This is a genomic window from Arthrobacter sp. (assembly GCF_048266065.1).
Taxonomy (GTDB): Bacteria; Actinomycetota; Actinomycetes; order Actinomycetales; family Micrococcaceae; genus Arthrobacter_H.
Genome location: NZ_JBLXAH010000014.1, coordinates 1 through 56470, shown reverse-complemented (window position 1 = coordinate 56470; position 56470 = coordinate 1). Strand labels below are relative to the sequence as shown.

Below are 56470 nucleotides of genomic sequence, written 5' to 3'. Positions count from 1 at the left end.
TGAGCGCCGATGCCGGTAGGTCTTTCGTCCGGGACACTTGTCGGCGTCGAGGCACTACTGACCCACACACCTAGCAGAGTGGAGACCGTACTTATTCGGTCCATAATAACGGCCTCAACCTCTAACGGTCCCGAGCCGGGAACGAGCCAGCCCGTATTGTTCTAGACACGAGCAAGGCGCCCTGATCGACTGAACGTCGAGAAGACTCGCGCGTGCAGCAAATGGTCACCTGGAAAGGTGGAACCGGTGGGCATTTGAATCAGAGGTCCACCCGGACAGTCAGCTGGTCGGCGGGGTTGCCGGTGGCAGCTTAGGTCAGTCGGCGGCCTGGTTGACGCGCACCATGTTCCCGGACGGGTCCCGGAAGGCACAGTCCCGCGGACCCCACGGCTGGTCGATCGGTTCCTGGAGCACCTCGGCTCCGGTGGCGCGGACGCGTTCGAAGAGGGCATCGACGTCGTCAGTGGTGAAAACGGTCATGGGGAGCACGCCCTTGGCGAGAAGTTCCTGCATGGCGTTCCCGTCCTGTTCGGAGCGTCCTGCGTGCGGATCCGAGAGCACGATTTCGGCGTTGCCCGGCGAGCCGGAGCCGAGGGTGACCCACCGGTGGCCGCCGCCGGCGACATCGTTGAGCACCTCGAGGCCGAGCGCATCACGGTAGAAGGGAATGGCTTCATCCACGTCCTGGACTGTGACGTGGCAGTACTTGAGTGAAATGTTCATGTCACCAACATTAGGCACCGGGCGGCGAGGGCACTTCTCGGATCCTGCTCGGTTTGACCGACGTTGGACGGGCGTTGATCCGGGCCAGGCATCCTGGCATCGCCTCGATGGCCGCGTGGTCCCGGGCACGGTACTGCGTCGGGGTCTCGCCGGCGATCTGGGTGAAGCTCGAGCTGAAGGACCCCAGGGACGTGCACCCCACGGCCATGCAGGCATCGGTGACCCCCACGCCCCCACGTAACAGTGCCATGGCCCGTTCGATCCGGCGGGTCATCAGGTAGGCGTAGGGGGTCTCGCCGTAGGCGGCCTTGAACCGACGGGAGAAGTGGGCCGGGGACATCAAGGCCCGCGCGGCCATGGTCGGCACGTCCAGGGGGCTGGCGAAGTCGCGGTCGATCAGGTCCCGGGCGCGACGCAGGTGGGTGAATTCGGCGAGCTCGTGGGCTTCCATCGCTGCCGGCTATTCCGCCAGCAGCCCGGCGATCGGTTCCGTCAGCTCGGGTCCATCATTCCTGACGTTGCCCACGGCCGAGGCTACCTCGCGCAGGGTCCACTGTCCGGCGACGACATAGGCCTCGGCCCGGATCTGCTCGACCAACGGAGCGGCTTCCTTGTCCCCGGGATTGAGCCACTCGGCCATCGACTCCCGATCCAGTGGGATGGGCAGCCGGTCATGCAGGCCGTGCAGGTCGTCGAGGACGTCCGATTCCCCCGTGGCCTCGGGTGAGGCCATGGTGAGGATGCTGCAGCTGAGCAGCCATCGTTCGTCGTCGTCCTCCGGCTTGGAAGCGTCCTTCCACCAGTCGTAGATGCCGGCGAAGTAGATCAGCGAGTCGTCCTCCGGGTGGACGAAGAAGGGCCGCTTGGTCGCGGCTTTGCCGGTGCCCGACTTCTTCCACTCGTAGTAGCCCTCGGCGGGGATGGCGCAGCGTCGGGACTTGATGGCCGAGCGGAAGGTGGGCTTTTCCAGAACCGTCTCGCTCCGGGCGTTGAAGGCACGCACGCCGACGGAGGGGTCCTTGGCCCAGATCGGCACCAGGCCCCACTTGGCCACATGGACCTGCCGGGCGACCTCGTCATCGACCAGGCGCTCCAACACGATGGGCACATCAGTGGTCGGGGCGATGTTCCAGGATCGGCGCAGCTGAAGGGCGTCATCGGCCTCGGCTTCCGCGTCCGCCACCAGATCCCCGATGGCCCGAGCCATGACGTATCGTCCACACATGGAATAAGGGTCTCACAGCACTGGTTGTGCTGGATATGACTGATCTGAAGACCGCTGAATACGTCCCCGAAGCCGGTGCCGTCACCATGTTCACGACCTCCTGGTGCGGCTATTGCCGGAACCTGAAGAAGGCCATGGATGCCGATGGCATCACCTACCGCGAGGTCAACATCGAGGAGGTGGAGGGAACCGCCGAGATCGTCGAATCGGTCAACGGCGGCAACCAGACGGTGCCGACCTTGCTCTTCGCCGATGGTTCGGCCGTAACGAATCCCCGCATTGAGCAGGTCCGTGAGCGTCTCTGACGGCTCTATGACAGGATGAAAGGTGCCCGCGGCCGTGCCGCACGGGCACCTTTTTCTTTACCGAAATGGGCCGTGATCCACGGCCGAGAGGATGGAAACCACATGCCACAGAAGGTCAAGGCCGTCGTCGTGAAGGCCAAGGACGCGCCGGTCGAAATCGAAACCATCGTCATCCCCGATGCCGGGCCCGGTGAGGCCGTCGTGGACATCCTCACCTGCGGGGTCTGCCACACCGACCTGCACTACAAGCTCGGCGGCATTGGCGACGAATACCCCTACCTGCTCGGCCACGAGGCCACCGGGGTCGTCAGCCAGGTCGGCGAGGGCGTCTCCAACGTGGCCGTCGGGGACCGCGTGGTGCTGAACTGGCGGGCCGTTTGCGGCGAATGCCGCGCCTGTGCCAAGGGCCAGCCCCAGTACTGCTTCGACACCGCGAACGCCACCCAGAAGATGACGCTCGAGGACGGCACCGAGCTCTCCCCGGCCCTGGGCATCGGGGCCTTCGCGGAAAAGACGCTCGTCGCCGCCGGACAGTGCACCAAGGTCGACGAGGATGTCGACGCCGCTGCCGTGGGCCTGCTGGGCTGCGGCATCATGGCAGGCATCGGCGCCGCCATCAACACCGGAGAGGTCAAGCGCGGGGAATCCGTGGCAGTCATCGGCTGTGGCGGCGTGGGCATCGCGGCCATCGCCGGTGCCCAGCTGGCCGGGGCCACGACCATCATCGCCGTGGACATCGACCCGGCCAAGGTCGAACTGGCCCGGAAGATGGGTGCCACGCACGGGGTGAACTCCAAGGAGCAGGATCCGGTGGAGGCCATCCAGGAACTGACCGGGGGCTTCGGTGCCGACGTGGTCATCGAGGCAGTGGGCCGCCCGGAAACCTACAAGCAGGCGTTCTACGCCCGCGACCTCGCCGGCCGCGTTGTGCTGGTCGGCGTTCCGACCCCGGAGATGCAGCTGGAATTGCCACTGTTGGACGTTTTCGGCCGCGGCGGATCGCTGAAGTCCTCCTGGTATGGCGACTGCCTGCCCTCACGCGATTTCCCGATGCTGGTCGAGCAGTACAAGCTCGGCCGGCTGGACCTGGATGCCTTCGTCACCGAACGCATCGGCCTGGGGGACATCGAATCCGCTTTCAACAAGATGCATGACGGGACAGTGCTGCGTTCGGTGGTGGAACTCTGATGCCCGCACAGATCCAGAACCTGGTCACCTCCGGCACCTTCAGCCTCGACGGCGGAACCTGGGACGTCGACAACAACGTGTGGATCATCGGCGATGAGTCCGAGGTCATCGTCATCGACCCTGCCCACAAGCCGGCCGCCATCGTGGAGGCCGTGGGCGGCCGCTCCGTCAAGGCCATCCTGCTCACCCATGGCCACGACGACCACATCCGGTACGCCCGCGAATTCGCCGATGCCGTGCGGGCCCCGATCCATCTGAACCCGGAGGACCAGATGCTCTGGGAGGACGTCTTCCCGGGGACGACACCCGACGGGCAGATCCACGACGGTGACACCTTCGAGATCGCCGGGACCACGCTCCGGGCGATCCACACCCCGGGCCACTCCCCCGGTTCGACGTGCTTCCACGCACAAAAGCACGGGACGCTGTTCTCCGGTGACACGTTGTTCAAGGGCGGCCCCGGGGCCACGGGCCGCAGCTACTCGAGCTTCGAGACGATCATCGATTCGATCCGCGACCGGTTGCTGGTGCTGCCTCCCGACACGGTGGTGAACACCGGCCATGGCGAGTCCACGAGCATCGGTGCCGAAGCGCCGCACCTGCAGGAATGGATCGACCGCGGCGAATAGGCGGCATCCGCCGGGCGCCGGCGTGAGGAAACGGTGATGGCGGGTCCTGCGAGGCCCGCCATCACCGTTTTCATCAGCCGCCGGCCTCACGGCCCCACCACGGTGTATCCGCGATGAACTCCACAGCGGTGATGCCCTTCCCATAGCGTCTTCGGGCGCCGAGGAGCAGCCGGGTGCGGTGGCGTCCGTTCGCCACCCGGTAGCGTCGTCCCGCCCAGGACCAGCGTCCACCCACCTCGAACCGGTGCGCCTTTCCGCGGACCTGTGCGGCGGCGTCCATCAGCACGGCCTGGGCCAGCTGCGGTGGGCTTCCCAGCATGACCAGCTCCGGGTGCCGTAGCTTCGACAGCCCGATCGTGTAGGACAAGCGGCCGGACGGGTCCTCCGACTCCACATGCTGGATGGTCCAGCCGACCCGCGCGATCTGCCGGTCCTCCCGCCGCTGGGCCTCCTCCACCGACATCCCGTCACAGATCTGGCACATCAGGCACCCGCCTTGCCGCGGACCAGGTCCACGACGGCCGCCGGCCTCAGCGCCGAGGCCGGGGCCGCCGGCGCCGGGACGACCTGCAGCACCCCGATGATCCCCTCGTAGCGGATGATCGCCTGCGTGAGCTCGATGGTGTGCGCGTAGCGGCGCAGTAGCAGTTCTTGTCCGTTGGGTCCGGTGGCCGCCCCGGGTTGCAGCCGGGCGGGCCACGCCCGGAGCCGGTCGACCAGGGCATGGAGGATCCCGTGCGCCGTGCCGTAGGCCATGTCGCGGATGATCAGCTCGGGTTGGTCCATCCCCGTCAATCCGACCGTATAGGCGACGGGAACACCGCGCCGTCCGATCGCGTGCTCGATGAACCAGTCCCCCGGGGCCGGTGCCGCCCCCGGCTCCAGCTCCCGGGCCATCGTGCTGCAGTTGGTACACATGATGCCTCCTCGGTGGCATCGGCCACCCCGTCGGGGCCGTTGCCATGCACACCAGCATCTGCAGCGAAGCCGTCCCCCGGCCTCGGTGGACGCACACCTGTGCACAACGCCGGTCCCAGGGAGCCTGTGGCGGTGCAGTCGGGACGCCGGGTTAACGGCGCTGCACTGCTCCGGGGTCAAGCAGCTGCGTGTGTTGCGCGTAGGCGGCCAGCAGCGCCCGCTCGACATCGTCCACCGTGGTGCCCGGCACCAGATCCTCTGCGGACCCTGCAGTGGCCGGATCGAACGGCAGTTCCATGTCCCGGTAGACGGCCTCGAGCACGCGGCGCAAGGGGGCGGAGTCCTCCACGACGAACACGCTGGCGAACAGCCAGGCACCGGCGACCACGCGTTGTGCTGTCCCGACGAGTTTGACCGGTGCCCGCACCACCGACGAGGGGCCCGGCACACCGTGGACGCTGAACTCCCCCGGGCAGTATTCGCCGGGGATCTCCCCGACCCCGGCGTCGATGCCCAACGATCCCAGCGCATCGGCATACAACTGCCCCAGGACCCTGAAGCGTTCCTGGTGTCCCGTCATCGCCTGGCCGGCCGGCTCGACGTGGTCCACGACCAGCGTCCCGCGGTGGTAGGCGGCGGCCCGCCCGCCGGCCTTGCGCACCACCGGCGCAAAGCCGAGCCCGCGTGCGGAGGAGGCTGCGTCGTCGTACCCGGGCAGCCGGACGTCACGCTGCCCGAACGCCAGCGTGGGTTCCGGCCGGTACAACCGCAGCGTGGCCGGTGCCCCGCCGTCGCGGACGCGTTCGAGCAGCCGGATGCCCTCGAGCAGATCGTCGCCGGGATCCCCGGTGGGCTCGGAGCGCCAGACGGTCAACGGCTGGTTTGCTGCGGGATTCCAGGCACTCATGTCCTCGATTCTAGATGTGGGCGTGCCGCACTGGATAATGGTGGCCGTGCCCGAACGAACCATGACCCTCATCCTCCTCGGCGGCTCCTCCGGTTCCGGAAAGTCCTACCTGGCCGAGCGCTACGGCCGGCCCCACATCGAACTGGACAACTTCTACCGCGAACTCGCCGAGGACTCCCCCGCCACGCCGTTGCCGCGCACCAGCTATGGGGAAGTCGACTGGGACCACCCGGGCACCTGGAACTGCGACGCCGCCGCCGACGCCGTGCTGTCCCTGCTGCGCACCGGGACCATGCGGGTCCCCGACTACTCGCTGTCCACCTCCAGCTACCACGGCCACCAGGAAGTGGTCCTGGCCGGCGGCCCGGCGGTGGCCGAGGGGATCTTCGTGGACGAGATCCGCGCCCCGTTGCTGGCGGCCGGAGTGGACGTGCGCGCCTACTACATCGACGTGTCCCCGATGACGACGGCGGTGCGCCGGTTCGTGCGCGATGTCACCGAGCGCCGCAAGCCGGTCCCGTTCCTGCTGCGCCGCGGCTGGGCCCTCTACCGGGCCGAGGGGCAGCTGCGCCGCCGGTACGTGGACGCCGGTTTCATCCCCACGCCCAAGGCCAAGATCCGCGAACTGCTCGCCGCCGCCCGGCCCGCGGTGTGACCTCGCGTTGGCCGGCCGGTACCTACCTGACCGGCATGGGCCGGACGGTGAGGATCTGTTCGCTGCGTCCGAAGGGTCCCTCGACGTCGTGCAGCACGGCCGAGGTCAGCCCGATGCCGTCGGTACCGTAGGTCTGCTGCGAGGAGATCCCCAGCCATTCCCCGGTGGGGCGGCGGTGCATGTGGATCTGCAGGTCCACGTTCGGGAACATCCAGGACTCGGGGCCCGGGGCGACGCGGGGTGCCACGCCGTTGGCGGTGTCCACCATGCCCAGCAGGCGGACCATGTCATCTGAGGGTTCGCCGTCGACCATGGCGTTGGGGTTGCGCATCCACACGACGCCGCGCCCCAGACGCAGGCCCGGCTCGACCCGGAATTCGAGTTGCTCGATGTAGCCGCCGGGCCACATGTCCATGCCCTTCCAGGCGGGCAGTTCCTCGGGGTGCGTCACCGCGGGGTCCTCGATCCCGGCAACTGCCGTGGAATCGTCGGTCTTCAAACGCCAGGCGCGGGCCACGATGGCCGTGCGGCCCTGGCACACCATCTCGGCCTCGATCAGCTCGATCGTCCTGCCGGGCCGGACCATGCGCGTGGTGATCTCGATGTCGCCGCCGTGGATGATGCCCAGGATGTCCAGGCTGACGCGGGCCATGCGCATGTCATCGCGCGGCTGGAACTTCTCCAGCTCGTGGGCCAGCAGGCCGGTGGCCGGTGCCATGTGCTGCTCGTGGGCATTCCACGCACCCTGGGTGTGGATGGTGGAGCGGTACCTTCCGCCACCCAGCGGGAGGTAGAACGACGTGGGCGCCGTGCCATCCGCCAACTGCGTCAGGTGGTCGGCGGATGCTTCGGGAACCGTGCCGGGCCCGGTCGAGGTATCGGTCATGGATCCGTCCTTTCACTGCGGCGTGGGTCGCCGAAAATTCCACAGTAGCCCGGATGAGTGCTCAGGTGCCGCAATAGGTCCGGTATGGTCCGAAGTCCTCCGGCGCCCCGGCCGCATGGCGTTCCAGCCCCGGCCGTTCCCGGTACGGGTCGGTGACCGCGTCCAGCAGTTCCCCGAAAGGTTCCATGTCGCCGGCCGTCGCGGCGGCCAGGGCCTCTTCCACCAGGTGGTTGCGCGGGATATAAGCGGGGTTGGTGCGGTCCATCAGGTCGGCGTCGGGTCCCAGCGCAGTCCACCCGGCAGCCCAGGCGTCGTAGGCAGCGGTGTCGGCGAACAGGCTCCTCACCGGGCTGTTGTTGCCGCGGGCCGCGGCCCCCAGGCGGCGGAAGAACGATGTGTAGTCGACGCCGTGTTGTTGCAGCAAGGCGATGACGTCGTCGACGACGGTATTGGCCTCTGGGGCCCCTACGTCAGCAGCGACAAGCCCCAGTTTGCCGCGCATCCCCGCTGACCACGCGGAGCTGTACTGGTCGCGGAAGCTCCCCAGGGAGGACATGGCCACCTCGACCGCCTGGTCCTCGTCGTCGTCCAGGAGCGGCAGCAGCGCCTCGGCGAAGCGCGCCAGGTTCCATTCGGCGATGACGGGCTGGTTGCGGTAGGCGTAGCGGCCTTCGGCGTCGATGGAACTATAGAGCGCTGCGGGATCGAAGCCGTCCATGAACGCGCAGGGCCCGTAGTCGATGGTCTCGCCGGAGATGGTCATGTTGTCGGTGTTCATGACCCCGTGGACGAAGCCAACGAGCATCCACTGCGCCACCAACTGGGCTTGCGCGGCGACGACGGCATCGAACAGCGCCCGGTAGGGGTGTTCGGCAGTCGCCGCCCCTGGGTGAAGCCTTGCGATGGCGTGGTCGGCCAGCCGACGCAGCAGGTCCACATCCCCGTGGGCCCGGGCATATTGGAACGATCCCACGCGCAGGTGGCTGGAGGCCACGCGGGCCAGGACGGCTCCGGGCAGCGGGGTGTCCCGCCGAATGGTGGTGCCGGTGGCGACGACGGCCAGCGCACGGGTGGTGGGGATGCCCAGGGCATTCATGGCCTCGCTGACCAGGTACTCGCGCAGCATCGGCCCCATGGCTGCCCGGCCGTCGCCGCCGCGCGAAAAGGGGGTGCGGCCCGAGCCCTTCAGGTGCAGGTCGTGCAGGGTGCCGTCGGGGCCACGGAGCTCACCCATCAGCAACGCCCGGCCGTCACCCAGACGTGGCGAATAGGAGCCGAACTGGTGCCCGGCGTATCCCTGCGCCACGGGGGTTGCCCCCTCGGGAACGGTGGTTCCGGTCAGCAGCCCGAGTCCCTCGGCACTTCGCAGGAAGTCAACGTCCAGACCCAGCTCGGAGGCAAGGCGGGTGTTCAACACCAGCAGAGTCGGTTCCGGGGTCGGCTCCCCTGTCCACGCGATGGAGAGTTCGGGGAATTCGTGGGCGAAGTGGCCGTTCAGGACAACGGTTCCCTGGAGTGCAGCGCTCATCCTCCGACCATACGCCGAGCCCGCCCGGGTGTCGTGCCGGGCGGCGGTAGACTGCCGGAATGCATCGCTCCGGCACGTCCTCCCCCACCCGGCGGCGCCGACTGATGCTCGTGGCCGCCGTGGTCTGCATCGTCCCGGTGGGATTGGCCGCCAGGTTCCTGCTCGGCGGCTGGGTGGCAGACATCTCCGGTGGGGTGCTGTACGCCGTACTGGTCTATCTCCTCGTCGCGTTCTGCCTCGCCCAACGCCGCCCCCTGATCATCGCCGTCATGTCACTGGGCATCTGCTGGGCCGTGGAACTGCTGCAGCTGACGCCGCTTCCCCGGGATCTGGGCGCTGTCTTCCCGCCGATCCGGCTGGTCTTGGGCACGACGTTCGTTGCCTGGGATCTGTTGGGATACGCGGCGGGAGCGGCCGCCGCGTGGCTCGCCGAGTGCTGCCTGCGCGTGTGGGGACGAACGGCATCTGCGCCGGAGCCGGCAGCAGAAGCCCATTAGGGGCTCTGCACGTTCCCGACGTCGTCGCACTCCTCCCCGGGCAGCATCTGCTCGGCAGCGCACTGCGCTTCGCCGCCGGTCCCCCAGCAACTGGTGGTGCCCAGCACCAACACAAGGCCAATGAGGGGACGGAGCAGTCTCACTTCGGTCCCACCTCCCGGCTCCTGCGACGTGCGGAAGTACATCGCAGCATGAAAGGTTGGTTCCCGCAATGCTGGTTACCTGCCGCGTGGTGCGTAGCCATCAAGGGACGCCACCGATTCAGTGGCCGAGGCCCGGTCCGTCCGCGATGCAATTGTCCCCGGCCGCGTTTCCACCCTCGACTTTTCGAGGCGGCACAAAAAAGGGACCCGGATCCGCAAAACTCAGCGGATCCGGGTCCTCCATTCGGCGTTTCAGCCGGGAATTCGGCGGGAAGCTCCTAGAACTCCCAGTCCTCGTCCTCGGTGTTCACTGCCTTGCCGATGACGTACGACGAACCCGATCCGGAGAAGAAGTCGTGGTTCTCGTCGGCGTTCGGGCTCAGTGCCGAGAGGATCGCCGGGTTCACGTCGGTGACGGAAGACGGGAACATCGCCTCGTAGCCGAGGTTCATCAGCGCCTTGTTGGCGTTGTAGTGCAGGAACTTCTTGACGTCCTCGCTCAGCCCCACGCCGTCGTACAGGTCGTGGGTGTACTGGACCTCGTTCTCGTACAGCTCGAAGAGCAGCTCGAACGTGTAGTCCTTCAGCTCGTTCTTCCGCTCCTCGGACAGGCCTTCGAGGCCCTTCTGGTACTTGTAGCCAATGTAGTAGCCGTGCACTGCCTCGTCGCGGATGATCAGGCGGATCAGGTCGGCGGTGTTGGTCAGCTTGGCCCGTGAGGACCAGTACATCGGCAGGTAGAAGCCCGAGTAGAAGAGGAAGGACTCCAGCAGCGTCGAGGCGATCTTGCGCTTGAGCGGATCCTCACCGTGGTAGTAGGACTCGATGATCGAGGCCTTCTTCTGCAGGTTCACGTTCTCGGTGGACCAGCGGAACGCCTCGTCGATGTCCTTGGTGGAAGCCAGCGTGGAGAAGATCGACGAGTAGCTCTTGGCGTGCACCGACTCCATGAACGCGATGTTCGTGTAGACGGCCTCTTCGTGCGGGGTGATCGCGTCCGGGATCAGCGACACGGCGCCGACGGTGCCCTGCAGGGTGTCGAGCAGCGTCAGGCCGGTGAAGACGCGCATGGTCAGCAGCTGCTCGTCGGCGGTCAGCGTGTTCCAGGACTGGACGTCGTTGGACAGCGGGATCTTCTCCGGCAGCCAGAAGTTGTTCACGAGGCGGTTCCACACCTCAACGTCCTTGTCGTCCTGGATGCGGTTCCAGTTGATGGCCTCGACGTGGCCCTGCAGCTTGACCTGGTCGGTCATTTCAACCCCTGACTTTCTGGTGGGCGGTGCCCGTAGGTACGTGGTGCTGGAGCACGACGGCGGGAGGTCCCCCGCCGTCGTGCTCCCCGGTTGCCTGCCTGATGGGAGCAGACTAAGTTAATACAATGCCTGCTACTAAAGCATGCATGAAACGCAACCCTCCACCTCAGTTCCCTCCAGCGCGAGCTGGCGGAGCCGGATGTAGTAGAGCGTCTTGATGCCCTTGCGCCACGCGTAGATCTGCGCCTTGTTGATGTCGCGCGTCGTTGCGGTGTCCTTGAAGAACAGCGTCAGCGACAGGCCCTGGTCCACGTGCTGGGTGGCGACCGCGTAGGTGTCGATGATCTTCTCGTAGCCGATCTCGTACGCGTCCTGGTAGTAGTCCAGGTTGTCGTTGGTCAGGTACGGAGCCGGGTAGTAGACGCGACCCAGCTTTCCTTCCTTGCGGATCTCGACCTTCGAGGCGACCGGGTGGATCGAGGACGTCGAGTTGTTGATGTAGGAAATCGAGCCGGTCGGTGGAACCGCCTGCAGGTTCTGGTTGTAGATGCCGTGCTCCATGACAGAGGCCTTGAGCTCCAACCAGTCCTGCTGGGTCGGGATCTGAACACCGGCGAACAGTTCGCGGACCTTCTCGGTCTGCGGGACCCACTCGGCCTCGGTGTACTTGTCGAAGAACTCGCCGGAGGCGTACTTCGAGTCCTCGAAGCCGCCAAACGTCTTGCCGGTTTCCATCGCCAGGCGGTTGGAGGAGCGCAGGGCGTGGAACAGCACGGTGTAGAAGTAGATGTTCGTGAAGTCCAGACCCTCCTCGGAGCCGTAGTGGACCCGCTCACGGGCCAGGTAGCCATGGAGGTTCATTTGCCCCAGGCCAATGGCGTGCGACTGCTCATTGCCCTCGGCAATCGAGGGAACCGAGCTGATGTAGGACATGTCCGAGACGGCGGAGAGCGCACGGATGGCGGTCTCGACCGAGGCTCCGAAGTCCGGTGAATCCATCGTCTTAGCGATGTTCATCGAGCCCAGGTTGCAGGAGATGTCCTTGCCGACCTCCTGGTAGCCCAGGTCATCGGTGTAGGTCGACGGGGAGGACACCTGCAGGATCTCCGAGCAGAGGTTGCTCATGATGACCTTGCCCTTGATCGGGTTGGCCCGGTTCACGGTGTCCTCGAACATCACGTACGGGTAGCCGGACTCGAACTGGATCTCGGCGAGGGTCTGGAAGAACTCGCGGGCGTTGATCTTGGTCTTCTTGATCCGCGAATCATCGACCATCTCGTAGTACTTCTCGGAAACCGAGACGTCGGAGAAGGGCATGCCATAGACGCGCTCGACGTCGTAGGGCGAGAAGAGGTACATGTCCTCGTTCTTGCGGGCCAGCTCGAACGTGATGTCCGGGACCACTACGCCCAGCGAGAGCGTCTTGATGCGGATCTTCTCGTCCGCGTTCTCGCGCTTGGTGTCCAGGAACCGGTAGATGTCCGGGTGGTGGGCGTGCAGGTAGACAGCGCCGGCACCCTGGCGGGCCCCGAGCTGGTTGGCGTAGGAGAAGCTGTCTTCGAGAAGCTTCATCACGGGGATGACACCGGAGGACTGGTTCTCGATCTGCTTGATCGGTGCCCCGTGCTCACGGATGTTCGTCAGTGACAGGGCGACACCGCCGCCACGCTTGGAGAGCTGCAGCGAGGAGTTGATGCCGCGGGCAATCGACTCCATGTTGTCCTCGACACGCAGCAGGAAGCAGGAGACGAGTTCTCCGCGCTGGGCCTTGCCGGCGTTGAGGAAGGTCGGGGTGGCCGGCTGGAAGCGGCCGTCGATGATCTCGTCGACGAGCTGGGTCGCGAGCTTGTGGTCGCCACGGGCCAGGTGCAGGGCAACCATGCACACGCGGTCCTCGTAGCGCTCGAGGTAGCGCTTTCCGTCAAAGGTCTTCAGCGTGTACGAGGTGTAGAACTTGAAGGCGCCCAGGAACGTCTCGAAACGGAACTTCTTCTTGTAGGCGTGCGAGTAGAGGTCGCGCACGAAGTTCATCGGGTACTGGTCAAGGGTTTCACGCTCGTAGTACTCATGCTTGATGAGGTATTCGAGCTTCTCGTCCAGATCATGGAAGAAGACGGTGTTGGTGTTCACGTGCTGCAGGAAGTACTGCCGTGCCGCAGCCCGGTCCGCCTCGAACTGGATGTTGCCATCCTGGTCATAGAGGTTGAGCATGGCATTCAGCTCGTGGTACCCCAGTCCCTTGAAGGCCTCGGGGACTTCCTTGTTCTCGGTCTTCACGGTCGACTCGGCGACTGTTGTTTCCAAAACTCTTCCAATCCTTGGCGTACGTGGGTTACGTCCTCGGACGTACCCATGAGTTCGAAGCGGTATAGCACTGGGACCGAGCACTTGGCGGAGATCTTGTCGGCCGCCAAACAGTAGGTGGTCCCAAAATTCGTGTTTCCGGCGCCGATGACGCCGCGCAGCAGGTTCCGGTTGCCTTCGTTGTTCAGGAAGCGGATGACCTGCGGGAGTATCGACCGTTCGCCTCGTTCCCCGCCATAGGTCGGCAGGACGAGGACGTACGGTGCGGTGGCCAGCAATTCGGGGTCCCGGGCGTGGAGGGGAATGCGCGCCGCGTCAAGTCCCAGCTTCTCCACGAACCTCTTCGTGTATCCCGAAGCGGAGGAGAAGTAGATCAGGGAAGTGTTCGTACTGCGCGAGGTGGCGGCCGGAGACCCGTTGGTCGCCACCATCGTGTCGGCGGACGTCATGCCGACCTCCAAGCTGGTGGTGATGGGTGGTGCCTTAGGCGACGTTCGAGGCGAGCTCGGACAGTTCCTGGATCTTGTCGGGACGGAAGCCCGACCAGTGATCGGCCTCGGTGATGACCACAGGGGCCTGCATGTACCCGAGGGCACGAACGCGCTCGAGTGCTTCGGGATCCTGCGAGATGTCGACCTTCTCGTAGGCAATGCCCTTCTTGTCCAGAGCGCGGTAGGTGGCGTTGCACTGCACGCATGCTGGCTTGGTGTAAACCGTGACGGTCATGGCGTTGGTCCCCTCGTACGAGATCTTGGTGTTTCTTCGATATGTGCCCCGGCTGGCCGGGGGTCCAAAAGTGGGCCGGATAGGACGAAAACCGCGGTAAAACCGGTCTCGGCCCGTGGGGCGCCTTCGGAGATTTCAATACTACATGTAGTGCAAGCCGCGGCAAGCGACCCCTATATGTTGTCTTACAAGTATGTCATTCCCTCGGGATTTCGTCCACAGGCACTGTGGAGAAAAGGCCCCCCGATTCCCGCGCGATTCCGCGCTTCGGCACGTCCCATCCACAGGCTGTGCATTCGTCGTGCACAGACACGATCCAAGGGCGTGTCGCCTCGCCACGGCGTGTCGTGTCCCTCCTCCGTGTCGTCGTCCGTTGGGCTCGGCGTAGGGTGGCCCTAACCGCAGCGGAAGGAACGGAAACCGACATGAGCACTGTCGCAGAGAACATTATCGCCACGCTTCGAGCCAACGGCGTCCAGCGGATATACGGGGTTCCCGGCGATTCCCTGAACGGGATCACCGATGCCCTCCGGAAGGACGGAACCATCACGTGGGCCCACGTCCGCCACGAGGAGGCGGCAGCATTTGCTGCCGGCGCGGAAGCCACCCTCACCGGCGAACTGGCCGTCTGCGCCGGAAGCTGCGGCCCCGGCAACCTGCACCTGATCAATGGCCTCTACGACGCCAACCGGACGCGGGTCCCCGTTCTCGCGATCGCCGCCCATATCCCCAGCGGTGAAATCGGAAGCAACTACTTCCAGGAAACCCATCCACAGGATCTCTTCCGCGAGTGCTCCGTCTACACCGAAATGGTCTCCTCCCCCGAACAGATGCCCCGCCTCCTGGAGATCGCGATGCGGAACGCCGTGGAGAAGCGTGGCGTCGCCGTCCTGGTGATCCCCGGCGACGTGGCGTTGGCCCCGGCCGTCAACGACCGCATCGCCCACATACGCCAGACCCATCCCGTCGTTGTGCCTGGCCGCGAGGAGCTGGAGGAGGCCGCCGGCTTGCTGAATGCCGGTTCCAAGGTCACCATCCTGGCTGGCGCCGGCGTCGCCGGGGCACACGACGCCGTCGTCGGCTTGGCCGACACGCTGGCGGCGCCGATAGTGCATGCCCTCGGCGGCAAGGAACACCTGGAATACGACAATGAGTTCGACGTCGGGATGACCGGGCTGCTGGGCTTCGCATCCGGTTACCGTGCCATGGAGGACGCGGACACGCTGCTGATGCTGGGCACCGATTTCCCCTACCAGCAGTTCTTCCCCTCCAAGGCGCGCATCATCCAGGTGGATATCCGCGGTCAGCAGCTGGGCCTGCGGGCCCCGGTCGATGTCGGCCTCGTCGGTGACATCGGTGATACCGCGCAGGCCCTGCAGCCGTTGCTCAAGCGCAAGACCAAACGGGCCCACCTCAAGGACGCCCAGAAGCACTACCGCAAGACGCGGGAAAAGCTGGATGACCTGGCTTCCAAGACCCGCAAGGGAACTCCCCTGCATCCGCAATTCGTGGCGCGCCGGCTCGATGAGCTCGCCGCGGACGATGCGGTCTTCCTTCCGGACGTCGGATCCCCCGTCATGTGGGCCTCGCGCTACGTGAGGATGAACGGGCGGCGACGGCTGATCGGTTCGTTCGCCCATGGCAGCATGGCCAACGCCCTGCCCCAGGCCATCGGCGTCCAGTCGGCGGCTCCCGGTCGCCAAGTCGTCGCCATGTGTGGCGACGGTGGTCTGGCGATGCTCATGGGTGAGCTGCTCACCGTGGTGCAATCACAGCTCCCGGTGAAGATGGTGGTCTTCAACAATTCCTCCCTCAACTTTGTCGAGCTGGAGATGAAGGCGGCCGGATTCGTGAACTACGCGACGGGCCTGGACAACCCGAATTTTGCCGACGTGGCCAATTCCCTCGGCGTCCTGGGAATCAGGGTGGAGAGTTCCGCGGATCTCGATGCGGCCTTGAAGAAGGCCTTTGCCCACAACGGTCCGGCGCTGATCGATGTCGTCACGGCCCGCCAGGAGCTGTCCATGCCGCCTGCGGTGACCGCCGAACAAGCCAAGGGGTTCGCCCTGTACGCGGTCCGCACGGTTCTTTCGGGTCGTGGCGACGAATTGCTGGACCTGGCGGCAACCAACTGGCGTCAACTCTTCTAGGAGGACACGGGGGCAACGGCCCGAACCACGCCCTCGCGGCAGGAATCGGAACGGCCCGCTTGCAGGGCCGGGTTCCATCAGGGTTCGGGTCGGCCTCCGGACGGTGCTGTCCTGGTTGCCTCGACCGGACCACCGGGCGCCAAAACTTCCGGTTCCCGGGGAACGCGGCCTACCATGAGGGTGCCAATCATCGGCGAGGCCTGCCGCCCGTTCACCTGCGCCCGGTCCCCCGGGCACTCATGGAACGGTGCGCGGCCTACGTTGCGATGTCCCGAGAGCAAAGGAGAATGGATGCCGGACGCGGAGGACTCCCAGCCCGCTTCCACCGGTGGCCCGCAGCCTGCACCGATCGAACGCAGCCGGTTCGGCGCCACGGAGCGTCGCAGGGATCCTGTGGCGGAAGAACGCCGCCCACCGATTTCCAGTACCGAGCTGAGCAAGGGGCCCGCGGAACTGGCGGAGCACCGCGAGCCCCGGGTCAATTGGCGTGTATTCATCATCTCGGCTGCCATTGTCTTGGCCTTTTCCGTCTGGGCCATGGTGCTGCCGGATCAGGCCGCTGCGGTCATGCAAAACGCGGTGACGTGGATTTCCACGAACCTGGGGTGGTTCTACGTCCTGACAATCACCTTGGTCATCATCTTCGTGCTCTGGGTTGCGCTGTCCAAGGAGGGCAGCGTACGTCTCGGACCGGATCATTCCCGGCCGCAATACAATCTGTTCACCTGGGTCGCCATGCTCTTTGCCGCGGGCGTGGGCATCGACATGCTGTTCTATTCGGTGACCGGACCGATCACCCAGTACATGAGTCCGCCGGCAGCCAGCCCGGAGTCCGCCGAAGCGGCACAGGACGCGGTGGTTTGGACGATGTTCCACTATGGGATCGCCGGTTGGTCCATGTATGCATTGCTGGGCATGGCCATGGGCTACTTTGCCTATCGCTGGGGCATGCCCCTGTCCATCCGTGCGGCGTTGTACCCCCTGTTGGGCAAACGGGTCCGCGGTGCCACCGGCGACGTGATCGACGTTTTCGCCCTCGTGGGAACCGTTTTCGGTGTGGCCACGTCGATGGGCATCGGCGTCGTTCTCCTCAATGTCGGCATAGCCTGGCTCTTTGGCCTGCCCGAGGGGTTGGCACTGCAGATCGCGTTGGTGCTGGTTGCCGTCATCATGACCGTGGCGGCCTGTACATCGGGTGTCGACAAGGGCATCCGGCTGATATCCGAGCTGAACCTGTGGGCCGCCGGGGCGATGATGCTCTACATCCTGGTCACGGGCCAGACCTCCTTCCTGCTCAATGCCATGGTCGAGAACATCGGCCGATTCGTCTTCTCCCTGCCAGAGCGGACTCTGCAGACGTTCGCCTATACGGACGGCGGATCGGATTGGATGGCCGGATGGACGTTGTTCTTCTGGGCCTTCTGGCTGGCTTGGGGACCCTTTGTCGGGTTGTTCCTGGCGCGCATTTCGCGCGGCCGCACCCTGCGTGAGTTCGTCATCGCGGCCATCACGGCCCCCGTTCTCTGCGACTTCTTCATCGTCTCGATCTTCGGAAACAGCGCGATGCACGAAGTACTGAACGGCAACAAGGCATTCGCCGACCTGGCCATCACCAACCCGGAGCACGGGTGGTACGCCTTGTTGGAAATGTTCCCGGGCGCCCCGTTCCTCATCGGCCTGGCCACACTGTCGGGGCTGCTCTTCTACCTGACCAGCGCCAACTCGGGGGCCATGGTCATGTCCAACTTCTCCTCCTCCATCCCCGACCCATCGGTGGACGGAGCGAAGTGGCTGCGCATCTTCTGGGCGGTCCTGACGGCCGTGCTCACAGTTGCCATGTTGGTGGCCGGTGGCGTGACCACCATGGAACACGCCACACTGATTTTTGCGTTGCCCGTCACGATCATCGCGTACCTGGTCATGGCCTCCTTCTCCAAGGTCCTGCGCATGGAGCGGGCCGAACGTGAGGGTCAGGTGCTGCGCCGACGCAGTGCGGCGGTGCATGGCGGCCAGACGCCGGAGAAGACGTGGCGACAGCGCTTGGCCCAGCTCCGCTCCTATCCGTCGAAGAAGCAGGTGGCCCAGTTCGCCGAGCGGGTCATCCGTCCCGCGTTGGAGGATATCGTCAAGGAATTCACCGACCTCGGATATCGGGCGGAACTCACGACGACGCCGAATGAGGACACGGGCATCGAATCGAACACCTTGGTGGTGAACATGGACCACCACAGGAATTTCCACTACGAGGTTGCTGCGGTTGAAGCCCCCGTTCCCATGTTCGGTGGACGCAGCATGTCACGGCAGATCGACATCTACTACCGGTTGGAGGTGTTCACTCAAACCGGAACGGAAGGGTATGACCTCATGGGTCTCACCCAGCAACAGGTCATCAACGACGTCCTCGACCGATACGAGGCCCACCTGGGATTCCTGCACTATTCCAACGAACACGATTATGCCTCGGTCCTGACGCCTCCCGTTCCCCCGGCGACCGGAACCACGCCGACGATCCCCGCCGATGCCGATGATGTAGAGCCCATCGAAACGGGCGAAGACGAAAAGTAGCGGTTTTCCTGGAGGTGGGGACGCGTCCCCGCCTCCAGGCGACGCCGGGCACTGAGGCCGCGAGTGGTGCGGAACCGTCCAGGCGTTCGGAGCCTTAACGACACATGTCTCGGGACATCGTTCCAACGATGTCCCGAGACATTACATTCGTGGAGGTAAGGGGATTCGAACCCCTGACCTTCTGCATGCCATGCAGACGCGCTACCAACTGCGCCATACCCCCAAATGCAGCCGTCCTACAGGTTTCCCTGCGGACAACTCAACCATCATAGGGCACCTAAATTACCTCGTGCAAATCGAGGTCTCCCCCCTTATTCCGGGACGACGGTCTCATCGGCGCTGGTTGCCGCGGTAGCGGTCCCAACCGGCAGGTCAATGGCGGGGCAATCACTCCACAAGCGGTCGAGCGCGTAGAAGACGCGGTCTTCCTGGTGCTGGACATGAATAACGACGTCGACATAGTCCAACAGGACCCATCGCCCGAGACCACGCCCTTCCCGGCGCACGGGACGGACGTCATGCTGTTCGATGAGCGCCTCTTCAATCCCGTCGACAATGGCGTTGACCTGTCGCTCGCTTTCCGCCGAGGCAATCAGGAATGCATCGGTGATGCCCATGCGCTCGCTGACGTCCAGGGCGACGAGGTTGTCCGCGAGTTTGTCCGCGGCAGCGAGGGCAGCCGTGCGGATGATGTTGAGGGAATGTTCTGCTGCAGCCATGAGGCTCCTTGGTTGGTGGTCTGGAAAGGTGGCTATTTGGTGCTGATCAGGATGATGCCGGTGACGAGGGCTCCGGCGCCGACCACCAGCGCGGCGACCACCGCCAGCGTCCACGTATTGACTCGACGGACGCCCGCCGTCAGGTAGTCCAGCGGGTCCAGCCCGAGTGCGGAGCGGGCGCTGACCGGTTCACCGCCCTCGGCCTCGGGATCTCGGGAGGAAGTCCAGCCGGTGGTGCCGGCGGGCGAGCCAATGGCCGGGGTGGGGGAATCCGCTTCCGGGGAGACGGGCCGGGACGCAACACGGGGTCGTTCCACCGTGGCTGGCATTTCGAGCTGGAATCCACTCGTTTGGGGCGCATTGATGCCGGTATTGGCCAGGTCACGTTCGGCCTGCTCGTGCCGGAGCCTGTTCATGGCACCGGTAAAGGGGTCCGCAGTCTGCTGCTTGCGCTCCGTGGTGGACTGCCTGATGCGTTCGCGTTCGGCCACGCGGCGGCTGATGACTGCTGCACGCGCCGCGAGCTCACGCTGGCGGGCAACGACCTCCAAGTCGTCGCCATCGTCGATGGTGGGTTGGCGCTCCGGTTGCGCGGCCACGCCTTGACGCCGGGCCTCCAGGGCCTCCTCGACGCTCAATTGCGAGCCGGAGGCCTCCTGACCGGCGGCTTCATCGCGCCCGGTGCCGGCCGTCTCGTCCTGGTCTTCGGTGGCAGGCGCCGTTTGGGCGGCTCGTGCTGCGGCCAAGGCCTGGAGTCGGAGCTGGCGCCGGGTGAGCGGGGCCGGGTCCTCCCCCGCGGGGCGTTCGACGGGGGCGACTGGTGCGGCACTGGCACGCTGTGCTTCGGCCGCGCGTTGGGCGCGCAGGGCCTCTCGATCACGGGCACGCTGCAATGAACCACGCTCCGCCCGTTCGGGCACCATGTCAAAGGGCACGTCGGCGGCTCTGCGGCTCCGGTTCGCCTTGGACACACGATCGAGCTGATTCGTATCATCCGAGGCGTTGGATTCTGCAGCCGGGGCGGACTGTTCATGCGCCGAGGGATCCAGATCGCGGGCCTTGTCGGCAGCCTCGCCAGCTCGTCGTTGCTCACGGAGGGAGCGCCGTGTCGGTCCGCGCCCCAGGTCGTCGCTCATGTAGTCCGTTCCCGGCCTTGCCCCTCAGGCAACGCCGTCGTAGTGATACAACTCGTACTTCGCAATGTACTGAACCACCCCGTCGGGTACCAAGTACCAGACGGGCTTGCTGTCCCGGATCCGGTCCCGGCATGCAGTCGACGATATCGCCATGGCCGGAACCTCCAGGAGGCTGACGTCCTGTCGTCCCAGGTCGGAGAGCTCATGCCCCGGGCGGGTGACCCCGACGAAATGCGCCAGGCTCCACAGTTCGTCGATGTCCTTCCACGACAGGATCTGCTCCATTGCGTCGGCACCGGTGATGAAGAACAGTTCCGCGTTGGGCCGCTGCAGGCGCAGATCCCGCAACGTGTCGATCGTGTAGGTGGGGCCGGGACGGTCTATGTCGACGCGGCTGACCGTGAATCGGGGATTCGATGCCGTGGCAACCACTGTCATGAGGTACCTGTGTTCGGAATCCGAAACCTCGCGGTCCGCCTTCTGCCACGGCCGGCCGGTGGGTACGAAAACGACTTCGTCCAGGTCGAACTCGGCGGCTACCTCGCTGGCTGCCACCAGGTGCCCGTGGTGGATGGGATCGAACGTCCCACCCATCACGCCAAGGCGGACCGGCCGTTCAGACCCGTCCGCCTCTGCCTTGCTAGTGATTGTCGTGGCCGTGCTTGTTGGAGAACTGCTTGTGGCTGTCTTCGACCTCGGCATGTGCTTCATGGCGGTTCCCGACATTGGTGAACGACACGCACACGAAGAGCAGCAACAAGAAGAAGGCAAAGATTCCGCCGCCAATGATGTACGGCATGTTGCTGGCCCCCTCGGCCTCAGCACCACTCGCCAGTACCGTCCCCAAGACCTGCGTGAGCATGATTCTCCTTTGTGCCCGTCATCGACCGGATCCTCCCCCATGGGGTGGGCCGGTGAACGTCTAATGTCTGCCTACCATCCTACCCACCCGCGGCGGACTCTACGAACGAATATGGCCGTCACCTTGGACAATCCACTTCGTGGTCGTCAATTCGCGCAACCCCATGGGCCCGCGGGCGTGCATCTTCTGCGTGGAGATCCCCACCTCGGCCCCCAGGCCCAGTTCGCCGCCGTCGGTGAAGCGCGTGGACGCGTTGACGATGACCGCCGCCGAGTCAATCTCGGCGATGAAGCGTTCGGCATGCCCCAGGTCGTTGGTGAGGATGGCCTCGGTATGGCCGGTGGTCCACCGCCGGATGTGGGAAATGGCCTCGTCCAAGTCATCGACGACTGCCACCGCCAGGTCCAGGGACATGTACTCACGGGCCCAATCTTCATCGGTTGCCGGCACCACGTTCAACCCCTCTGCCAGTGCCAGGGCGCGCTGGTCAGCATGCAGCGTCACACCGGCCTTCGACAGTTCCGCGAGGATATGCCGGGAGGCCGCGGCACCGGAATGAAGCAGCAGCGTCTCCACGGTGTTGCAGACCGAGGGGCGCTGCGTCTTGGCGTTGAGGAGGATGTCCGCGGCGGATTCCGCGGTTGCGGACTCGTCCACGTAGATGTGGACGTTTCCCTCGCCGGTCTCGATGACCGGTACCTTGGCGTTTTCCAGGACGGATTGGATGAGCGCGTGTCCGCCGCGGGGAATCAGCACGTCGACCTTGCCGCGTGCCCCCATCAGTGCATTGGCCCCGGCCCGGCCGAAATCGTCGACGCTCTGCACTGCGTCGGCCGGCAGGCCCACTGATTCCAAGGCGTCACGGATCAGGTACAGCAGTGCACGGTTGGTTTCGGCAGCAGCAGAACCGCCACGCATCAGCACGGCGTTTCCGCTTTTCAGGGCCAGCCCGGCCAGGTCGACCGTGACATTGGGCCGCGCCTCATAGATGACGCCCAGGACTCCCATGGGCACGTGCACCTGACGCAGCCGCAAGCCATTGGGCAAGGTCTGGCCCCGTTCCACGGCCCCCACGGGGTCGGGGAGCCCTGCGAGTTCCCGGAGGGCCGAGATCAGCCCATCCACGCGTGTGTCGTCGAGCTTCAAACGATCCAGCAGGCCCTGGCTGGTCCCTGCCGCCCGTTCACGGTCCACGTCCTGGGCGTTCGCGGCGATGACAGCGGCCCGCTCGGTGTCCAACGATGCGGCAATGGCCAGCAGGCCACGGTCCTTCCAATCGCGGTTCGCGCGTGCCAGTTTCCGGGCGGCGGTACGGGACCGGTCCGCCCGCAGGGCAACATCGCGGGCGACGTTATCGTCTGTGAGGGGTGAATCTGCGACGCTCTGGCTCATTCAACCAGCTTAGCCGGGGCGATCAGCGGCGGCCCGATTGTTGAGCAATCGTGTTAACGCGGGTTTCCCCGACGGCGTGCCTACCGGCCGGCGGACCCCACGCGCGGTCCCACCAGGACGAGGTCGTCGACGTGGACCACTTCACGTTCGTAGTGGGTTCCGAGCGAAGCCGACAGCTCACGGGTGCTGCGCCCCAACATTTCCGGCAGCTCCACGGAGGCGTAGTTGACCAGCCCACGGGCGATGACCCGGCCGGCCGCGTCGGAGATCTCCACCGGGTCCCCGGCCTCGAACTCGCCCCGTACCTCGGTGATTCCGGCGGGCAGCAGGGAACGTGACCCGGAGGCCACGGCGGTCACTGCCCCGGCGTCGAGGACCAGGGTTCCGCGGGTGGAGGCAAGATGGGCCAGCCAGAGCATGCGCAGCGGACGGCGCCCACCCCGTGCAGAGAACCAGGTGCCGACGTCCTCGCCGGACAAGGCACGGCCCGCCTGTGCGGTGGAGGTGACGAGGGTGGGGATTCCCGACTCCGCTGCCATGGTGGCCGCCTCGACCTTGGTCACCATGCCACCGGTTCCGACGCCCGAGGCGCCGACGGAGCCAATGACGACCTCCGCGAGGTCCTCGGCACGTTCAACGGTGGCAATGCGCCGGGCCCCGGCCGCCGGCGGTCCGTCGTAGACCGCATCGACGTCGGAGAGCAGGACCAACGCGTCGGCCTTCACCAGGTGGGCGACCAGCGCCGCCAGCCGGTCGTTGTCGCCGAAACGGATCTCGTGGGTGGCCACCGTGTCGTTTTCGTTGACCACGGGCACCACGCCCAGGGTCAACAGCCGACCCAATGCCCGGAAGGCGTTGGCGTACTGCTGGCGCCGGATCAGATCGTCGGCGGTCAGCAGGACCTGGGACACGGTGATGCCGTGGGAACCGAACGCCTGCGTGTACTTGGCCATCAGGAGTCCCTGGCCCACACTGGCGGCGGCCTGCTGGGTCGCCAGGTCACGGGGACGGCGTGTGAGCCCCAGCGGTGCGATGCCAGCGGCGATGGCGCCCGAGGAGACGAGGATGAGTTCAATCCCCCCGTTGCGCACGGCCGAGAGCTCGCCGACCAACGCGTTCAGTGCATCCTCGGAGATCCCACCGTTGACGGTGGTCAGCGACGAGGACCCGACCTTGACCACCAGACGCGTGGCCTCGGTGAGCTGGAAGCGATGCCGGATCGATGAGGGGATGCGGTTTTGCCGCGTCACTTCCCGCTGTCCTTGGAGGAGCGCTCGTTCTTGTAGTTGACGGACTCCGTCCAGATGCCGGCCTTGCGTTCGGCCTCGAGTTCGGCGCGGGCCGCCGCCCGGGCGTCCTTGCGGTCCTGGTGCTCTTGGCGTTTCTGTTCGCGGGTCGGCCGGCTCATGTCATCGAGGCGGACGTCTTCACCGCGACGCGATCCCAGCAGTTCGGCGCCGGCGGCCATTGTCGGCTCCCAGTCGAAGACCACGCCGTTGTCGTCGTCACCGATGACCACTGCGTCGCCGGGCTTGGCACCTGCCTTGAAGAGCTTGTCCTCGACGCCGAGCTTGGCCAGCCGATCGGCCAGGTAGCCGACGGCCTCGTCGTTGCTGAAGTCGGTCTGCTTGACCCAGCGGATTGGCTTCTCGCCCTCGACGCGGAAGAGCGGTTCGAGGTTGCGTTCCTCCCGGTGGATGGTGAATTCCGTCCGGTTCACTGCACGCGGGCGCAGCACCGGAACCTCGACCTTCGTGCTCGACGATGCCGAGGCCTGGCGTGCGGCCGTGACGAGCTCGCCCATCGCGTAGCCCAGTTCCTTCAGCCCGGTGCGTGCGAGGGCGGAGACCTCGAACACCTGGTAGCCGCGCCCTTCCAGGTCGGCCCGGACGAATTCCGCCATTTCGGCGCCGTCGGGCATGTCGGTCTTGTTCAACGCGATGAGGCGGGGGCGCTCGTTCAGGGGCACCACCGTTCCGTCGGCCCCGGCGAAGCTGGCGTCGGTGGCGTAGGCGGCCAGTTCGGCCTCGATGGTTTCCAGGTCGCTGATGGGGTCGCGATCCGATTCCAGCGATGCGCAGTCGAGCACGTGCACCAGTGCGGCGCAGCGTTCGACGTGCCGCAGGAACTCGTGTCCCAGGCCCTTGCCCTCGCTGGCCCCGGGAATGAGGCCCGGGACGTCGGCGACGGTGAACCTGACGTCCCCGCTTTCCACGACGCCCAGGTTGGGGATCAGGGTGGTGAAGGGGTAGTCGGCGATCTTGGGCCGGGCAGCGGACATGGCCGCAATGAGGCTGGACTTGCCGGCGGAGGGGTATCCGACCAGGGCGATGTCGGCCACGGACTTCAGTTCCAGGACGATGTCCTGCTCGTCCCCGGGGATGCCCAGCAGGGCGAAGCCCGGTGCCTTGCGCTTTTGCGAGGCGATCGCCGCGTTGCCGAGCCCGCCCATGCCCCCGGCGGCGGCAATGTACTCGTTGCCCTCCCCCACCAGGTCGGCCAGGATGTTCCCGGCCCGGTCCTTGATGACGGTGCCGTCCGGGACGGGAAGGACCAGGTCCTCGCCGTTCTTTCCCGGGTGCATGTCGCCCTTGCCGGGTTCCCCGTTGCCCGCCTGGCGGTGGGGCGAGTGGTGGTAGGAGAGCAGGGTGGTGGTCTGGGAGTCGACGCGGATGATCACGTCTCCCCCATTGCCTCCGTTGGCTCCGTCGGGGCCACCCAGGGGTTTGAACTTCTCCCGGCGGATCGACACGCAACCGTGCCCGCCGTTTCCGCCGGAAACGTTAAGGACGACGCGGTCTACGAACGCTGCCACTGAAGGAACTCCTCTATCGGGTGGCCGCCACGGTGCTGGATGCCCATGGTGCGGCCGGGGGTAAAACAGAACTGGAGGGCGGGCCGTGCGGCCCACCCTCCAGTCTATCGAAATGCGGTAACGCCCTGCTTAGCCGGCGTTGACGATGTTCACGACACGACGGCCGCGACGGGTGCCGAACTCGACCGAGCCGGCTGCCAGTGCGAACAGGGTGTCGTCGCCACCGCGGCCGACGTTGGCGCCGGGGTGGAAGTGCGTGCCACGCTGGCGAACGATGATCTCGCCGGCGGAAACGACCTGGCCGCCGAAGCGCTTCACGCCCAGGAACTGAGCGTTGGAATCGCGGCCGTTGCGAGTGGAGCTCGCGCCCTTCTTATGTGCCATTGAATGTGCCTACCTTTGAATCGTGGGTTATCTGGTCTCCGGCGCCTTAGGCGATGGAGGTGACCTTGACCTTGGTCAGCGCAGCACGGAAACCCTGGCGCTTCTTGTAGCCGGTCTTGTTCTTGTACTTCTGGATGACGATCTTCGGGCCGCGGAGGTTTTCGACGACCTCGGCGGTCACGGTGACCTTCGCCAGATCGGCGGCAGCGGACGTGACCTTGTCGCCGTCAACCAGAAGCAACGCGGGGAGCTCAATGGTTCCACCGGCTGCCTCGGGGACGCGGTCAAGGGTGACCCAATCTCCTACGGAAACCTTTTCCTGCCGGCCGCCTGCGCGGACAATTGCGTACACTTGGGAACTCACTTCTCTCGACGTCTAGTACTCTTACCGCGCACGTTCCACCGTTTCAAGTGAACGGGGATAAGCGCTGTGCTGTCACGCCGAGCGGAAAAATCCGATGAGCGGCGCATGCACCGAGGATCTAGATTACGCTATTTCGTCCCGCCGGGGCAAATACACCCCTCCACGGCGGGTCGTCAAGACCTCGATGCCGACCGGACCGCTCCCGGAGGACCGACAGTGCGCTGCGGGAGCGGGCCCGGAGTCTCCGGAACCCGCTCCCGCATGATCCATCCGACGGGGTGTCCCCCGCCACCGTGGCCTACAACTGGTCGGCCGGCACGCCCACGCCCAGCATGACCGGCGCCTCGGCCGGGGTGCCCTTCTTCGCTCCCGCGGCCGGGGCATCCAGCTTGGCGACATGGCTGGATCCTGCAGCAGCGGACGACGCCGGTGCCTCCTGGCGCTGGATCGGCATGTTCGCACCACCCTGGGCGCTGGAAGCCGAGCGGCTGCGACGCACCCGACGGGCCGGAGCAGCAGCCGGGGCCACTGGGGCCTCCGGAGCCACTGGGGCCGCAGCTTCCGCGGCCACCGGTGCCTGCGCTGGCGTCGCCTCGGGTGCCGGCGCGCCCTGCGGTGCCATCTGGGCCGGTGCCGGAGCGGACTTCTCGGCCGCCGGTGCCACACCGAAGGCGGAGTTCAGCGATTCGAGCGTCAAATCGGGCGCCTGGGTCGGAGCGGTGGCACGGCGGCTGCGCCGCGCACGCGGCAACCTGACGGCCTCACCGGCCAGGTTCACCAGCGGGCCCTCTTCCTCCACGCTGTCCGGTGCGGGCTGCGCCACGGCTGGCGAGGCAGCGGCCGGCGCATCCGCCGGCGCCGGGGCCTGCCGCGTGTCCTCGGCGACGCCCTGGGCGGGGGTCTCCTCGGAACCGGAGCGTCCGCGGCCGCGGGCCCGGCCCCGACCGCGACGGCGTGATCCGCCCTCGCGCTGGTGCTCGGGGGATTCCTCCGAGGCGGCGGGGGAACCGCCGTCGTTGTCGGCCTGCTGGTCCGTGGCCCCCTCCTGATCGTGGGCGGCGTGGGCCGCTGCGGCGATCGACGCGAAAGCGGCCCGGGCTGCCTCGGCCTTTGCCTCGGCCTCGGGGTCCTGTGCCTTGGGCTCCGGTGCCGTGAACTCCGTGGTGTGGTCGGCTTCGCCGCTCTTGCCGTGACGGCGGTCGTTGCGCGGTTTGCGGTCGTTGCGCTTCTGCTGGCCCCCATCACCTGGGGTGTTCGAGGCGCGGCGATGTTCGACCGGCTCATCGTGGGTGACGACTCCGCGGCCGTTGCAGGCCTCGCAGTTCTCGCTGAAGACCTCCAGCAGTCCGGTGCCCATGCGCTTGCGCGTCATCTGCACCAGGCCCAGCGAGGTGACCTCGGCGACCTGGTGCTTGGTCCGGTCGCGGCCCAGGCATTCGACGAGGCGACGCAGCACCAGGTCCCGGTTGGCCTCGAGGACCATGTCGATGAAGTCGATGACGATGATGCCGCCGATGTCGCGCAGGCGCAGCTGCCGCACGATCTCCTCGGCCGCCTCGAGGTTGTTCTTGGTGACGGTTTCCTCGAGGTTGCCGCCACTGCCGGTGAACTTCCCCGTGTTCACGTCCACCACGGTCATGGCCTCGGTGCGGTCGATCACCAGGGAGCCGCCGGAGGGCAGGAAGACCTTGCGGTCCAGCGCCTTGTGGATCTGCTCCTCGATGCGATGGGACGCGAAGATGTCCGTCTCCGACGTCCACTTCTCCAACCGGCCGATCAGGTCGGGGGCCACATACATGACGTAGGCCTCGATGGTGTCCCAGGCTTCCTCGCCGGAGACGATGAGCTTGGTGAAGTCCTCGTTGAAGACGTCGCGGACGACCTTGATCGTCAGGTCCGGCTCCGCGTAGAGCAGTTCCGGCGGGGTGGTCTTGTTCGACGTCGAGGCGGCCTCGATGCCCTCCCACTGGGCGCGCAGGCGGTTGATGTCGTTCATCAGCTCCTGTTCGCTGGCACCCTCGGCTGCGGTGCGCACGATGACCCCGGCGTTCTGCGGCAGGTGGTCCTTGAGGATCTTCTTCAGGCGGTTGCGCTCGACGTCGGGCAGCTTGCGTGAAATGCCGGTCATGGAGCCGCCCGGCACGTAGACCAGGTAGCGGCCGGGCAGGGAGATCTGGCTGGTCAGCCGGGCGCCCTTGTGTCCGACGGGATCCTTGGTGACCTGCACCAGCACCGAGTCGCCGGATTTCAGGGCGTGCTCGATGCGCCGCGGCTGGCCTTCCAACCCGGCGACGTCCCAGTTGACCTCACCGGCGTAGAGGACGGCGTTGCGGCCGCGACCGATGTCGATGAAGGCGGCCTCCATGGACGGCAGCACGTTCTGCACCTTGCCGACGTAGACGTTGCCGATCAGCGAGTCCTGCTGGGTCTTGGACACGAAGTGCTCGGCCAGGACGCCGTCCTCCAGGACGCCGATCTGGATGCGGTCCTCGCGCTGGCGGACCACCATCTGCCGGTCCACTGATTCGCGGCGCGCCAGGAACTCGGCCTCGGTGATCACGTGGCGGCGGCGTCCTGCATCGCGGGAGTCACGGCGGCGCTGGCGTTTGGCCTCCAGCCGGGTGGAACCCTTCACGGAGGTGACCTTGTTCGACGGCGCCGGCTCGGCGGCGGCGCGGGGGCCGCGGACCCGGGTGACCGTGTTGGGCGGATCGTCGTCGTGGCCGCCGGTCAGTTCCAGGTCGGCATCCCCGCGACGGCGGCGCCGACGACGGCGGGAGACCGACCCGTTGCCCTCTTCTGCGTCGCCTTCCTGGGTATCGGCGGCGTTCTCGCCGGAGCCGTTCGACTCCTCACGCGAGCGCGAACGATTGCGACGCCCCTGCCGGTTCCGGTTGCCCGGGCCATCACCGTCCTGGTCCGTTTCGGAGGATTCGACCGGGCGTGTCGCCGGGATGACGGTGGACAGGTCGGGGGCCTGGAACAGCACCGAGACCGGGGAGCCGGTGACCGCGAACGGATCGGCGACCGGTGATGCCCCGGCAGCGCCGTCGGCGGCCTCGGGTTCCGCGGGCTCTTCGGCAGCGGTGGTGGCCGGGGCGGGTTCTGCCGGCGTCTGCTCCGGGGCGGGCTCGGCGGCGGCGCGGGCGGGGGCCTTGCGGGTGCGGCGGGCCTTCGGCGGTGCCGCCGTCGCTGCTGTGTCGGGGGTGTCTTCGGTGGCCGGCGCTTGGGCTGCCGGCGCATCATCCACTGCCGGTTCAGCTGCCGCGGGAGCCGACGTCCCGGTGGTCTTCGCTGCGCTCTTGCGCGTTCGCGGGGCCCGTGTGGGCTTCTGCGGCACTTCCACCGCGGCTTCGGCCGGGGCTTGGTCTTCGACGGCGTCGGCGGCGGGGGCTGCCTCGGCGGCCGTCTTCTTCGCCGCTGGCTTGCGGGTGCGCGGCGCCCGCTTGGCGGGGGCCTTGGCCTTCTCCACCGGTGCCTGCTCGTCGGCGGCAACGGTATCTGCGGCGGCGGTGTCGTCGGCAGCCTCGGCGGCTTCCGTGGCCGTCTTCTTCGCCGCTGGCTTGCGGGTGCGCGGCGCCCGCTTGGCGGGGGCCTTGGCCTCCGGTGCGGTTGCCTCGGCAGCCGGGGTTGCTGCAGCCGGATCCAGCGGAAGGGACGACGGGGCCGACTCGTTCAGTTCTTCGTTCGATGCTTCCATGTCAGGCCATACTCCTAGCCGGAGTACCCTTCCACAGCCGGGACGCCGGCGATCGGTTCGGGAACCGTGGCCTCGGTGGCCGCCCGGTTCCCGGAAGTCAATGTTGCTGTTTCCCGGGGTGCACCAACGTGGGCGGGTGCGGCGTGCTCGGAAAACCAACGCGTTCCTCCGGGCGAGCCGCTTTCTGTTGCGGCGGCCGCCAGCGGTATTCATCCGTGGGCATCGTCTCCGATGCCAGCGGTGATCCATCGCTGCGGGTCCGGATTCCTGCAGTTGGGTTGCAGGCAAACTGTGGATTCGCCGACAACCACGGCCATTGTCTCATATGGTGCATGCCCAGCGCCGGAGACCACCCTAGACTCGTAGGGAACGAGCCACCAGCCGGTGTGCTGCCATCAGGAACCGAGGAGTGCCCCACGTGGTCCACGAAGCCCACAGCCCTGCCGAGAAGCGCGCCGACGCCGTCCGGACCACCGAGGCCCCGGTGCCCGCTTTCGCCCGGGACCGCGTCTTCGGGTGGATCCTCGCCATCGCCGGGTTCGTCAGCTGGATCGCCGCCTGCACGTTGACGCTGGAGCGGTTGGAGATCTACAAGGACCCCAACTATGTCACCTCCTGTGACATCAGCCCCTGGGTGTCCTGCGGCACCGTCATGCAGACGCACCAGGCAGAACTCTTCGGGTTCCCGAACCCGCTGATCGGCGTGGCGGGCTTCGCCGTCGTCGCGGCCATCGGCGTCACCCTGATCTCCGGGGCCAGGATGCCGCGCTGGTATTTTGCGGGCCTGCAGACGGGCATCACGCTGGCGATGGTGATGATCTGCTGGCTGTGGTTCCAGGCCCTGTACGTGATCCACGTGCTGTGCCCGTACTGCATGGTGGTCTGGGCGATGATGATCGTGCTCTTCGTCTATACGACGGCCCGGAACATCATCCACGGGGTCATTCCGGCGCCCACGGGCCTGCAGCGGTTCCTGGCCGAGTGGCACTGGGTCGTCGCCGCGGTGCTGGCGGTGCTGTGCGCCGGATCGATCCTCTTCGCGTTCGCCGACGCGTTCTTCGGCTAGCGGGCCCCCGCCACAGTACGACGCGGGGCAGGCACCGCGAAGGTGCCTGGCCGGCGTCGTACCTTGTGGTTCCGGCGGGTCAGGAGAACCAGATGCTGATCTCGCGCTCGGCGGACTCCACGGAGTCGGAGCCGTGCACCAGATTCTGCTGGACCTTTTCGCCCCAGTCCCGGCCGAAGTCTCCACGGATGGTGCCCGGGGCGGCCGTGGTGGGATCGGTGGTCCCGGCCAGTGAGCGGAAGCCCTCGATGACGCGCTCGCCCTCGAAGATGGCGGCGACGACGGGGCCGGAGAGCATGAACTCGACGAGCGGCTCGTAGAACGGCTTGCCCGCGTGCTCCGCGTAGTGGGCCTCGAGGATCCCGCGAGTGGCAGTGACCTGCTTGAGCTCGGCCAGGCGGTAGCCCTTGGCCTCGACACGGGCCAGGATCGAACCGGTCAGCTGGCGCTTGACGCCGTCGGGCTTGACCAGTACCAGGGTGCGTTCTGTGGACACGCGGTTGCTCCTTCGTTGGGGTGTTCGGTTCGGTATCGAGTCTAGTGCTCGGCGTCCGGCTCCGGGTGCTCGGCTTCCCACCGGGCCTGCGCCGCATCGCGGAGGGCGTTGTCGCGGTCCATCGAGGCCCCCTTGGTGACGGCATACCACCAGCAGGCGGCAAACAGGATGCCGACGACGAACATGGAGGCATCCACGAAACCGAGCAGGATCAGCAGGATCTGTACCGCCCAGCCGATCCAGTAGCCCAGCGGCTTGGACAGGAACGCGCAGGCCAGGATGCACACCGCCATGATCCAGCCCCCGACCAGGAAGATCAGCGCCGGGCTGATGCTCTCGCGGTACAACCCGAAGACCGCCAGGGTGGCGAACAAGGCGACGCCGGCTTCCAGGGTCAGGACGGTGGAGGCGAAGAGCACCCGGGTGGAGCGCCGCTTCTTCTTCATCCCGGGACGCCATTCGCGTTGGGCTTTGGTCATGCGTGCCATGTTGCCTATTTTCCTAACAGGGTGCGTGCTTCGCCGACGAGCGTGATCGACCCGGTGACCAGCACACCGCCGGCCAGGTCCCCGGTTGCCTCGGCGCGTCCGACGGCCCATTCCAGGGCGTCGTCCAGGCGTTCGGTGATGTACAGGTCCTGCTCCTTGAACCCGGCCCGTAGTGCCATTTCGCCCAGTTCGCCGGCGGGGATGGCCCGCGGGGAGGTGGATTGGGTCAGGCAGAGGTCCTGGACCAGGTCGCCGTATTCGGTGTAGAGCGTCTCGAGCATGGCCGGGGCGTCCTTCTCGGCCAGGATGCCGACCACCAGCACCAGCGCACTGAACCCGAAGGCCTCCTTGACGGCATCGGCGGAGACCTTCAGGCCCGCGGGGTTGTGGCCCGCGTCGACCAGGAGGGTCGGGGCCGAGCGGATCAGCTCCAACCGGCCGGGGCTGGCGACGTTCTCCAGGCCCTGGCGGACCAGGTCCTCGTTCAACGCCGTCTGGCCGCCACCGAGGAAGGCCTCCATGGCGGCGATGGCCACTGCGGCGTTCTGCGCCTGGTGCGCGCCGTGCAGCGGCAGGGCCAGGTCCTCGTAGCGTCCGGCCAGGCCCTGGATGACCAGGCTCTGCCCGCCCACGGCCAGGGTGCGGGACTCGACGCCGAATTCGACCCCCTGGAACCTGAAGGGGACCTCGAGTTCGCGGGCGGCCTCCAGCAGCACCTGGGCGGCCTCGGGCTCCTGGGCGGAGGAGACCAGGAAGCCACCTGGCTTGATGATGCCCGACTTCTCCAGGGCGATGTCCCGCACGGTGTCGCCGAGCAGCTCGGTGTGGTCCAGCGAGATCGGGGTGACGACGGAGACCTGGCCGTCCCCGACGTTGGTCGCGTCGGTGATCCCGCCCAGGCCCACCTCGATGACCGCCACGTCGACCGGGGCGTCGGCGAAGATGGCGTAGCCCAGGATGGTCAGCGCCTCGAAGTAGGTCAGCGGGACCAGCCCCTGCTCGTCCAGTTCGGCGTCGACGATCGCCAGGTAGGGGCGGATCTCGTCCCAGATCCGCACGAACACCTCGTCCGGCACGGGTTCGCCGTCCAGGCAGATGCGTTCGGTGACGCTGGACAGGTGCGGGCTGGTGTATCGGCCCACCCGCAGGTCGTGGGCCAGCAGCAGGGCCTCGATGATGCGCGCGGTGGAGGTCTTGCCGTTGGTGCCGGTCACGTGGATGATCGGCATGGCCTTGTTCGGCTCGCCGAGGATCTCCATGGCCCGGAACATCGGCTCCATGCGCGGTTCCATCTTGTTCTCCGGTGCACGGCCGAGCAGTTCGGCGTACACGCTCTCGACGGAGAAGGCGTCGTGTTCTTGGCTCATTCAGGCAACCGTCCGTTCCACGGAGATGGTGGTGTCGACGTCGCCCGGGACCAGGTCCAGTTCGACGCTCAGGGTTTCGCGGCGCACCAGTTCGGCGTTGGCGTGCAGGGCGTCGATGACGTCCTGCGGGGCGCTGATGGTGGTGAGGATGCGGTCGCTGACGTGCAGTTCGGCGTCCTTGCGGGCCTGCTGGATGGCCCGGACCAGGTCGCGGGCGGTGCCCTCGGCCTCCAGTTCGGCGGTGACCTCGGTGTCCAGGACGACGAATCCGCCGCCGGGGAGCATCGAGACAGCCGTGGAGCCGCCGTCGTGCGCGTCGGAGACCACGGTCTCCAGCGTGTATTCGGACGGTTCCAGGGCAAGCCCGCCGGAGGTGACGACGCCGTCGGCGACCGACCAGTCCCCCGACTTGGAGCCCTTGATGGCCACCTGGACGTTCTTGCCCAGCCGCGGCCCGGCGGCGCGGGCGTTGACGACGAGCTTCTGCTCGATGCCGAACTCCTCCGGTGAGGCGTCGGCGGCGTCGACCAGGCGCACCTGGCGCAGGTTCAGCTCCTCGGCGATCGTGTCGGCACCGGATTGAAGGTCGGCGGCACCGGGCACGACGACGGTGAGCTGTTGCAGGGGCAGGCGCACCCGCAGCTTCGCCGCCTTGCGCAGGCTGGACCCGGTGGAGCAGATCTGCCGGATGAGGTCCATGCGCTCCACCAGCGCCGCGTCCTCGCCGAAGACGGCGGCGTCGGGCCAGTCGGTCAGGTGGACCGAACGACCGCCGGTGAGGCCACGCCAGATCTCCTCGGTGACCAGTGGCAGCAGCGGGGCCGCGACCCGGCACAGGGCCTCCAGGGCGGTGTGCAGGGCGTCGAACGCGTCGGTGTCCTCGGCGAAGAAGCGGTCGCGGCTGCGCCTGACGTACCAGTTGGTGAGCATGTCCAGGTAGGAGCGCAGCGCGTCGCAGGCCCCGGAGACGTCGTAGTCGTCCAGCCGGGCCCCGACCTCGGAGACCAGGGCGCCGGTGTTGGCCAGCAGGTAGGTGTCCAGCGGGTCGGTGTAGCCGTCGTGGCGCAACTTCGCCTCGTACCCGGCGCCGCCGTTGGCGGAGTTCGTGTAGAGGGTGAAGAAGCTGTAGACGTTCCACAGCGGCAGGATGACCTGGCGGACCCCATCGCGGATGCCCTGTTCGGTGACGACCAGGTTGCCGCCGCGCAGGATGGGGCTGGACATCAGGAACCAGCGCATGGCGTCGGAGCCGTCGCGGTCCAGCACCTCGGTGACATCCGGGTAGTTGCGCAGCGACTTGGACATCTTCTGCCCGTCCGAGCCCAGCACGATCCCGTGGCTGATGACGTTGCGGAAGGCAGGGCGGTCGAACAGGGCGGTGGAGAGGATGTGCAGCATGTAGAACCAGCCGCGGGTCTGCCCGATGTACTCGACGATGAAGTCCGCCGGGTTGTGGGTGTCGAACCATTCGCCGTTCTCGAACGGGTAGTGCACCTGGCCATACGGCATGGAGCCCGAATCGAACCAGACGTCCAGCACGTCCTCGACCCGGCGCATGGTGGAGGCCCCTGTGGGGTCATCCGGGTTGGGGCGGGTCAGTTCGTCGATGAACGGGCGGTGCAGGTCAACGTTGCCGTTGTTGTTCACCGGCAACCGGCCGAAGTCGGCCTCCATCTCCGCGAGCGATCCGTACACGTCGGTGCGCGGGAAATCGGGGTTGTCCGAGACCCACACCGGGATGGGGCTGCCCCAGTACCGGTTGCGGCTGATCGACCAGTCGCGGGCGTTGGCCAACCACTTGCCGAACTGGCCGTCCTTGACGTTGGACGGGATCCAGTTGATCTCCTGGTTCAGCTCGGACATCCGGTCCTTGAACGCGGTGACCTCGACGTACCAGGAGGAGATGGCGCGGTAGATCAGCGGGGTGCGGCAACGCCAGCAGTGCGGGTAGGAGTGCACGTAGCTGGCCTGGCGCAGCAGCCGGCCGGAGTCGCGCAGCACCCGGGTGATGGCCTTGTTCGCGTCGAACACCTGCACGCCGGCGATCTCGGCCAGCGGTCCGTGGGCGAACAGCGGCAGGAACCTGGCGCCCTCGTCCACCGAGAGGACCACGGGGATGCCGTTGGCCTCGCAGATGTTCTGGTCCTCCTCGCCGTAGGCGGGGGCCTGGTGGACGATCCCGGTGCCGTCTGTGGTGGTGACATAGTCGGCAACGAGGATCTTCCAGGCGTTGGCCGTCCCGTAGGTTTCGGCGTCGGCGAAGTAGTCCCAGAGGCGCCGGTAGGCGATGCCGGCCAGTTCGGTGCCCGCGTAGGTGGTGGTGACCGCGGCGGCCGCGGCAGCACCGTCGTCGTACCCGAGGTCCTTGGCGTGGGCGCCGACGAGGTCCTCGGCGAGCAGGAACCGCTCCCCCGCCGCCGGTGAGCCGTTCGGGCCCACGGGCACGACGGCGTAGCGCACCTGCGGTCCGACGGCGAGGGCCTGGTTGGTGGGCAGGGTCCACGGGGTGGTGGTCCAGGCGATGGCCTGGGTGCCGGCCAGCTCACGCGAGATCGCGGAGTCGCCGGGCAGCAGTTCGAAGGTGACGGTGACTGTCTGGTCCTGGCGGTCCTTGTAGACGTCGTCGTCCATGCGCAGCTCGTGGTTGGAGAGCGGGGTCTCGTCCTTCCAGCAGTAGGGCAGCACGCGGTAGCCGTTGTAGGTCAGGCCCTGGGTGTGCAGCTGCTTGAACGCCCAGAGCACCGATTCCATGTACTCGACGTTCAGGGTCTTGTAGTCGTTGTCGAAGTCGACCCAGCGGGCCTGGCGGGTGACGTATTCCTGCCATTCGCCGGCGTACTTCATGACGGAGGAGCGGCAGGCATCGTTGAACTTGTCGATGCCCATGGCCTCGATCTGCTTCTTGTCGGTCATGCCCAGCTGCTTCATCGCCTCCAGTTCGGCGGGCAGCCCGTGGGTGTCCCAGCCGAACCGGCGTTCCACGCGCTTGCCGCGCTGGGTCTGGTAGCGGGCGACGAGGTCCTTGACGTAGCCGGTGAGCAGGTGCCCGTAGTGGGGCAGGCCGTTGGCGAAGGGCGGGCCGTCGTAGAAGACGAACTCGTTGGAGCCGTCGGTGCCGGCCGGGCGCGCGTCGATGGAGGCCTGGAAGGTCTGGTCGGCGTCCCAGTACTCCAGCACGCGTTCCTCGATCTCGGGGAAACGCGGCGACGTGGGCGTCACGCCCTGGGGATCTGTGGAGGCCTTGGGATACATGCTCATCAGCGGCTGTCCTCGCATCGGTGGGGCGTGGGTTGTCCGCGCCTGCTCGTCTCGATGCGGGGACGATTCCCGGCGCTCTGTCGCCGGTGCTCGCGGTACCACCCCGCTTGTCCGTGTCCGACCCCGTGGGGCGCGGCGCACGAACCGCTCCATGTGGGCTCTGACGCGCCCATCCGCCCGGTTCTACTGGGCCCGCAGGGGCTGGCCGTTCTTCCGGAAGCTCGCCGGTGATGGCCGGGTCATAGCTGGTCCCTCCAGTCTAACCGATCCCCCGGGCCCTGCAGGGCACGACGGCGCCTCAGCTGGAACGGATGATCTTGTGGTTCGCCGCCTGGGCGACCGGGCGGATGACGATCTCGTCCAGGTTCACGTGGTGCGGAAGCGCCACGGAGTGGACGACGACTTCGGCCACATCGTCGGCGGTCAGCGGTTTCTCCACCCCCGCGTAGACCTTCTCAGCTGCGGAGCGGTCCCCGAGGCGGTTCAGCGAGAACTCCTCGGTGTGGACCAGGCCGGGCAGGACCTCGATGACGCGGATGTTGTTCCCGACCTCTTCCAAACGCAGGGCCTGCGTCATGCCACGCTCGGCGAACTTGGCGGCGTTGTAACCGGCACCGCCCTCGTAGCCGGCCAACCCGGCGGTCGAGGTCAGGTTCAGGATGGTCCCCTCACCGTGGGCGCGGAGCATCGGCAGGAAGGCCCGGGTGACCTTCATGGTGCCCAGGACGTTGACCCGGTACATCCACTCCCAGTCCGCGGTCTTCGCGTCGGCGATGTGGTCCACCCCGCGGGCACCGCCTGCGATGTTGACCAGCGTGTCGATGCCGCCTCCCTGGGTGGCCGTGGCCAGCAGCCGGGCCACGTCGTCGTCCTCGGTGATGTCGGCGGGCACTGCGACGATGTTGCCGGTGCCCTCGGCCAGGGCCTCGAGACGGTCGGCGCGACGGGCGACCGCATACACGGTCCAGCCCCGGTGGGCGAGCATGCGGGCCGTTGCCTCGCCGATGCCGGTGCTGGCACCGGTGACGACTGCGGTTTTCGGGCTCTGTTCGTGGGTGGAAGTCATGAATCCAGCTTAATCATGGACGGAGCGGGACGGCACACACATGACTCCAGGCGCTGCCGGGGAACGGGGGCCTTCCATCCGCGGCCCCTCGGGGTGTCAACTGGAGGTGCCGGGCCACGGAAGGGCACCGGCGTCCGTTTCGTCGGAGGGTAGCCACACGCCATGCCAGACCAGGAGCACCACCACCGACGCACCCCCGGCCGGGACGCGGGGATTCAGGCAGCGGGCAAACCGGTGGAGCGGGCCGAGCCGGGCCTTGACGTGATGGTCACCGGCGGGACGGTCCGCGGTGTCCGGGAGGGCGGTCTGCTCGCCTGGCGCGGCATGCCCTACGCCGCCCCACCCATCGGGCGGTTGCGCCTGAGGGCACCGGAGGCGGTGAAGCCGTGGCAGGGCGTGCGCGATGCCTCCGGATTCGGTCCCATGGCACCGCAGCCCTCCAGGGCACGGATCGGCCGGGCCACGGCCCCACCGCCCGGGGACGAGGATTGCCTGTCCATCAACGTCCATGCCCCGGCCGTGCGCCATGACGAGCGTCTTCCGGTGATGGTCTACATCCACGGAGGTGGCTACTACAGGGGTTCCTCGCAGGATTTCTCCGGTGAGGGCGAGGGCTTCGTGCGCACCGGCCGGGTCGTGTTCGTGAGCTTCAACTACCGGCTGGGGCCGTTGGGCTATCTCGACTTCACCCGGTACTCCTCGGCCCTGCGGCCGATCGAGGGCAACCTCGGACTGCGCGACCAGGTGGCGGCGCTGATGTGGGTCAGGGACAACATCGCCGCCTTCGGTGGGGATCCGGACCGGGTGACGGTCTTCGGCGAGTCGGCCGGTGCCAACGCGGTGACCACGTTGCTTGCCGTGCCCGCGGCGCGTGGGCTCTTCCACCGGGCCATCGCCCAGAGCGCCCCCGCCAATGCCGTGTACCCGGCGGACCTGGCGGCACGGTGGGCCCGGGAGTTCATGGATCTGCTGGGCGGGGCACCGGGGCCGGACCGGTTGTTCGAGGCGACCGTGGCCGAGCTGCTCACCGCGGCGAACGAACTGCAGGAACGGACCCCCGAGGCCTACCCCGGGGCGTTCTGCTTCGCGCCCGTCGTGGACGGCGGACTCGTCCCGGAGGCACCCATCAGGGCCATCCGGGCGGGATGGGCCGCACGCGTCCCGTTGATCATCGGCACCAATGAGCGCGAGGGGACGATCTTCCGCGGCAGGATGGACATCCTGCCGGAATCCTCGACACGCATCCGGGCCATCTTCGAACGGGCGCCGGCCGATACCCGGCGCATCATGCGCGACGCCTACCCGGGGCTGCCGCGCTGGCGGTCTGCTGCGGACTTCGGCGGGGATTATGGGTTCTGGTATCCGACCACCCGGGTGGCGGACTTCCATTCGGCCTTCGCGCCGGTATATGCCTACCGCTTTGACCTGGCGCCGCGCCTGCTGCGGATGGTGGGTCTGGACGCCACCCATGGAGTCGAGATGTTCACCCTCTTCGACAGCGTGGACGAGCCCTTGGCCCGCACCTTCACCTCGCTCGGCGGTCGCGCCTCCTACATCCAGGCGGGTGTGCGCATGCGCCGAAGGTGGCTGCGGTTCGCCGAAACCGGTGGCACGCATGCCTCCTGGCCGGCCTACACCCAAAAAACCAGGGCCACGTTGATCATCGACGACCACGACAGGGTCCAAGCCGATCCGCACCACGACCGCCGTCGCGCCTGGGACGGGTTCCTCCCCGAGCTCGGAGGACGGCCGGGTCCGCCATCACGCCCGGAGTCCCCTGCCTAGAGGTTATCGTCGAGGAAATCCAACAAGACCACTGCGTTGTTGTGTTCCTCGTCCTTCGTCGAATACACGAGCACCACGTCGTCGTGCTCCGCGGCCACCGCCATCAGGCGTTCGACGGCCTCGCTGGCCGGGCCGTCCTCCAGTTCCGCGATGTAGCGTTCCCTGAATTCCTCGAACCGGTGGTCCCGGTGGTTGAACCAGGTGCGCAGTTCCTGGGAGGGGGCCACGTCCTTGGCCCATTCGTCCAGTTCAGCGTCCTCCTTCGCGACGCCACGCGGCCACAGCCGGTCGACCAGGATGCGATATCCACCATTGGGTGCCTCGTAGGCCCGCTGCAATCTGATCTTGCCCATGTTCCGATGGTAGGCCGAAATGCCATCGCGTGGGCCGGTGCACGTCCGGATGTGGAGAAGTGCACCGTCCCGCGGCCCGGGTCGAGTCCGGCCCGCCGACATGGGAGAATGGCGGACATGGCTGAACAGAACTTGGGCACAGACACGCCCGCAACCGTTTCCGTCCCCGACAAGCCCGCACTGGAGGGCCTCGAAGAGAGGCTCTCACTGCAATGGCGCCAGGACGGGACCTACGCATTCAACCCCGAGACCGACCGCGAGGCCGTCTACTCGATCGACACTCCCCCACCGACGGCATCGGGTTCCCTGCACGTGGGACACATGTTCTCCTATACGCAGACCGACGTGTTGGCGCGCTACCAGCGCATGAACGGCAAGAACGTCTTCTACCCGATGGGCTGGGACGACAACGGCCTGCCCACCGAGCGCCGCGTGCAGAACTACTACGGCGTGCGCTGCGACCCGAAGATCGCCTACGACGCCGGTTACCGTCCCCCGGCCACCCCGGCGAAGAACCAGCGCGACTGGGACCAGGTCTCCCGCCGCAACTTCATCGAACTCTGCGAGGAGCTCGCCGTCGAGGACGAAAAGGTCTTCGAGCACCTGTTCAGCACGCTCGGGCTCTCCGTCGACTGGAACCTGACCTACCGCACCATCGATGACACCTCACGCGCGGTGTCCCAGCGGGCCTTCCTGAAGAACCTCACCGACGGGGACGCCTACATGGCCGAAGCCCCCACCCTGTGGGATGTCACGTTCCGCACAGCTGTGGCCCAGGCCGAGCTGGAAGACCGTGAGGTCGCCGGCGCCTACTACCGCTACCCGTTCTTCGCCGAGGACGGAACGAAGATCTACATCGAGACCACCCGCCCCGAACTGCTGGCGGCCTGTGCCGGCCTGGTGGCGAACCCGGATGACGAGCGCTACCAGCCGTTGTTCGGAAAGAAGGTCACCTCCCCGCTGTTCGGTGTGGAGGTCGAGGTCCACCCGCACCCGTTGGCGAAGGCCGACAAGGGCTCGGGCATCGCCATGGTCTGCACCTTCGGCGATCTGACCGACGTCACCTGGTGGCGTGAGCTGCAGCTGCCGACCCGCGCGATCATCGGCCGCGACGGCCGAGTCATCGGCGACACCCCGGAGTGGATCACCACCGAGGCCGGCCGCGAGGCCTACGCGGCCATCGCCGGCAAGACGGTGTTCTCCGCCAAGGAGGCCGTCGCCGGCATGCTCACCGAGGCCGGGTTGCTCGACGGCGAACCGCGCAAGATCACGCACCCGGTGAACTTCTTCGAGAAGGGCGACAAGCCCCTGGAGGTGGTCAGTTCCCGCCAGTGGTACATCCGCAACGGCGGACGTGATGCCGAACGCCGTGACCGGTTGGTCGGCCGGGGCCAGGAAATCGAGTTCCACCCCGAATTCATGCGCTCGCGCTACACGAACTGGGTCAACGGCCTCAACGGCGACTGGCTGGTCTCCCGCCAGCGTTTCTTCGGGGTCCCGATCCCCGTCTGGTACCCGCTCGATGCCGACGGCAACCCCGAGTACGACAAGCCGATCCTGCCGGCCGACGACCAGCTGCCCGTGGACCCGGTGGCGGAGGCGGCCCCGGGCTACTCAGCGGAACAGCGCGATGTCCCCGGTGGGTTCACCGGCGACGCCGACGTCCTGGATACCTGGGCCACCTCGTCATTGACCCCGCAGATCGTGGGCCGCTGGAGCCGTGACGACGAGTTCTTCGCCAAGGTCTTCCCCTTCGACCTGCGCCCGCAGGGCCACGACATCATCCGCACCTGGCTGTTCTCCAGCGCGGTGCGCGCGGACGCCCTGCACGGCTGTGTCCCGTGGAAGCACGCGGCCATCTCGGGCTGGATCCTGGACCCGGACCGCAAGAAGATGTCCAAGTCCAAGGGCAACGTCGTCGTCCCCACCGATGTCCTGAACGACTTTGGTGCCGACGCGGTGCGCTACTGGGCGGCCTCGGCCAAGCTGGGTGCCGACACCGCCTACGAGGTCGCGCAGATGAAGATCGGGCGCCGGTTGGCGATCAAGATCCTCAACGCCTCCAAGTTCGTCCTGAACCTGGGAGCCACGCAGGCCAATGTGCTCGACGGCGATGCGCACCTGGTCACCAACGGCCTGGACCGCTCGTTGCTGGCCCGGTTGTCGGAGGTCATCGAGGAGGCCGATCGGGCGTTCGGGACGTATGACTACGCCCGGGCACTGGACATCGTCGAGTCCTTCTTCTGGTCGTTCACCGACGACTACGTCGAGCTCGTCAAGGATCGTGCCTATGGTGCCCGCGGCGACGAGGAGCAGGCTTCGGTGCTGGCCGCCCTGGCGACCACCCTGGATGCCGTGCTGCGACTCTTCGCACCGTTCCTGCCGTTTGCGACCGAGGAGGTCTGGGGCTGGTGGCGTTCCGGTTCGGTGCACCGTGCCAGCTGGCCGACCAACGCGCACCTGGCCGGCGCCGTGGAAGGTGCCGACACCGCGGTCCTGCCGACAGTCGGCGTTGCCCTGGGCGGCATCCGCAAGTCGAAGTCCGAGGCGAAGGTCAAGCAGCGCACCCAGGTGCTCTCCGGCGTCGTCAGCGGCCCCGAAGGGGTCATCGCGCAGGTTCGCGCGGGCCTGGGTGACCTGCTGGCCGCGGGCAATGCGCTGGATCTTCAACTCCGCGTCGAGGGCACCGAGCTCCTGGTCTCCGACGTGGTGTTGGCCCCCGCCGAGGAACCGGCACAGGGCTAGTTCCACTGCCTCCGGACGTGGAGCGGGCCCCGACGGTATCCGTCGGGGCCCGCTCCATATCCGTCACCCGGCACCCCCACGAGGGGGGTGCGGCGCGGTGGCTAGGAGGCGTTCGCCTGCTCGAACTGCTTGGCCTGCTCGAACTGGGGGTTCTCGGTGCGGCTGCGCTTTATCTCGAAGAAGTACGGGAACGAGGCCAGGGTCACGGAGGCGTCGAACAGGCGTCCTGCTTCCTCGCCCTCGGGAACCCGGGTGATCACGGGGCCGAAGAACGCGGTGCCGTTCAGGGCGACCACGGGGGTGCCCACGTCTTGGCCGACCTTGGAGATGCCTTCGTCGTGGCTGGCACGCAGGGCGGTGTCGTGGGCGTCGGTTTCGGCGGCCTGGGCCAGCTCGGCGGGCAGGCCGACACGCTCAAGGGCACGCTCGACCACCTGGGCGCGGTCCTTGACGCCCTCATAGTGGATGAGTTCGCCCATCGCGGTGTAGAGGTCACCGATGACCGCTTCGCCATGGGCTTCGGCTGCTGCGATGATCACGCGGACCGGAGCCCAGGCACTTTCAAGACCCTTGCGGTATTCCGGGTCGACGTCCTTGTCCTCATTCAGCACCGCGAGGCTCATGACGTGCCAGTTCACGGTGATGTCGCGGACCTTCTCGACCTCGAGGATCCACCGCGATGTCGCCCAGGCAAAGGGGCAGATCGGGTCAAACCAGAAGTCAACTGACGTTTTCTCGGACATGTGGATCCTCCTGCTGTGGGCGTGTCTCTGATGGGTCCAGACGCGGCCTGGCCCATTCAGTACAACGATCCGGTCAGGCTGACTTATTCCGCCGCTTCGTCACGACCTCGGCGGAGATCAGTGTCGGCTCACCGACCTTGTGCACCACGTCGGCGGTGATGACGACCTCGGCCACGTCGTCCCGGCTGGGCAGGTCGAACATGATCGAGGCGAGGGTCTCCTCCAGGATGGCCCGCAGGCCACGGGCACCGGTGCCCCGTTCCAGGGCCATGTCGGCGATCGCCTCGAGCGCGTCGGTTTCGAAGGTCAGCTCGACGCCGTCGATGCGGAACATCTTCTGGTACTGCTTGACCAGCGCGTTCTTGGGTTCGGTGAGGATCTTGATCAGCGAATCGCGGTCCAGGTTCTCCACCGTGGTGATGACAGGAAGCCGTCCGATGAATTCGGGGATCAGGCCGAACTTCAGCAGGTCCTCGGGCCGCACGTCGGCGTACGCGGCGGCCTCGGACTTCAACGCCGTCAACGGGGCACCGAAGCCAATGCCCTTCTGGCCGGCGCGGGAGCCGATGATTTCCTCGAGCCCAGCGAACGCCCCGGCGACGATGAAGAGGACGTTGGAGGTGTCGATCTGGATGAATTCCTGGTGCGGGTGCTTGCGTCCGCCCTGCGGCGGCACCGAGGCCACCGTCCCCTCGAGGATCTTCAGCAGGGCCTGCTGCACGCCCTCGCCCGAGACGTCGCGGGTGATGGAGGGGTTCTCGGATTTACGGGAGATCTTGTCGATCTCGTCGATGTAGATGATGCCCTGTTCGGCCTTCTTGACGTCGTAGTCGGCGGCCTGGATGAGCTTGAGCAGGATGTTCTCGACGTCCTCGCCCACATAACCGGCCTCCGTCAGGGCGGTGGCGTCGGCGACGGCGAAGGGAACATTGAGCCGGCGGGCCAGCGTCTGGGCCAGATAGGTCTTGCCGCAGCCGGTCGGTCCGATGAGCAGGATGTTCGACTTGGAGACCTCCACGTCGTCCAAGGCGTCGACCTCGCTGAGCTGGGCTGCAGCGGAGGAACCGGTGCCGGCCTGGATGCGCTTGTAGTGGTTGTACACGGCCACGGCGAGGGAACGCTTGGCGCCCTCCTGGCCGATCACGTACTCCTGCAGGGAGTCGAAGATCTCGCGGGGGCGCGGCAACTCGAAGTCGGGTCCGGCCTCGATCTCGGCCAGTTCCTCTTCCATCAGCTCATTGCACAACTCGATGCACTCGGTGCAGATGTAGACGCCGGGACCGGCGATGAGCTTGCGTACCTGCTTTTGGCTTTTGCCGCAGAAGGAACACTTGAGCAGGTCGGAGCTTTCACCCATACGAGCCATGGTGTTCTTCCCCTAACGTGGTGCTGAAACCCGCGCGACGATTGCCACACGGAAAGGTCTACCCATCACTCTAGGTGAGGTGGCCGACGGAATAGGTGACCGGACGTCCCGTGGTGCGAAAAACCTCGGGACGTCCGGCCGGTTCCGCTAGCTGCTGATGGCCTGCGGCTTGATCTTGCGGGGGCTGAGGACCTCGTCGATCAGGCCGTAGTCCTTGGCGCCGGCCGCGGTCATGAACAGGTCGCGCTCGATGTCCTCGCCGACCTGGGCCGCGTCCTTGTTGCTGTGCTCGGCCAGTGTGGTTTCGAGCCAGGTGCGCATGCGCATGACCTCTTCGGCCTGGATCTGCAGGTCGGTGGCCGTACCGCGTTCCCCGCCGCCCATGGCGGGCTGGTGGATCAGCACGCGGGCGTTGGGCAGCGCCAGCCGCTTGCCGGGGGCACCGGCGGCGAGCAGCACGGCGGCGGCGCTGGCCGCCTGGCCGAGGCAGACGGTCTGGATCTCCGGACGGATGAACATCATCGTGTCGTAGATCGCCGTCATGGCGGTGAAGGAGCCGCCGGGCGAGTTGATGTACAAGGTGATGTCGCGCTCCGGGTCCATCGACTCCAGGACCAGCAGCTGGGCCATCACGTCATCGGCGGACGCGTCATCGACCTGGGCGCCGAGGAAGACGATGCGGTCCTCGAACAGCTTTGCGTAGGGATCCTGGCGTTTGAAGCCGTACGGGGTGCGCTCTTCGAACTGGGGCAGGATGTAGCGGGCGGACGGCATCTCGCCTGCGGTGCCTTCGTAGCCGTTGAAATTCATGTTCTTCTCCTGGGGATCTGTGGGGGGTGCTCGTCGGCTGGATGGCTAGTTCTTGACCCCGCCGCCACCGGACACCGAGACGGAGTTCTGGGCGATGTGGTCGAAGAAGCCGTATTCGAGGGCGTCGGTGGCGGTGAACCACTTGTCGCGGTCGTTGTCCTTCAGGATCGTCTCCAGCGACTGGCCGGTCTGTTCGGCGGTGAGCTCGGACATGACCTTCTTCATGTGGAGGATCAGTTCGGCCTGGATGCGGATGTCCGATGCCGTGCCGCCGATGCCGCCGGAGGGCTGGTGCATCAGGATGCGGGCGTTCGGGGTGGCGTAGCGCTTGCCCTTGGTGCCGGAGGAGAGCAGGAACTGCCCCATCGAGGCGGCCAGGCCCGTCGCGACGGTGACCACGTCGTTGGGGATGTAGTTCATGGTGTCGTAGATCGCCATGCCCGCGGTGATCGAGCCACCGGGTGAGTTGATGTACAGGTAGATGTCCTTGTCGGGATCCTCGGCGGAGAGCAGGAGCAGCTGGGAGGAGATCGCGTTGGCCGATTCGTCGCTCACTTCCGAGCCGAGCCAGATGATGCGCTCCTTGAGGAGCCGGTTGTAGATGTAGTCCTCGCGACTGGCCGGATCGACCGAGGCCATCTTCGGGGTGTGGGATTCCGTCGTCATTTTCGAATACCTCTCCATGGGTGCCATGCGACGTGGCTCATCGGGCCACGTACGGTAGCGCTTGCTTTCCTTGACACTACTGCAGTGCCAACGCCTGCAGCGCGTGGGATCATCTGCTGTTCGCTGACGGCGCATACCCCGCGCTGGAGGCATCGCCGACGGCTTAAAAGGCAGGTGCCCACGGCTTAAATACGACGGCGGGACCACCCCTGAGGGCAATCCCGCCGGGGCAGCCGAAGGGCTGCCGCAGGGTCGTTCTGCTACTCGGCCGAGTCCGCGGAAGCGGAGGACGCCGACGAGGACGATGAAGCCGATTCGTCGGCTTCGCCGGCCGGGCGGACGAAGTCGGTGAGGTCGACGTCCTTGCCGTTGGAATCGGTGACCTTCGCCAGCTCGAGGACCTTGGCCAGGGCCTTGCGGCGACGGACCTCGCCGATCATCATCGGGACCTGTCCGGCACCGTCGAGCATCTGGGCGAACTGGTTCGGGTCCATGCCGTACTGGCTGGAGGACTGCACGATGTAGTCGATGAGCTCGGACTGCTCGACGCCGATCTCTTCCTTTTCGGCGATCTCATCAAGGATGATCTCGTTCTGGAAGGCACGCTCGGTGTTGGTCTTGACCTCGGCGCGGTGCTCTTCGGTGTCGTGCTCCTCGCCGTCGTTTCCACCACCCTGTTCGAAGTGCTGCTCGACCTGCTCGGTGATCACGGACTCGGGCACCGGAACGGCGATGAGTTCGGTGAGCTTGTCCATGACCTTGTCGCGGGCCTGGACGCCCTGCTCGACGACCTTGGAGTCGGCGGCCTGCTTGGTGAGGTCCTCGCGCAGCTCGGCGATGGTGTCGAACTCGGAGGCCAACTGGGCGAACTCGTCATCGGCCACGGGAAGCTCGCGCTCCTTGACGGCCTTCACGACGACCTTGACCTGCGCGGTCTCGCCGGCGTGCTCGCCACCGGCCAGCTTGGTCTCGAAGGTGGCGTCCTCGTCGGCGGAGAGGCCGGTGACTGCCTCGTCCAGGCCCTCGAGCATGGTGCCGGATCCGACCTGGTAGGACAGATCGGTGGCGGCGTCGACCTCGGTGCCATCGACGGATGCCGTGAGGTCAAGGGTGATGAAGTCGTTGTCGGCGACGGGGCGCTCGACGACCTTCAGGGTGCCGAAGCGCCCACGCAGCTCGTCCAGTGCGGTCTCGACGTCCGCGTCGGTGGCCTCCACGGCGTCGACCTGGACCTCGAGGCCCGAGTATTCGGGGAGCTCGATCTTCGGGCGGATGTCCACCTCGACGTTGAACACGAGGTTGCCCTCGGTGGCCGTCGGCTCGGGAACCTCGGTGATGTCCACCTCGGGGCGGGAGAGCGGGACGATCTCGGATTCTCGGACGGCTTCCTGGTAGAAGCCGTTCATGCCCTCGTTGATCGCGGTCTCCAGGACGTAGCCACGGCCGACGCGCTGGTCGATCAGGCGGTTCGGGACCTTGCCCTTGCGGAAGCCCGGAACGTTGATCTGTTCCGCGATGGACTTGTAGGCCGCGTCGATGTTCGGCTTCAATTCGGCGAGGGGAACCTCGACATTGAGCTTGACCCGGGTGGGCGTGAGGTTTTCGACGGCGCTCTTCACTACGTAGCTCTCCTGAATGATCTGGGCTGATACGAAACTGCACACTTGCCCCCGCGGATGAAGCTCACGGGACTGAAGGTTCAGAGTCGGGGTGACAGGATTTGAACCTGCGACCTCACGCTCCCAAAGCGCGCGCTCTAGCCAAGCTGAGCTACACCCCGATTGGTGCAGTGGCTAGTTTACGCAGAATCCGCGCCGAACAACTAATTGTTGGAGGCCCACCCAGCGGGCCCGAAGTGGTGGACGCGCAGCTAGTTCCCGCCCGGGTTGTTGGGGACCGGTTGGCGGATGATCCATTCATCGTCTGCGGTGCGGTCCATGTAGTAGAAGCCACCGGTCCGCGACGCGGGGTTCCGCGGGGCCTCGGGGTGGTAGTTCAGCACCAGCCGGTTTTCATGGAGCCAGTCCAGCCAGGTGTGCAAGGCCAACAGGTCCGGTTCGGGGACGGAAAGCCCGGAGCGCTGGCGGGCGATCACACGGATGTGGCCCATGATGGCCGTGGACCGGTGCGCCGGATCGATGGCCCAGGGCAGGACGTCGCGGTAGGTACTCCGTCCTGCATTCGCGTCCGCCCGCATCAGCGCCCTGTGGACCCCGCTTTCGGTCGCCCCATACAGCTCGGCGATGCCGGCCAGGGTCATGCCGCGCTCACGCAGTTCCCGCAAGGTCCGCCCGTCCGGCAACTTCCGCCATCCCGCCATTCCCACTCCCACCCTTCGACCACAGCCCCATGGTCAAGTTGTATATATACGACTTGAGTATGGTGGACCAGCGCGGGCGCGTCAATTTGGCGGTGATCAGAAAGCACTGCTAATGTTGTGCGAGCAACGGGCCGAAAAGCCCGGAATCGCGGGGATGTAGCTTAATGGTAAAGCCTCAGTCTTCCAAACTGATTACGCGGGTTCGATTCCCGTCATCCCCTCCAGCATGAAGGGCCGCCCCAGGGCGGCCCTTTTGTCGTCGGGCCCTCGGCCACTGGCGTTCCGGGAGACCGCGACGGTGGCTATTCGTTGCGGCTGGGGTAGTGGTGGACGGTCCGGTGGTAGGCCGTCCGGTGCAGGTGGTGGTGGCGGTACCAGGTTCCGACCAGCATCAGCACAATCGCGAACAGCACCGCCAATGCGGGACCGTACGTCACCGTCGTCATCTCCGAACAAAGCGCATCCGGCGAACATGCGCCCAGGAGCTGGGTTGCGTTCATGTCCCCATGCAAGCACTCCGGCCCCGCGAACACCAGAGGCGGGGCGGAAACGTTATGCGGCGCCCGGCGTTGCCTGGCAGGCGGGGCACCAATACAGCTTGCGTGCCGCGAGATCGGCCAGCCGGATCGGCGTCGTGCAGACCAGGCAGGCCAGGCCCTGCCGCTGGTAGGTGTAATAGGCGTGCTCGGGCCAGACGGGCGCCTGCCGGTCGCTGCGGTGTGCGGGCCGGGTGGTGATGATGTGTCCATCCCGGACGCCGTCCGCCATCAGGGAACAGAGGTCTTCCCATAACGCCGACAATTGCGCCGCCGGGACGTCACGGCCCCGGGTCCAGGGGTCCAGCCCGGCACGGAAGAGCGATTCGGCACGATAGATGTTGCCCACGCCGGCGATCAGCGACTGGCTCATCAGGGCCACGGCGATGGTCGTCGACGTGGAGCCGATACGACGAATGAAGTCATCGCGCCCCGCCGCGGGGGCCCCGGGGGCCAACGGATCGGGGCCCAGGCGGGCACGGACGGCATCGGCTTCGGCTTCGGTGAGCACCTCGCAGGCGGACGGACCGCGCAGATCGGCCCAGCCGTGGACCGAGACCAGGCGGGCCCTGACCTGGCCCACCGGCGCAGGTGGGCCGTCGTACCCGGCCGAAGCACCGTCGTCGTACGCCTCCCTCTCCCCGATCCGGCGAGGCGCACCGATGCTCGAGGCCCCGCGGAAGGTCTCATCGCCTCCGAAGCTGAAGGCCCCATAAAGTCCCAAATGGATGCGCAGCACGTTCCCGCCGTCGAAGCGGGCGAAGAGCTGCTTGCCGTGCGCCCGGGCGGAGAGCAGTTCGCGCCCGTCCAACAGGGCGGCACCGGCGGCGAAGCGTCCCTGCGGGCTGGACACGCGCAGCGGCTGGCCGGCGAAGACGTCCTCGAGCTGGCGGGCCAGCCGGTGGACCGAATGACCTTCGGGCATGGGTGCTACAGGGCGCCGGTGGTTTCGTAGGCGGCGATCTGCCCGATGCGGCGGACATGGCGTTCGGCACCGCTGAAGGGTTCGGCCAGGAACGCGTCGATCAGGTCGGTGGCCTCGGCCAGGCTGTGCTGGCGTCCCCCGACGGCGACGACGTTGGCGTCGTTGTGCTGGCGGGCCAGGCGGGCGGTGTCGAGGTTCCAGGCCAGGGCGGCGCGGATGCCCTTGACCTTGTTGGCCGCGATCTGTTCGCCGTTGCCCGATCCGCCGAGCACGATGCCCAACGAGTCCAGGCCCTGCTCGCGCTCGGTCGCAACCGCGTGGGCCGCATTGATGCAGAACGCCGGGTAGTCGTCCTCGGCGTCGTAGGAGGACGGGCCATGGTCCACCACGTCGTACCCGGCATCGGTCAGGTGCGCGACCAGGTGGGCGCTGAGTTCGAGTCCTGCGTGGTCGGTGGCGATGTGAACGCGCATGGTGTCCTTCGTGTCTGGCGTGTGAGGGGAACGGGATCCAGCCTACTCGTGCGCCACGACCTCGATCCACAGGGGGCCGGCACCGGTGGCGGCACGGTCCGTGATGCCCAGGGAGCCATCGGTGGGGTCGATGCGGTAGGCGCTGATGTGGCCCGACTTCTCACCGCAGACCAACAGGTGGGAGCCCGTGGCGTCCACCGCGGCACCGCGCGGCTGGTGCTCGGTGGCGGCGGTGCGCAGGAACGTCAGCAGTCCGGTGTCCGGATCGACGGCGAAGGTGCTCACGGTGGAGGTCGAGCGTTCGGTGGTGAACAGGTACCTGCCCTGTGCCCCCAACCGGATATCGGCGCACCAGATGGCGTCGGGGCCGGGCACGGGTCCCCCGGAACTACGCGCGAAGCCGGGCTTCAGGCCCAGCGACGCGGGCACCGAGTCGATCCGCTGGAGCTCTTCCAGGGCGCCGGTCGCGCCGTCGCGCCGGTAGACGGCCACCTCTCCGGACATCTCGTGGATGACGTAGAGCAGGCTGCCATCGGCATTGAAGATCAGGTGGCGGGGGCCGGAGCCGGCGGCGGCATCGACCGACCCGGCCAAGGCCAGGGAACCGGCGCGGTCATCCTCGGCCACGGAGTACCAGACGATGCGGTCACTGCCCAGGGAGGTGGCGTAGACGAAGCGGCCATCGGGTGAGGACCTGACGCTGTGCGCCTTGGCGCCGGGGCTGGGCGCCCGCACGGCGGGGTCGACCGGCAGGCCGTCCGCGTCCAGGGCCACGCTGTTGATGACATCCTGGTGGTAGGAGGCGCTGCGGATCGCCGCGGCGTCGGCATCGAGGCTGATGTAGGCGGTGCTGTCGGCCAATTCCACGGCACCGGCCTCCGAAAGGGCGCCGCTGGCCCGATCGAAGCGCAGCGCCGTCAGCCGTGGGGGCGTCCCGGATGAACCGGCGTAGAGCAGGCCGCGTTCCGCGTCCGCTGCCAGCGAGCGGACCGCATCCACCTCCGCGGAAGGCGCGGCGGGCGTAAAGGTGCCAGCCTGGGGATCGAACGCGAAGACGTCGACGGTTCCTGCGCTGGCGCAACCGACGTAGACGTGGGTCTGGGACACGGTGCTTCTCCTGTACTTGACGATGGGCGGCGACGGGGACCGCCCCTCAGTCGATCCTATAGCCGTCGCCAGGGGTCGTGTGGTGGAGAATGGCCTGACGGGCCGGTGCGGCCACCGCCGCTCCTTTCGCCGGATCCACCCCCTTCCGCGCAGCGGTCGCGGCGCCGATGCCGCGGCCCCATTCTGGATGGCATTCGGCCGGCGTGGGTCTTTTTACCGTTAAAAGTGAGACAATCGACGTAATGTTCAGGAACCGCTTCACATGTTGGGGTTGCCGGGACGCCACCATCAACTTGAGAAGAACAGGGAGCCGCTGCCGTGCCAGGATTGAACCTCACCCGCGACGAGGCGCGTGAACGCGCCGCATTGATCCACGTCGAGTCCTATGACATCGACCTCGATCTCACCCGGGGCGACCGGGTCTTCGGATCAACCACGACCGTGCGTTTCGACGCGACCGATGGTGCCTCCACCTTCATCGACGCCGTCACCGACACCGTGCATTCGGTGACCCTGAACGGCAGCGCATTGGACGTGGCCGACGTCAACGACGGCGTGCGCATCCAGTTGCCGCGGCTGGCCGAGCACAACGAGCTGGTCATCGTCGCCGACGCCCTCTACATGAACACCGGCGAGGGACTGCACCGATTCGTGGACCCCGTGGACGGCGAGGTGTACCTCTACTCGCAGTTCGAGGTCCCCGACTCGCGGCGCATGTTCGCGGTCTTCGAGCAGCCTGACCTGAAGGCGGCCTTCTCCTTCACCGTCACCGCCCCGGACCACTGGGACGTGGTCTCCAACTCCCCCACCCCGACCCCGGGACCCGCCGGCCAGGGCAAGGCCACCTGGGCCTTCTCCCCCACCGCCCGCATCTCCTCCTACATCACCGCGCTGATCGCCGGCCCCTACCAGGCCGTCCGCAGCGAGCTGACCAGCTCCGACGGGCGCACCATCCCGCTGGGCGTATTCGCCCGCAAGTCGATCATGGAGCACCTGGACGCCGAGAACATCTTCACCCTCACCCGGCAGGGCTTCGAGTTCTACGAGGCGCAGTTCGGCACCCCGTACCCGTTCGAGAAGTACGACCAGCTCTTCGTCCCCGAATTCAACGCCGGGGCGATGGAGAATGCCGGTGCCGTGACGTTCCTGGAGTCCTACGTCTTCCGCTCCCGCCCCACCGACGCCATGGTCGAACGCCGGGCCATCACCGTCCTGCACGAGCTGGCCCACATGTGGTTCGGCGACCTGGTGACCATGCGCTGGTGGAACGACCTGTGGCTGAACGAGTCGTTCGCCGAATTCATGTCCGCCCTGGCCGCGGCGGAGAACACCGAATTCACGCAGGCGTGGACGACCTTCTCCTCGATGGAGAAGTCCTGGGCCTACCGCCAGGACCAGCTTCCCTCGACCCACCCGATAAAGGCCGAGATCAACGACCTCGAAGACGTCCAGGTCAACTTCGACGGCATCACCTACGCCAAGGGCGCCTCGGTACTGCGCCAGCTGGTGGCCTGGGTCGGCCAGGAGGAATTCATGGCCGGGGTGCGCGAATACTTCGCCAAGCACGCCTTCTCCAATACCGAGCTGCCGGATCTCATGCGCGAGCTCGAGGCCTCCAGTGGCCGCGACCTGTCCGAGTGGACCCGGCAATGGCTGGAAACCGCAGGTGTCAACAAGCTCGAGGCTGAGCTGTCCACGGCCGAGGACGGCACCATCACCAGCTTTGCCGTCGTGCAGGCGGCCCCCGCCGACTACCCGACGATCCGCCCGCACCGCGCGGCCATCGGCTTCTACTCCATGAACGACGCCGGGAAGCTGGTGCGCACGCACCGCGAGGAACTCGACGTGGCCGGGCCCCGAACCGAGGTCCCAGCCCTGGTCGGGATGAAGCGCCCGGACCTGGTCCTGGTCAACGACGACGACCTCGCCTACGCCAAGATCCGCCTCGACGAGGCGTCCCTGAAGGTGGCCAAGGCACACCTGAAGGACATCGACGAATCCCTGCCCCGGACCCTGGTGTGGGGCGCCGCCTGGGACGCTGCACGCGATGGCGAGACCGCGGCCCGCGACTTCGTGGAACTGGTCCTGCGCAACATCGGCCACGAGTCCGACTCCTCGGTGGTCCTGGTCATCCTGCGCCAACTGGGCACCGTCCTGGACTACTACGTCAACGCCGCAGACCGTGCGCAGATCGCCGCCGTCGCAGCCGATGACCTGTGGCAGTTGGCCCAGGACGCCGTGGCAGGTTCCGACAAGCAGTTGCAGTTCGTGAAGACCTTTGCCCTGCGCTCCCGCACTCCGGAGCAGCTGGATGCCGTCGCGGCGCTGTACTCGGGCGAGACCACGCTCAGCGGCCTCGAGGTGGATGCCGACCTGCGGTGGGAACTGTTGACGGCCCTGGTCGCCGGCGGCCGGGCCGGACAAGCGGAGATCGACAGCGAGCTCGCTGCGGATGACACGGCCAATGGCCGCCTGGCCGCCGAGCTGGCAAAGGCCGCACTGCCGACCCGTGAGGCGAAGGAGGCCGCCTGGTCGGCGATCGTCCACGATGGCGAGCTGTCCAACACCCACCAGCGCAGTGCCATCGCGGGCTTCAACCGGGCCCACGACCCGGCGCTCCTGGAGCCGTTCGCCGCCCAGTACTTCGAGAGCGTCACCGGCATCTGGGATTCCAAGAGCTGGGAGATCGCCCAACAGATCATCGTCGGGCTCTACCCGCTGGCACAGACCTCCGAGTCCACCCTGAAGGCCACCGACGCCTTCCTGGAGCGCCTCGGCAGCGACAGCCCGGCCCTGCGCCGCATGATGGTCGAAAGCCGGGACGGCATCGTCCGTGCCCTGGCCGCCCAGGCAGCCGACCACTAGGACACACCGGCTCCTCCCAACCGCGCACCACCTTGGGGGTGGCCGGGAAGGACCGCCCAGGCGCTGGCCCCGGATCCGCACGGACCGGGGCCAGTCCCTTGCCCGGCACCCCGACGCCTAGAGTTGGGGCATGGACCTCAGCTTGCACCAGTACAGCGTCGACGTGGAGTGGACCGGAAACCGCGGAACGGGGACTTCCGGATACCGCGACTATGGCCGTGACCACGTGGTGCGTGCCTCCGGGCTGCCCGATCTTCCGGGGACAGCGGACCCGACCTTCCACGGGGAGCGGGACCGATGGAATCCCGAGCAACTGCTGTTGGCCGCCCTGGCACAGTGCCACATGCTCTCCTATTTCCACCTGGCTGTGAAGAACGGTGTCGACGTCGTCGGATACTCCGATGCAGCCACGGCAACCATGCAGTTGAACCGGGATGGAAGCGGTGAGTTCACGGAGGCAGTTCTCCACCCGCGGGTGATCCTCGCCGACGAGTCCCAGCGCGCACTGGCGGATTCCCTCCACGACCAGGCCCACCGGGTCTGCTTCATCGCGCGATCGGTCAACTTCCCCGTCGTGAACCAGCCCGTGGCCCCCGACCCGTCCGGCGAAGGCGCATGAAGCCCCTGGCCGCGCTGATCACAGCGGACCTGGCTGCTGCGGCGGATCCCGGGACCGCCGTCGGCATGCAGCGCTACATGAAGACCACGATGCCCTTTCTCGGCGTCCGCGCTCCGGCTGCCCAACGGATTGTCCGCGAAGCGGTACGCACCGCTGGCACCACCGGGTGGGAGGACCTCCTGAGGGAGGCCACACACCTGTGGGATGCGGCCACCCATCGGGAGCACTGGTACGCCGCCCAGCAGCTCACCGGCTATGGTTCATGCTCGGGACGCCTGGAGTTCCTTGACTTGTACGAACGCATGGTCATCGACGGGGCCTGGTGGGATATCGTCGACAACTGCCATCGCCGGTTTGGCAGGCTGCTGCGTACCCACCCCGATCGACTGGATCCGCTGCTGCGCAGCTGGGCCCTGGACCCGAACCACTGGAAGCGGCGCACGGCCATCATTGCGCAGCTCAGCTCCAAATCCGCGACCGATGTGGGACTGCTGGAGGCGGCGATCCTGCCCAACATGTCCGAGACTGACTTCTTCCTCCGCAAGGGCATCGGATGGGCCCTGCGCGAATATGCCAAGACGGACGCCGAGTGGGTCAGGAACTTCGTCGGCGACCACTCCGGTGAGCTCTCCGGCCTGTCGCAACGCGAGGCACTGAAGCACCTGCAACTTCGGTAGTGTGGATGGTGGCTGGCCAGTCCCAGCCACGGAAGGAACCCACTCGTGAACGACCAGCAAAACCAACCGGGCAACCAGATGCGCCTACCCGGCGGAGAATCCCTGGGACGCACCATCGGCCAGGCGCTGCCGGTGTCGTCGCCCTCCATGCCGCCGGCACCTGGGGCTTCTGCCCCCGAGGCCACCGTGCAGGGGCAGACACCGGATCGCTTCGGTGGGTTCACCCCGGAATCGGCCGATGTGGGCGACGACGAGGACCTCTCCCCCTACGCAGGGACGTTCTATGCCGAGGTCGGCGGGTCGAAGACCTTCCAGCGACTGACTGAACTCTTCTACGAGGGTGTGGCAAACGACGCCGAGTTCCGCACGATCTATCCGGAAGAGGACCTCAAGCCGGCGACCATCCGCCTCCAGCTGTTCCTTGAGCAGTATTGGGGTGGGCCCAACACCTACAGCCTGAACCGGGGCCACCCGCGCTTGCGTATGCGCCATATCCCCTACGTTGTCGACGGCTCCGCCCGCGATACCTGGCTGCGGCACATGCGCCACGCACTGGACCAGCTCGCGCTGCCGCCCCTCCAGGATGCGACCTTGTGGGACTACTTTGACCGGGCCGCCAGATCCCTGCAGAACGCCACGGATCACTGACGCCACCATGCGAAAGCACTGAGCTCCACAGGTTTCAACCGGTGTCCCCGGGTAGGGGTGGCGACTGGGATCGGTAGACATGCCCCGTCGGGGTCGTGGTCCTTCTCGTGTGGCGGG

The 56470-nt window shown here is 66.8% G+C and carries 52 protein-coding genes and 3 tRNA genes; 15 read left to right on the top strand and 40 right to left on the bottom strand.

Annotation, left to right across the window (positions count from 1 at the left end; all coding sequences use genetic code 11):
• Nucleotides 1–315: 315 nt before the first annotated feature.
• The 3 genes from ACN0TP_RS17325 to ACN0TP_RS17315 are packed head-to-tail and all read right to left on the bottom strand — an operon-like array spanning nt 316 to nt 1948.
• Complete coding sequence (locus ACN0TP_RS17325) at nt 316–723, bottom strand: VOC family protein (protein WP_417221046.1); 408 nt, start codon at nt 721–723, stop codon at nt 316–318.
• Nucleotides 724–733: 10 nt separating this feature from the next.
• A complete protein-coding gene (locus ACN0TP_RS17320; protein WP_417221044.1) occupies nt 734–1174 on the bottom strand; it encodes a helix-turn-helix transcriptional regulator in 441 nt (146 codons plus the stop codon).
• A 9-nt stretch (nt 1175–1183) separates the two neighbouring features.
• Nucleotides 1184–1948 carry an SOS response-associated peptidase gene (locus ACN0TP_RS17315; protein ID WP_417221042.1) on the bottom strand — a complete coding sequence of 255 codons (765 nt, stop codon included), beginning with the start codon at nt 1946–1948 and terminating at the stop codon, nt 1184–1186.
• Nucleotides 1949–1983: 35 nt separating this feature from the next.
• On the opposite strand from ACN0TP_RS17315, the gene ACN0TP_RS17310 reads away from it, so the two are divergent.
• From ACN0TP_RS17310 to ACN0TP_RS17300, 3 genes are all read left to right on the top strand, one after another.
• Nucleotides 1984–2253 (top strand): mycoredoxin, encoded by a 270-nt coding sequence (locus ACN0TP_RS17310; RefSeq protein ID WP_417221039.1) that lies wholly within the window; start codon nt 1984–1986, stop codon nt 2251–2253.
• 102 nt (nt 2254–2355) lie between these two features.
• Nucleotides 2356–3441, top strand: coding sequence for an S-(hydroxymethyl)mycothiol dehydrogenase (locus ACN0TP_RS17305; protein WP_417221037.1), 1086 nt, complete (start codon nt 2356–2358; stop codon nt 3439–3441).
• Complete coding sequence (locus tag ACN0TP_RS17300; RefSeq protein WP_417221036.1) at nt 3441–4070, top strand: MBL fold metallo-hydrolase; 630 nt, start codon at nt 3441–3443, stop codon at nt 4068–4070. The genes ACN0TP_RS17305 and ACN0TP_RS17300 overlap by 1 nt, the downstream gene beginning before the upstream one ends.
• Nucleotides 4071–4143: 73 nt before the next feature.
• On the opposite strand, the gene ACN0TP_RS17295 is transcribed toward ACN0TP_RS17300, so the two are convergent.
• From ACN0TP_RS17295 to ACN0TP_RS17285, 3 genes are all read right to left on the bottom strand, one after another.
• The gene (locus tag ACN0TP_RS17295; protein ID WP_417221035.1) at nt 4144–4554 is read right to left on the bottom strand and encodes a DUF4262 domain-containing protein; all 411 of its coding nucleotides are present in this window, start codon (nt 4552–4554) and stop codon (nt 4144–4146) included.
• Nucleotides 4554–4988 carry a DUF4262 domain-containing protein gene (locus tag ACN0TP_RS17290; RefSeq protein ID WP_417221033.1) on the bottom strand — a complete coding sequence of 145 codons (435 nt, stop codon included), beginning with the start codon at nt 4986–4988 and terminating at the stop codon, nt 4554–4556. The genes ACN0TP_RS17295 and ACN0TP_RS17290 overlap by 1 nt, the downstream gene beginning before the upstream one ends.
• 151 nt (nt 4989–5139) lie before the next feature.
• Nucleotides 5140–5895 carry a lipoate--protein ligase family protein gene (locus ACN0TP_RS17285; RefSeq protein ID WP_417221031.1) on the bottom strand — a complete coding sequence of 252 codons (756 nt, stop codon included), beginning with the start codon at nt 5893–5895 and terminating at the stop codon, nt 5140–5142.
• Between the two features lie 37 nt (nt 5896–5932).
• Between ACN0TP_RS17285 and ACN0TP_RS17280 the strand changes: the two genes are divergently transcribed.
• Complete coding sequence (locus ACN0TP_RS17280) at nt 5933–6550, top strand: uridine kinase (RefSeq protein ID WP_417221056.1); 618 nt, start codon at nt 5933–5935, stop codon at nt 6548–6550.
• Nucleotides 6551–6572: 22 nt separating this feature from the next.
• On the opposite strand, the gene ACN0TP_RS17275 is transcribed toward ACN0TP_RS17280, so the two are convergent.
• Both ACN0TP_RS17275 and ACN0TP_RS17270 read right to left on the bottom strand, forming a co-directional pair.
• Entirely contained in the window at nt 6573–7436 is an 864-nt protein-coding gene (locus ACN0TP_RS17275) for a thioesterase family protein (RefSeq protein WP_417221029.1), read from the bottom strand.
• 61 nt (nt 7437–7497) lie between these two features.
• Nucleotides 7498–8964: a protein adenylyltransferase SelO gene (locus tag ACN0TP_RS17270; RefSeq protein WP_417221026.1), complete on the bottom strand. Its 1467-nt coding sequence runs from the start codon at nt 8962–8964 to the stop codon at nt 7498–7500.
• Nucleotides 8965–9023: 59 nt separating this feature from the next.
• On the opposite strand from ACN0TP_RS17270, the gene ACN0TP_RS17265 reads away from it, so the two are divergent.
• Complete coding sequence (locus ACN0TP_RS17265; RefSeq protein ID WP_417221023.1) at nt 9024–9461, top strand: DUF2809 domain-containing protein; 438 nt, start codon at nt 9024–9026, stop codon at nt 9459–9461.
• A gap of 421 nt (nt 9462–9882) precedes the next feature.
• On the opposite strand, the gene nrdF is transcribed toward ACN0TP_RS17265, so the two are convergent.
• The 4 genes from nrdF to nrdH form a co-directional block, all read right to left on the bottom strand.
• Nucleotides 9883–10857: a class 1b ribonucleoside-diphosphate reductase subunit beta gene (gene nrdF / locus ACN0TP_RS17260; protein ID WP_343900807.1), complete on the bottom strand. Its 975-nt coding sequence runs from the start codon at nt 10855–10857 to the stop codon at nt 9883–9885.
• Nucleotides 10858–10992: 135 nt separating this feature from the next.
• Nucleotides 10993–13161: a class 1b ribonucleoside-diphosphate reductase subunit alpha gene (nrdE, locus tag ACN0TP_RS17255; protein ID WP_417221022.1), complete on the bottom strand. Its 2169-nt coding sequence runs from the start codon at nt 13159–13161 to the stop codon at nt 10993–10995.
• Nucleotides 13131–13610, bottom strand: a complete 480-nt coding sequence (gene nrdI, locus ACN0TP_RS17250) for a class Ib ribonucleoside-diphosphate reductase assembly flavoprotein NrdI (protein WP_417221020.1) — start codon at nt 13608–13610, stop codon at nt 13131–13133. Before nrdI ends, nrdE begins: the two co-directional genes overlap by 31 nt.
• Before the next feature lie 34 nt (nt 13611–13644).
• Nucleotides 13645–13887 carry a glutaredoxin-like protein NrdH gene (nrdH, locus tag ACN0TP_RS17245; protein WP_417221018.1) on the bottom strand — a complete coding sequence of 81 codons (243 nt, stop codon included), beginning with the start codon at nt 13885–13887 and terminating at the stop codon, nt 13645–13647.
• A 425-nt stretch (nt 13888–14312) separates the two neighbouring features.
• On the opposite strand from nrdH, the gene poxB reads away from it, so the two are divergent.
• Together poxB and betT are read left to right on the top strand one after the other, a co-directional pair.
• On the top strand, nt 14313–16037 hold the full coding sequence (gene poxB / locus ACN0TP_RS17240; RefSeq protein WP_417221015.1) for a ubiquinone-dependent pyruvate dehydrogenase: 1725 nt from the start codon (nt 14313–14315) through the stop codon (nt 16035–16037).
• 291 nt (nt 16038–16328) lie between these two features.
• Nucleotides 16329–18602: a choline BCCT transporter BetT gene (betT, locus tag ACN0TP_RS17235; RefSeq protein WP_417221014.1), complete on the top strand. Its 2274-nt coding sequence runs from the start codon at nt 16329–16331 to the stop codon at nt 18600–18602.
• A 150-nt stretch (nt 18603–18752) separates the two neighbouring features.
• Here betT and ACN0TP_RS17230 read toward each other — a convergent pair.
• The 11 genes from ACN0TP_RS17230 to ACN0TP_RS17180 form a co-directional block, all read right to left on the bottom strand.
• A tRNA-Ala gene (locus ACN0TP_RS17230) sits at nt 18753–18825 on the bottom strand.
• Between the two features lie 88 nt (nt 18826–18913).
• Nucleotides 18914–19321, bottom strand: coding sequence for a ribosome silencing factor (rsfS, locus tag ACN0TP_RS17225; protein WP_417221012.1), 408 nt, complete (start codon nt 19319–19321; stop codon nt 18914–18916).
• Nucleotides 19322–19353: 32 nt separating this feature from the next.
• Nucleotides 19354–20457, bottom strand: coding sequence for a hypothetical protein (locus ACN0TP_RS17220; RefSeq protein WP_417221009.1), 1104 nt, complete (start codon nt 20455–20457; stop codon nt 19354–19356).
• A gap of 24 nt (nt 20458–20481) precedes the next feature.
• On the bottom strand, nt 20482–21159 hold the full coding sequence (gene nadD, locus ACN0TP_RS17215; RefSeq protein ID WP_417221054.1) for a nicotinate-nucleotide adenylyltransferase: 678 nt from the start codon (nt 21157–21159) through the stop codon (nt 20482–20484).
• The gene (locus ACN0TP_RS17210) at nt 21098–21319 is read right to left on the bottom strand and encodes a hypothetical protein (RefSeq protein WP_417221007.1); all 222 of its coding nucleotides are present in this window, start codon (nt 21317–21319) and stop codon (nt 21098–21100) included. Before ACN0TP_RS17210 ends, nadD begins: the two co-directional genes overlap by 62 nt.
• A 99-nt stretch (nt 21320–21418) precedes the next feature.
• On the bottom strand, nt 21419–22711 hold the full coding sequence (locus ACN0TP_RS17205) for a glutamate-5-semialdehyde dehydrogenase (protein WP_417221005.1): 1293 nt from the start codon (nt 22709–22711) through the stop codon (nt 21419–21421).
• A gap of 80 nt (nt 22712–22791) precedes the next feature.
• Entirely contained in the window at nt 22792–23961 is a 1170-nt protein-coding gene (gene proB, locus ACN0TP_RS17200; RefSeq protein WP_417221002.1) for a glutamate 5-kinase, read from the bottom strand.
• On the bottom strand, nt 23958–25526 hold the full coding sequence (gene obgE / locus ACN0TP_RS17195) for a GTPase ObgE (protein WP_417220999.1): 1569 nt from the start codon (nt 25524–25526) through the stop codon (nt 23958–23960). Before obgE ends, proB begins: the two co-directional genes overlap by 4 nt.
• Before the next feature lie 129 nt (nt 25527–25655).
• Nucleotides 25656–25910 carry a 50S ribosomal protein L27 gene (gene rpmA, locus ACN0TP_RS17190; RefSeq protein ID WP_372699120.1) on the bottom strand — a complete coding sequence of 85 codons (255 nt, stop codon included), beginning with the start codon at nt 25908–25910 and terminating at the stop codon, nt 25656–25658.
• Between the two features lie 46 nt (nt 25911–25956).
• Nucleotides 25957–26262, bottom strand: coding sequence for a 50S ribosomal protein L21 (rplU, locus tag ACN0TP_RS17185; RefSeq protein WP_417220997.1), 306 nt, complete (start codon nt 26260–26262; stop codon nt 25957–25959).
• 310 nt (nt 26263–26572) lie between these two features.
• Nucleotides 26573–29974: an Rne/Rng family ribonuclease gene (locus ACN0TP_RS17180; protein WP_417220995.1), complete on the bottom strand. Its 3402-nt coding sequence runs from the start codon at nt 29972–29974 to the stop codon at nt 26573–26575.
• Nucleotides 29975–30392: 418 nt separating this feature from the next.
• On the opposite strand from ACN0TP_RS17180, the gene ACN0TP_RS17175 reads away from it, so the two are divergent.
• Nucleotides 30393–31040: a vitamin K epoxide reductase family protein gene (locus tag ACN0TP_RS17175; RefSeq protein WP_417220993.1), complete on the top strand. Its 648-nt coding sequence runs from the start codon at nt 30393–30395 to the stop codon at nt 31038–31040.
• Between the two features lie 79 nt (nt 31041–31119).
• On the opposite strand, the gene ndk is transcribed toward ACN0TP_RS17175, so the two are convergent.
• The 5 genes from ndk to ACN0TP_RS17150 form a co-directional block, all read right to left on the bottom strand.
• Complete coding sequence (gene ndk, locus ACN0TP_RS17170) at nt 31120–31536, bottom strand: nucleoside-diphosphate kinase (RefSeq protein ID WP_417220991.1); 417 nt, start codon at nt 31534–31536, stop codon at nt 31120–31122.
• Between the two features lie 41 nt (nt 31537–31577).
• Nucleotides 31578–32024 carry a DUF4233 domain-containing protein gene (locus ACN0TP_RS17165; protein WP_417220989.1) on the bottom strand — a complete coding sequence of 149 codons (447 nt, stop codon included), beginning with the start codon at nt 32022–32024 and terminating at the stop codon, nt 31578–31580.
• A 5-nt stretch (nt 32025–32029) separates the two neighbouring features.
• Nucleotides 32030–33391 (bottom strand): bifunctional folylpolyglutamate synthase/dihydrofolate synthase, encoded by a 1362-nt coding sequence (locus ACN0TP_RS17160; RefSeq protein ID WP_417220988.1) that lies wholly within the window; start codon nt 33389–33391, stop codon nt 32030–32032.
• On the bottom strand, nt 33392–36649 hold the full coding sequence (gene ileS, locus ACN0TP_RS17155; RefSeq protein WP_417220985.1) for an isoleucine--tRNA ligase: 3258 nt from the start codon (nt 36647–36649) through the stop codon (nt 33392–33394).
• Nucleotides 36650–36947: 298 nt separating this feature from the next.
• Nucleotides 36948–37715: an SDR family oxidoreductase gene (locus tag ACN0TP_RS17150; RefSeq protein WP_417220982.1), complete on the bottom strand. Its 768-nt coding sequence runs from the start codon at nt 37713–37715 to the stop codon at nt 36948–36950.
• Between the two features lie 162 nt (nt 37716–37877).
• On the opposite strand from ACN0TP_RS17150, the gene ACN0TP_RS17145 reads away from it, so the two are divergent.
• Nucleotides 37878–39500: a carboxylesterase/lipase family protein gene (locus ACN0TP_RS17145; RefSeq protein ID WP_417220979.1), complete on the top strand. Its 1623-nt coding sequence runs from the start codon at nt 37878–37880 to the stop codon at nt 39498–39500.
• Here the strand turns inward: ACN0TP_RS17145 and ACN0TP_RS17140 are convergent.
• The gene (locus ACN0TP_RS17140; RefSeq protein ID WP_417220977.1) at nt 39497–39853 is read right to left on the bottom strand and encodes a DUF488 domain-containing protein; all 357 of its coding nucleotides are present in this window, start codon (nt 39851–39853) and stop codon (nt 39497–39499) included. The two genes, ACN0TP_RS17145 and ACN0TP_RS17140, sit on opposite strands and share 4 nt — an antisense overlap.
• 117 nt (nt 39854–39970) lie before the next feature.
• Here ACN0TP_RS17140 and valS point away from each other — a divergent pair, with 117 nt between their 5' ends.
• Entirely contained in the window at nt 39971–42598 is a 2628-nt protein-coding gene (gene valS, locus ACN0TP_RS17135; protein ID WP_417220974.1) for a valine--tRNA ligase, read from the top strand.
• A 101-nt stretch (nt 42599–42699) separates the two neighbouring features.
• Here the strand turns inward: valS and ACN0TP_RS17130 are convergent, their stop codons facing one another.
• The 7 genes from ACN0TP_RS17130 to ACN0TP_RS17100 all read right to left on the bottom strand — a co-directional run bounded on the left by ACN0TP_RS17130 (nt 42700) and on the right by ACN0TP_RS17100 (nt 48503).
• Nucleotides 42700–43341 carry a DsbA family protein gene (locus tag ACN0TP_RS17130; protein ID WP_417220971.1) on the bottom strand — a complete coding sequence of 214 codons (642 nt, stop codon included), beginning with the start codon at nt 43339–43341 and terminating at the stop codon, nt 42700–42702.
• A 73-nt stretch (nt 43342–43414) separates the two neighbouring features.
• On the bottom strand, nt 43415–44707 hold the full coding sequence (gene clpX / locus ACN0TP_RS17125) for an ATP-dependent Clp protease ATP-binding subunit ClpX (RefSeq protein WP_417220970.1): 1293 nt from the start codon (nt 44705–44707) through the stop codon (nt 43415–43417).
• A 147-nt stretch (nt 44708–44854) separates the two neighbouring features.
• Nucleotides 44855–45517 (bottom strand): ATP-dependent Clp protease proteolytic subunit, encoded by a 663-nt coding sequence (locus tag ACN0TP_RS17120; protein ID WP_417220968.1) that lies wholly within the window; start codon nt 45515–45517, stop codon nt 44855–44857.
• Between the two features lie 45 nt (nt 45518–45562).
• Nucleotides 45563–46156 carry an ATP-dependent Clp protease proteolytic subunit gene (locus ACN0TP_RS17115; RefSeq protein WP_417221051.1) on the bottom strand — a complete coding sequence of 198 codons (594 nt, stop codon included), beginning with the start codon at nt 46154–46156 and terminating at the stop codon, nt 45563–45565.
• A 287-nt stretch (nt 46157–46443) separates the two neighbouring features.
• Nucleotides 46444–47802, bottom strand: coding sequence for a trigger factor (tig, locus tag ACN0TP_RS17110; RefSeq protein ID WP_417220966.1), 1359 nt, complete (start codon nt 47800–47802; stop codon nt 46444–46446).
• A gap of 86 nt (nt 47803–47888) precedes the next feature.
• A tRNA-Pro gene (locus ACN0TP_RS17105) sits at nt 47889–47963 on the bottom strand.
• 90 nt (nt 47964–48053) lie between these two features.
• A complete protein-coding gene (locus ACN0TP_RS17100; RefSeq protein WP_417220965.1) occupies nt 48054–48503 on the bottom strand; it encodes a hypothetical protein in 450 nt (149 codons plus the stop codon).
• 150 nt (nt 48504–48653) lie between these two features.
• On the opposite strand from ACN0TP_RS17100, the gene ACN0TP_RS17095 reads away from it, so the two are divergent.
• Nucleotides 48654–48727: transfer RNA gene (locus ACN0TP_RS17095), tRNA-Gly, on the top strand.
• 78 nt (nt 48728–48805) lie between these two features.
• Here the strand turns inward: ACN0TP_RS17095 and ACN0TP_RS17090 are convergent.
• The 4 genes from ACN0TP_RS17090 to ACN0TP_RS17075 are packed head-to-tail and all read right to left on the bottom strand — an operon-like array spanning nt 48806 to nt 51544.
• Nucleotides 48806–49003: a hypothetical protein gene (locus ACN0TP_RS17090; RefSeq protein ID WP_417220963.1), complete on the bottom strand. Its 198-nt coding sequence runs from the start codon at nt 49001–49003 to the stop codon at nt 48806–48808.
• Nucleotides 49004–49055: 52 nt separating this feature from the next.
• Entirely contained in the window at nt 49056–49964 is a 909-nt protein-coding gene (locus tag ACN0TP_RS17085) for an Fpg/Nei family DNA glycosylase (protein ID WP_417220960.1), read from the bottom strand.
• Nucleotides 49965–49969: 5 nt separating this feature from the next.
• Entirely contained in the window at nt 49970–50437 is a 468-nt protein-coding gene (locus ACN0TP_RS17080; protein ID WP_417220958.1) for a ribose-5-phosphate isomerase, read from the bottom strand.
• A gap of 42 nt (nt 50438–50479) precedes the next feature.
• Nucleotides 50480–51544, bottom strand: a complete 1065-nt coding sequence (locus ACN0TP_RS17075; RefSeq protein WP_417220955.1) for a lactonase family protein — start codon at nt 51542–51544, stop codon at nt 50480–50482.
• Nucleotides 51545–51862: 318 nt separating this feature from the next.
• On the opposite strand from ACN0TP_RS17075, the gene pepN reads away from it, so the two are divergent.
• From pepN to ACN0TP_RS17055, 4 genes are all read left to right on the top strand, one after another.
• The gene (pepN, locus tag ACN0TP_RS17070; RefSeq protein WP_417220953.1) at nt 51863–54409 is read left to right on the top strand and encodes an aminopeptidase N; all 2547 of its coding nucleotides are present in this window, start codon (nt 51863–51865) and stop codon (nt 54407–54409) included.
• A 130-nt stretch (nt 54410–54539) separates the two neighbouring features.
• Nucleotides 54540–55028, top strand: a complete 489-nt coding sequence (locus ACN0TP_RS17065; RefSeq protein ID WP_417220951.1) for an OsmC family protein — start codon at nt 54540–54542, stop codon at nt 55026–55028.
• Nucleotides 55025–55705, top strand: a complete 681-nt coding sequence (locus tag ACN0TP_RS17060) for a DNA alkylation repair protein (protein WP_417220950.1) — start codon at nt 55025–55027, stop codon at nt 55703–55705. Before ACN0TP_RS17065 ends, ACN0TP_RS17060 begins: the two co-directional genes overlap by 4 nt.
• A gap of 45 nt (nt 55706–55750) precedes the next feature.
• A complete protein-coding gene (locus tag ACN0TP_RS17055; RefSeq protein WP_417220949.1) occupies nt 55751–56353 on the top strand; it encodes a globin in 603 nt (200 codons plus the stop codon).
• Nucleotides 56354–56470: the final 117 nt, after the last annotated feature.

Coding starts and splice junctions, on each gene's coding strand:
- ACN0TP_RS17115 (WP_417221051.1), bottom strand. CDS start 46,156: ATGGCCTCGGTCGATCCGGCCAGTCGCGAGGACTACATCTACAACCGG.
- ACN0TP_RS17085 (WP_417220960.1), bottom strand. CDS start 49,964: ATGCCCGAAGGTCATTCGGTCCACCGGCTGGCCCGCCAGCTCGAGGAC.
- ACN0TP_RS17290 (WP_417221033.1), bottom strand. CDS start 4,988: ATGTGTACCAACTGCAGCACGATGGCCCGGGAGCTGGAGCCGGGGGCG.
- ACN0TP_RS17295 (WP_417221035.1), bottom strand. CDS start 4,554: ATGTGCCAGATCTGTGACGGGATGTCGGTGGAGGAGGCCCAGCGGCGG.
- ACN0TP_RS17090 (WP_417220963.1), bottom strand. CDS start 49,003: ATGAACGCAACCCAGCTCCTGGGCGCATGTTCGCCGGATGCGCTTTGT.
- ACN0TP_RS17205 (WP_417221005.1), bottom strand. CDS start 22,711: ATGAGCCAGAGCGTCGCAGATTCACCCCTCACAGACGATAACGTCGCC.
- ACN0TP_RS17165 (WP_417220989.1), bottom strand. CDS start 32,024: ATGGCACGCATGACCAAAGCCCAACGCGAATGGCGTCCCGGGATGAAG.
- ACN0TP_RS17145 (WP_417220979.1), top strand. CDS start 37,878: ATGCCAGACCAGGAGCACCACCACCGACGCACCCCCGGCCGGGACGCG.
- nrdH (WP_417221018.1), bottom strand. CDS start 13,887: ATGACCGTCACGGTTTACACCAAGCCAGCATGCGTGCAGTGCAACGCC.
- rpmA (WP_372699120.1), bottom strand. CDS start 25,910: ATGGCACATAAGAAGGGCGCGAGCTCCACTCGCAACGGCCGCGATTCC.
- ACN0TP_RS17150 (WP_417220982.1), bottom strand. CDS start 37,715: ATGACTTCCACCCACGAACAGAGCCCGAAAACCGCAGTCGTCACCGGT.
- ACN0TP_RS17180 (WP_417220995.1), bottom strand. CDS start 29,974: ATGGAAGCATCGAACGAAGAACTGAACGAGTCGGCCCCGTCGTCCCTT.
- rsfS (WP_417221012.1), bottom strand. CDS start 19,321: ATGGCTGCAGCAGAACATTCCCTCAACATCATCCGCACGGCTGCCCTC.
- ACN0TP_RS17060 (WP_417220950.1), top strand. CDS start 55,025: ATGAAGCCCCTGGCCGCGCTGATCACAGCGGACCTGGCTGCTGCGGCG.
- ACN0TP_RS17130 (WP_417220971.1), bottom strand. CDS start 43,341: ATGTCCGAGAAAACGTCAGTTGACTTCTGGTTTGACCCGATCTGCCCC.
- clpX (WP_417220970.1), bottom strand. CDS start 44,707: ATGGCTCGTATGGGTGAAAGCTCCGACCTGCTCAAGTGTTCCTTCTGC.
- ACN0TP_RS17100 (WP_417220965.1), bottom strand. CDS start 48,503: ATGGCGGGATGGCGGAAGTTGCCGGACGGGCGGACCTTGCGGGAACTG.
- ACN0TP_RS17140 (WP_417220977.1), bottom strand. CDS start 39,853: ATGGGCAAGATCAGATTGCAGCGGGCCTACGAGGCACCCAATGGTGGA.
- ACN0TP_RS17080 (WP_417220958.1), bottom strand. CDS start 50,437: ATGCGCGTTCACATCGCCACCGACCACGCAGGACTCGAACTCAGCGCC.
- betT (WP_417221014.1), top strand. CDS start 16,329: ATGCCGGACGCGGAGGACTCCCAGCCCGCTTCCACCGGTGGCCCGCAG.
- ACN0TP_RS17160 (WP_417220988.1), bottom strand. CDS start 33,391: ATGAGCCAAGAACACGACGCCTTCTCCGTCGAGAGCGTGTACGCCGAA.
- ACN0TP_RS17300 (WP_417221036.1), top strand. CDS start 3,441: ATGCCCGCACAGATCCAGAACCTGGTCACCTCCGGCACCTTCAGCCTC.
- ACN0TP_RS17220 (WP_417221009.1), bottom strand. CDS start 20,457: ATGAGCGACGACCTGGGGCGCGGACCGACACGGCGCTCCCTCCGTGAG.
- nrdF (WP_343900807.1), bottom strand. CDS start 10,857: ATGACCGACCAGGTCAAGCTGCAGGGCCACGTCGAGGCCATCAACTGG.
- ACN0TP_RS17120 (WP_417220968.1), bottom strand. CDS start 45,517: ATGAATTTCAACGGCTACGAAGGCACCGCAGGCGAGATGCCGTCCGCC.
- ACN0TP_RS17305 (WP_417221037.1), top strand. CDS start 2,356: ATGCCACAGAAGGTCAAGGCCGTCGTCGTGAAGGCCAAGGACGCGCCG.
- nadD (WP_417221054.1), bottom strand. CDS start 21,159: ATGCCGAGGTCGAAGACAGCCACAAGCAGTTCTCCAACAAGCACGGCC.
- ACN0TP_RS17265 (WP_417221023.1), top strand. CDS start 9,024: ATGCATCGCTCCGGCACGTCCTCCCCCACCCGGCGGCGCCGACTGATG.
- nrdI (WP_417221020.1), bottom strand. CDS start 13,610: ATGACGTCCGCCGACACGATGGTGGCGACCAACGGGTCTCCGGCCGCC.
- ACN0TP_RS17310 (WP_417221039.1), top strand. CDS start 1,984: ATGACTGATCTGAAGACCGCTGAATACGTCCCCGAAGCCGGTGCCGTC.
- ACN0TP_RS17210 (WP_417221007.1), bottom strand. CDS start 21,319: ATGCTCACGCAGGTCTTGGGGACGGTACTGGCGAGTGGTGCTGAGGCC.
- ACN0TP_RS17270 (WP_417221026.1), bottom strand. CDS start 8,964: ATGAGCGCTGCACTCCAGGGAACCGTTGTCCTGAACGGCCACTTCGCC.
- valS (WP_417220974.1), top strand. CDS start 39,971: ATGGCTGAACAGAACTTGGGCACAGACACGCCCGCAACCGTTTCCGTC.
- ACN0TP_RS17065 (WP_417220951.1), top strand. CDS start 54,540: ATGGACCTCAGCTTGCACCAGTACAGCGTCGACGTGGAGTGGACCGGA.
- ACN0TP_RS17280 (WP_417221056.1), top strand. CDS start 5,933: ATGGTGGCCGTGCCCGAACGAACCATGACCCTCATCCTCCTCGGCGGC.
- ACN0TP_RS17285 (WP_417221031.1), bottom strand. CDS start 5,895: ATGAGTGCCTGGAATCCCGCAGCAAACCAGCCGTTGACCGTCTGGCGC.
- ACN0TP_RS17325 (WP_417221046.1), bottom strand. CDS start 723: ATGAACATTTCACTCAAGTACTGCCACGTCACAGTCCAGGACGTGGAT.
- ACN0TP_RS17320 (WP_417221044.1), bottom strand. CDS start 1,174: ATGGAAGCCCACGAGCTCGCCGAATTCACCCACCTGCGTCGCGCCCGG.
- ileS (WP_417220985.1), bottom strand. CDS start 36,649: ATGAGCATGTATCCCAAGGCCTCCACAGATCCCCAGGGCGTGACGCCC.
- ACN0TP_RS17275 (WP_417221029.1), bottom strand. CDS start 7,436: ATGACCGATACCTCGACCGGGCCCGGCACGGTTCCCGAAGCATCCGCC.
- poxB (WP_417221015.1), top strand. CDS start 14,313: ATGAGCACTGTCGCAGAGAACATTATCGCCACGCTTCGAGCCAACGGC.
- ACN0TP_RS17315 (WP_417221042.1), bottom strand. CDS start 1,948: ATGTGTGGACGATACGTCATGGCTCGGGCCATCGGGGATCTGGTGGCG.